Source organism: Pseudoalteromonas sp. SR44-2 (assembly GCF_014163745.1).
Lineage (GTDB): Bacteria > Pseudomonadota > Gammaproteobacteria > Enterobacterales > Alteromonadaceae > Pseudoalteromonas > Pseudoalteromonas distincta.
In genome coordinates, this window is sequence record NZ_JACJDW010000009.1 from 100,084 (window position 1) to 146,116 (window position 46,033).

Genomic DNA, 46,033 nt, shown 5'->3' on the forward strand with positions numbered 1-46,033 from the left:
TAACAGTACTTAAAAATATTATTCACAAGGAGAAGTGAAAGAGAAGAAAATGAGAAGGTAAAAACCAGTGCTTACTCGTATTTGAATACTATTTTTATACAATCGCTTACTCTAAAAGCGCAGCGTCTCTAAACCTCTTTGTGAATAACAGTACTTAAAAATATTACTCACAAGGAGAAGTGAAAGAGAAGAAAATGAGAAGGTAAAAACCAATGTTTGCTCGTAGTTGTATTAAATAGCTTTTACTTTTTAAAACCATAAGGGCAGTTTTTACAACCATTTTTGCAGCACGAACGACGCTTTAAAAAGAACCACTTACTAAATACCATGTAACCACTTTGCATAGTGTAGTCGAGCCCTTCAATTAAATTGTCGTTACCTCTAAATTGCTTTGCAAAGTCTATTTGGGTTTTAATAGGTTGTGTATAAACAGCCTCTAAAAAAGTATTTATTTTATTAAGCGTACACTTGCGGCATAAACAACTTGTTGCTGTGATATCAAGCGGTAAAATAGCTGGCAGCTCATTGCACCAACACGCAGATATATCGTCTACATTACACGTTAAAGTACTGTGGCATTGAGTGCAGTTAGGTTCAGTCATTATAATTCTTTTTAGTAACAGTGAGCCAAGAATAACAAATATTATGAATACACAAAAAGCATTAGCTGAATTTATTACATTTGGTGAGCAAAGGGACGAAGCTATATCGGTTATCGTTTCAAGCCCTGCTGATAGCAATAAAACTCATTATACTCTCTCAACCGAGGTTTTAATTGATGTGCTGAAACGCTGTTTAAGTAACGAAATAGACTTAGATGATCTAGAGCTTTGGGCAAACGTAATTGAATCGCGAGATGACATTGATTGTGCTGAGCACGAAGGTTTTATTTATGCGCTCAGTAATAGCGAGCAAATGGGAGAGCTTAATCATCAAAAGCTTGCTCAAATAGTTGCGTTAGTAAAAGTTTGATTTGTTTAAAAAGCGAGGTGTAAAACCTCACTTACAAAAAAACCTCACCTACAAAAAAACCGCACTTCAATTGAATGCGGTTTTTTAAATTGAAGGTAATCGTTTTAAGCGATTATTTATGATATCCCAAGCACGTTTCTACTTCGTTTTTAGAACCTAAAATAACAGCTACTCGCTGGTGGATTGCATCAGGCTGAATATCCATAATACGCTCAGTACCGGTGGAAGCGATACCGCCAGCTTGCTCTACTAACATAGCCATTGGATTTGCTTCGTAAAGTAGGCGTAATTTATTTGGCTTTTTAGGATCTTTGGTGTCGGTAGGGTAAGTAAACAAACCACCACGGCTAAGTACGCGATGCACATCGCCCACCATTGCTGCAATCCAGCGCATATTAAAGTTTTTAGCGCGCGGGCCTGTATCGCCTGCTAGCAAATCATTGATATAGTTTTGCATAGCTGGCTGCCAATGGCGTTGGTTAGACGTATTAATGGCAAATTCGTTTGTATCAGCAGGGATTTCGGCAAAATCTTGTGTAAGTAAAAAGCTGCCTTGTGTTTTATCAAGGGTAAACATACGCGTGCCTTTACCTGTAGTCAGCGCAAGCATTGTTGATGGCCCGTAAAGTACGTAACCTGCTGCAACTTGCTTATGGCCGGGCTGCATAAATATGCTTTGATCAGCAGCGTCAGAGCCTTCAGGCGCTTCCATAATAGAAAATATAGTACCCACAAGTGAGTTAATATCCGTATTTGACGAGCCATCGAGTGGATCAAATGCCACTATAAATTTAGCGTCTGGGTTACCTGCTACTGTGTAGTCTTCTTCTTCAGAGGCGATTGCTTTAACCGTACCTGATTCCAGTAAAATATCTTTTAACAGCTGATTAGATAATACATCGAGCTTTTTTTGAGTTTCACCTTGAATGTTCTCATCAAGGGTTGAGCCTAATACGCCAGAAAGCGCGCCTTGACCAACGCGAAACGAAATTTCTTTACATGCTGCTAAAATTGTTCGAATTAATGATAAAAGTTCTCTTGAACAACCATCTTCAAGTAATACTGGAGGGAGTCTACGCATTCTATTTTCCTGATAACGTGTTAAAACCAATCATAATGTGAGAGAGATTAGCTTAGAGCGCTGAAATTCGTCTTAAATAACTGTATTGTTTAAATAGCACCCTATAATGGGACCACCTAATCGTACTTAAAACACAAATAACAAAGATAAGATTATGAAAAAAATACCACTACTAAGTTACATATTCTTTACTGTGCTGTGCTCTATCATAACTCAAGCGCACGCAGCAATTAAGTCAATTGATGAATTTACTACGCAAATGAATCATTTTCCGGGCTATTATTCGTTTTTTTACGATACCCAAAACGGAAAAGTATATTTAAAAGTTGATAAGTTTGAACAACAATTTTTACTGCAGCAAAGCTTGCCTTACGGTATTGGCTCTAACGACATAGGCCTTGATAGAGGTCAGCTTGGTAATACTCACCTTGTGCAGTTTGAGCGTTTTGGCGACAAAGTAATGCTACGCGCTGTAAATACTTACTATCGTGCAAATACAAGTAACAAGGCTGAACAGCAAAGTATTAAAGAAGCGTTTGCATCAAGTATACTTGCTGGTTTTAAAGTGGTCGCAGAAGATAAAGCCACAGCACTTATTGATTACACGCCTTATTTATTAAGTGATGTACATGGCGTAAGCCGCACGCTTGCTGCACGTAAGCAAGGGAACTTTAGCCTTGATGAATCACGTAGCGCCGTTTATATGAATCGCTCAAAAGCATTTGTAAAAAACACTGAGCTTGAAGCCGTACTTACATTTAAGGGCACAAAACCAGGTGAATTTGTTCGCCAAGTAAGTGCCGACCCTTATGCGCTTACTGTTCATATGCATCATTCACTTATTCAATTACCAGATGATAACTACACACCTCGTAAGTTTAATCCGCAATCAGGTTTTTGGAGTATAGAACATAAAGATTACGCAGCGCCACTTGGTGAGTCTATGTATGTGCGTTATATACCGCGCCATCGTTTAACTAAAAAGGATTCAAGCTTACCTATTAGTGAGCCTGTTAAACCAATTGTTTATTACCTAGATCCTGGCGTTCCAGAGCCCGTTAAAAGCGCTTTGCTTGAAGGTGGAAAGTGGTGGAACGACGCATTTACGGCTGCAGGATATAAAAATGCATTTACAGTAAAAGTGCTGCCAAGTAGTGCCGACCCTATGGATATTCGTTACAACGTCATTCAATGGGTACACCGTGCAACGCGTGGTTGGTCATACGGAAGTTCTGTAATCGACCCACGTACAGGTGAAATACTTAAAGGGCATGTAACACTCGGCTCATTGCGTGTTCGCCAAGATATTTTAATAGCTGAAGCACTCGCTGCTCCTTATTTAAAAGGTAATGAAGTTGCTAAAAACTTACAAGCAATGGCGCTTGATCGCATTCGCCAATTAAGCGCGCATGAAATTGGTCACACGTTAGGTATTTCTCATAACTTTGCTGCATCGGTAGGTGATAGATCCTCAGTAATGGACTACCCACATCCACTACTTAGTTTTAATGAACAAGGTAAGCTTGATGTAACGCGCGGCTATGCAACAGGCATGGGCGTGTGGGATACCCAGGTAATTAAATATGGCTATAGCGATTTTACTAACCAAGATGAAAGCGCAGAACTCGCTGCTATTTTAAAAGAAAATAAAGCCAAAGGCCTTGAGTTTATATCAGATAGCGACGCTCGTGCTAAAGGTGGCGCGCATCCAACAGCTCATTTATGGGATAACGGCACTAATCCTTCGCAGGAACTTTTAAGAGTACTCGACGTACGTAAAAAAGCGCTTTCGCAGTTTGGTATTAATAATATTAAAACGGGCGATTCATTATCGCAATTAGAGGAAAAACTAGTTCCGCTTTATCTGTTTCACCGTTTTCAGGTTGAGGCTGCGGTTAAGCTTATAGCCGGTGTTGATTACGAATACGAAACACGCGGTGACTCACCCGTAAAAGGCGCACAAGTCGTTAATAAAAAAACACAGCAAGAAGCGGTAAACGCTATTTTTGCAACGCTTAAGCCCAGTAACTTATTACTTCCTGAATCTGTGTTATCGCTAATTCCGCCAAAAGCATATGGCGAGTCTAAATCGCGCGAGAGCATAGTTGGGCGCACAGGGTTAACGCTCGATGCAATGGCATTACCCGAGGTTGCAGTGCAGCACAGCTTGTCGCTTTTATTAAATGCACAGCGTTTAAATCGCTTAGCGCAGCAACAAGCGCGTAGTAATGACTTTTATAGTTTAGATGAGTTACTTGAGGAGCTATATAGCCAAGTGTTTAACGTGTCATCACCTAATACAATGACAGGTAAAATCACTCAGCGCGTGCAATTTTTAACAGCAAAAGCTATGGCTGATTTAGTAGCAAGCGATAGTGCAAGCCCTGAAGTGCAAGCGCAGTTACGTTACTACTTAGTTAAGTTGAGTGAAGACTTTAACCAAAACTCAATGCTGAGCCATACAAGTACTGGCGAGAGTGCGTTTAAGCAATATTTAGCTGAGCAAGTAAATCAGTTTTTAATTAAAGGACAATGGCCAAACAACTTTAAAGTGCTGCCAATCCCACCGGGCTCACCAATTTAGAATAAAAAGTAGAAGCGCTTAGTTTTAATCAATTACAAAGCAAAACACCGAGTATATTTATACTCGGTGTTATTTTATTCTAAAACCGAATACGTACTCTAAGACTTTATTTGCACTAAATCGTAATCGGCCATACCAGGTACTATTGCCTGTAAGCGAGATTCGGTTACATCGAGTGCATTTAAACATTCGCAATACTCAGAAGCCTTAAGCTCTAATTGATGTGCCTTTTTTTGTAGCGACTTATCAATTTCTCTTGAGATAATATCCATGCGTTGCCCCATGTCGTTAATGCGATCTTCTATATTACCTTCACGGGATTTAAACGCATCTCCAAGTGATACCAAAATAGCACCTAACGATCCATGAACAGCAGAGTGAATTTGTTGGCTGATCTCTTTAGTAAAAAAGTCATCTATTTGCGAAAGTGATTGAGGGGCTATAAAAAAGAAGTCATCTCCGCGCTTAAACTTATCCATTAGCGCGCGCTCTACATACTGCAGTTGTGTTTTAAGTACTTCAGGTTCTTTGTCTGACATACCTTCAACTACGTGTTCAATAGCGCTTAAACCTAAGTTAACACCATCGGTAGCAAGGTTTACTAATTCGGGGACTGTGTGGCGAATACCATTACTAAACTGTTCGAGTACTTTGCTTTCGTCATCGCTTAAATCAACCCAATAACCGCGAATAAACAGTTGGTTATTGTTATTAATTTGGACACGAGTCTGGCCTTTATCTAATATGCGAATTGCATCGTCAGTAATAATTAAACCATGACGTAATTCAACATCGCATTGGGCTTGAGCAAAGACACTAGTGCTTGAGAGCGCCATGGATAACGCCAATATCGAACGAGATAGAAACGCCATAAACACCTCAAAAAGACTAAAATGGAAGGCGAGTAGGTTAACAAAAAAACAACTTTATGCAAGGGAAAATAAACCTATCAACTATCTCACAGAATAGTTGTATACAGTGCAGCTTGAGTTTTTAGATACGGTTATGTTGGGCAAAATCAACAGTCCAACAAAGGGCTTAATATATAGCTAGAGAGGGTAGAATTGGCTCATAGTAAAATAAGAACACGTGGCTTTGTAATGAAGTTTAAAAAAATACAGCTATTTATATCAATTAAGGCTTAATAGCCGACTCTAAATTCACTCTGGAGTCGGCTCAAAAAACTAAATATTTAGTGTGAAACCACTATTAAGCGAATTGCATCAAGTTGTAACTGCGTTTTTTCAATATACGTAGTTAGGTCGTTACGTTGCTTATCGTAGAAGGTAATTTCTTCTTGGCGAATATTCGGATTAATTTGCTTAAGAGCAACAAGTCGTTCTTGCTCTTCACTGAGTGACGTTTGCATTTTAGCAAGTGACGCTGCGCGAATAACTTCAAGTTTTTCTTGTGCCATATCTTTAGCGGTAGTGATCATTGGGTGGACAGCGCTTTGCAATGCACCGGCAAGTTTACTTGCTGTTTGGCGGCCTACGGCTGATAACTGCTGATTAAAGCCTTCAAATGCCACGTTTTCACCTAGGTTATTACCTGCTTTATCGAGCAATATACGAATTGGTGTAGGCGGTAAAAAGCGACCAACTTGTAATACTTTTGGTGCCATTGCTTCTGCAACAAAAATAAGCTCAACAAAAAAGGTACCAGGCGGTAACTTTTTGTTTTTAAGTAAAGCCACCGATGCGCTACCAAAGTCGTCGTCACAAATCATATCCATGGTGCCTTGCACCATAGGGTGATCCCAACTAATAAAGTGTACATCTTCTTGCGAAAGTGCAGTGTCGCGATCAAAGGTAACCGTCATACCGTCTTCTTTAAGCGATGGGAACGATGCATTTAACATATGTTCCGTTGGCTTTAAGATAATGGTGTTTTCGCCTTTATCTTCTTGGCTTACGCCAAATGTGTCAAACACATTGATCATGTAGCTTGGCAATTCAAACTGGTTATCGAGTTTTTCGATATCAGTCACAAGCGAATCGGCAGCACCTTGACCCGATGAATGTAGCTCTAATAAACGATCTCGTCCGCTTTCCATTTTTTTACGCAGTACTGCATTTTGTTGTGCTACTTGCTCAAGTAATGGATCGAGCTCGTCTTCATCGCAGTTATGCGCAGAAATATACTCAAGTAGGTCATCACGGAACTCTTTATAAAGCATTTGCCCCGTTGTTGATGTAGATTCGAATGCATCTAGACCTTCGTTATACCAACGTAGCAGTACTTCTTGAGCGGTGTTTTCAAAATATGGCACATGAATGTTCACATCTTGTGTTTGGCCTATACGGTCTAATCGACCAATACGTTGCTCGAGCAAATCTGGGTTTAGTGGTAAATCAAACAACACTAAGTGATGCGAGAACTGGAAGTTACGACCTTCTGAGCCAATTTCTGAACACAGTAATATTTGTGCATTATCGTACTCGTCTGCAAAAAATGCAGCAGCGCGGTCACGCTCAATAATAGACATGCCTTCGTGAAATACCGACGCTTTAATTGCTTCGCGTTCACGCAGTATTTGCTCAAGGCTGATAGCTGTTTCAGCTTTAGCACATATAAGCAGTACTTTTTCGCGCTTAAGTGTTTTAAGGGTGTCGATTAACCAATCTACACGTGGATCGAATAAACCCCAGCTTGCGCTTTCGCCTTCAAATTCTTGAAATATTTTTTCAGGAAACAGAGCACGGTGTGCACTTAGTTCAGCATTTTGAATGCCGCCCATGTTACCAAGAACCGACATAGCCGTTTTATACTGTTTTGGCAGTGCCATTGGGTAGGCGTGTAATTTACGGCTTGGGTAGCCGTCAATGCCGCTGCGGCTATTTCTGAATAATATACGACCTGTGCCGTGGCGATCGAGTAGCATGTTAAGTATTTCTTTACGCGCTGGTAAATCACCTTGCTGTGCTTTTTCAAGAATATCAGTAATGTCGGTTTCTTTTAATAACTCAATTAGCGTGGCTTTGGCTGCGTCGTCCAGAGCTTGCTCTTGCAGTAATTGATTTGCCGCTTGCGCTACGTCTTTATAATTTGCTTCTTCTTCTTTAAACACGTCATAGTCGTAAAAACGATCCGGATCGAGTAACTGTAAACGTGCAAAGTGGCTGCTGTGACCAAGTTGATCAGGCGTTGCGGTAAGCAAAATAAGGCCCGGAATATCCTGGCTAAGCTCTGCCATACGTTGATACTCTGAGCTTGGTTTGCCGTTATTTATACTTAGGTGGTGGGCTTCATCTATTACTAAAAGATCCCAATCAGCAAGCGTTGCTTGTTCAAACCAACGTTTTTTCTTGGTTAAAAACTCAAGGCTGGTAAGTACTAGTTGCTCTGTATCAAATACGTTTGGAGAATCTGCAAACGCTTCGTCGCAGCGCTCTTCATCAAAAATAGAAAAGCGTAAGTTAAAGCGGCGTAGCATTTCTACTAACCATTGGTGTTGTAGATTTTCTGGCACAACAATGAGTACGCGGCTTGCACGGCCACTAATAATTTGTTGATGTAGTATCATGCCCGCTTCAATTGTTTTACCAAGGCCTACTTCATCTGATAAAAGTACGCGTGGGGCAAAACGTTTACCCACTTCTTGGGCAATATAAAGCTGGTGCGGAATAAGATTAGCACGCTGACCAATTAAGCCTTTAATAGGCGATTGCTCACGTTCAAATTTATGTAACCACGTTTGGTAGCGAAGTGTGTAGCGATCAAAACGATCTACTTGGCCTGCAAATAAACGATCTTGTGGTTTATTAAACTTAATAAAATGATCTAAAAAGGTCTCTTTAAGTTTAGCTGTTTCGCCATTATCAACACGGGTGCCATGATAACAAAGTAACTCGCCTTGTACTTCAATAGACTCTACTTCTAATTCCCATTCTTCAACGCTTTTGATCACATCGCCAGGATTAAATGCCACACGGGTAACAGGTGCCTCTGCACTAGAATAAACACGGTTTTCACCACTGGCAGGAAATAATATGCTGACCTGACGGCCTTCAATGGCAACAACGGTGCCTAATCCTAAATCTGACTCTGTATCACTGATCCAACGCTGACCTAAGGAAAAATTCATGTATGTCTCGTCTATGATGAAAAAGGCGGCTATGTTACCTGTAAGCTAACACCACTGCAAGGCGCTATTTGGCTCACTTTTAATTAATTTTGTAAGTGTTAATTATTACTATTAAAACAGCTTGTTTATGACTCTTTTTTAGGTAAATCAAAACTAATTACAGTTTGTAATAAAACGGACTTTTATGACAAATAGACTAAACTTACATTATGCCTTAGCAATTAAGTATTGCAGGTTTAAGTTTTGCCCGTTTTACTTAGTTATTTTGGTATAGCATAAAAATCATAAAACGTAAGGAAAGTGCTATGGAAAAAGCTTCGAACCTTGAAAGTAAAATGTATGTGCTAGATACCAACGTACTACTTCACGAACCACTCGCTTATTTGTCTTTTCAAGAGCATGACGTTGTAATTCCGATGACGGTGCTTGAAGAACTTGACCATATAAAAGACAGGAAACACGACGTAAGCCGTGATGCGCGCGTCGCTATTCGTGGATTAGATGAAGTACTTAAAAATGCAACGCCTGAGCAAATGCTACAAGGCGTGGCGCTGCCGAGTAACAAAAAGGCAAAAGCGAGCTCTGCCGGTACCCTCATTATTGTAAACGACCATTTATTTGCCGACTCCATTTCTGGTTTGCCTGGTAACGAAAACGACCATCGTATTATCAATTGCGCCGTGTACTTACAAAAGCAGCACAGTGATTCAAAAGTAATACTTGTTACAAAAGATATAAACATGCGTTTAAAAGCCAAAGGCGCCGGGCTTAAATATGTTGAGGATTATCGTACCGACCAACTTATTGACGATATAAGCCTACTCACTAGTGGTTATAAAAAAATTGAAGGGGATTTTTGGGATCATGTAGGGGAGTGTAATACGCAGCAGCACGGACGCGATACGTTTCATCATGTGCCTAAAAACTTAATACCAGATGTATTTTGTAATGAATATTTACTTGATGGAGGGGAGCATTTTGCGGCGCGCGTTAAATGCTACGATGACGAGCACATAACGCTCAAAGATATTGGTGTTGAGCGTTTAATGCATCAACAAGCATGGGGCGTTAAGCCCAAAAATATTTATCAAGGGATGGCATTAGATGCATTACTGGATACAGGTATTGAACTTGTTATTTTAACAGGACCAGCAGGGTGTGGTAAAACCTTGTTAGCACTTGCCAGCGCCCTTGAAATGGTCATCGAAAAAGGTATTTACGATAAAGTAATAGTTACCCGTAATACGCCAGAAATAGCAGAGTCTATAGGCTTTTTACCAGGCACGGAGGAGGAAAAAATGGCGCCATGGCTTGCAGCTATCACTGATACGCTGGAGGTATTGCACAAAGGCGACGAAAACCCAATATCGAGTCGAAATTACATAATGGAGAAGGCTAATGTACAGTTTAAATCGGTTAACTTTATGCGCGGGCGTAGCATTCAAAATGCGGTGGTAATTTTAGATGAGAGCCAAAATTTAACGGCATCTCAGCTTAAGACGATTATTACTCGCTGCGGCGAAGGTACTAAATTAATTTGTACAGGTAACTTGGCGCAAATAGATAGTAACTATTTAACGCCAGTAACATCGGGCTTGACGTACATAGTAGAGCGCTTTAAAAACTTTGAAGGCAGCGCAACAATAAACCTCAACGGTGTTGTGCGTAGTCGCTTAGCGTCATTTGCAGAAGAAAATTTATAACTTGCGCTTAACAAATTGGCTCGATAGTCTATCGATTGATTTTCGAGCCAAATGGCAGGCAGTACATTGAATTTTTTACCTCTGAAGCATTATTATCGTTCATTATTTATTGCGCTGTTAGTGCCATTGATTGTCGCTTTTTTACTGTGCTTGCACTTATATAATATAAAGCTTGAGCGGACGGTTGAAAAACGCCAAGCTGATTTTACAAATGTTTCAGCACAGGTTACTCACGGGATGGACTCGGTGAGTAATCTACTTACCACCATGTTTAACTTATACGAGCAAGCGACTTATCCCAAAATAAACCAAGATTTGCTCGAAGGCATAAATCAATATGATGGTTACTATTATCGTCATTTTATTGATCAAAGTACGGAAATTGTAGGTAAAGGTGAGTTTGCGTTATCTGCTAAGGCATTAATGCAGTGGCAGCAGGCTATTACATTAGGGCCTTCGTTTAATACAACGCTTGCGTTAATGCAGTCATTATCTGCTGTAGCGTATGTTGATGATAATGGTTTTGCTTATGTAAGCAGGCACAACAAAAGCCAAAGTTTAATGCTTACTGAAATTTTAAATGGAAAATTTAAGCCAAAATTTGCGCAAAACAAACTTACTTCAAGCCCTATTGTTAAAGTGAATGACAATTCGTATTTTGCTATTGGTCGACAACGAAGCACAGGCTCAGCCGATTACATTATTTTAATTTATGATGTTCAAGCAATTTCTGGATGGTTAAAAAAGGTGTCACCGAACAGTGGTGAATACGTTTTTATGAACCAATCGCATCAAATTATTGCCAGCTCTAAACAGATAATAGAGCAAGCAACTGCGTTAAATAATTATTGGCCAGACTTGGCCGAGCATCAGAGTCAAAAAACAGTATTAACTAGTGATAGTAATTACTTTATGCAGCCTATGGATGAGTTACCTATTCACGCAGCATTTTACGAGCACAAACCCCAATTAATAAGCTCAATTAAGTATGAGATATTACTAGAGTTTACATTTTTAACGCTATTTTTAAGTATTATGTTTGGCGTGTTTTTTTGGTTAAGTCAGCGCATTTTTATAAAGCCGATGACTCACTTAATGTCATACCTTGAGAGTAACGGTACACAGCCCCAAGAGCAGCTAAATTACAAAGTACCATTGAGCTGGCAACCTTGGTTTTCTAAAGTGAAGCGTGTATTTAATAAAAACAAACAGTTAGTTGATTCATTACAAAGTGCAAATAAAGCTCTGGACGACCAAGTTCAGCTGCAATCAGAAAAACTAAGCCGCAGTTACGAAGCGAAAGAGCGCCACTTAGCTTTACTCAACACTATGCTAAACAGTGTGCCAGATCTTATTTACTTTAAAAACATTGATGGATCATTCTTAGGATGCAATAGAGCATTTGAGGCGTATATCGGTAAAGATCAAACTGCATTAGTTGGTAAATATGTGGATGATTTAGGTGACAATGATCAGCAAATAAATGCGCTTGAAAAACAAGTATTACAAAACAGAAATAGTGTTGAACAGCGAATAGAAACCGATACAAAATCGTATCAACTTACTATTGCACCTTTTTATAACGAGCACCAACACCTGTTAGGAACCATGGGCATTGGTCGCGATATTACCGAGCAGCAACAAACATTATTGGCCTTAAAATCATCTGAATCTAAATTTAGAAGTGCAATTGAATTTGCGGCTAACTGCGTGGTTTTACTCTCGCTTGAACACACCATATTGCAAGTAAATAAAGCAGCAAGAAAGCAGTTTTCTGATCAGCCAGTACTAGTTGGGGAGCAGTTGAAAGCATTATTTGATGACTCCCAATGGCAGCAAATAAAAAGCACTTTAGCGCAATTGCTAGATGACAAAAAACGCGTATACCATTTAACGCTTGCTCAAGGGGGCTTAACAAGCTGGTTGCAACTAAGTGTATCGCTTGTCTGGGATGAAAACCGCGATCCAGCTTATTATGTTATACACATTCAGGATGTGAGTGCATTAACTAAATCAAAACTAGATGCCGAACGAGCAACCCTAGCTAAAAGCCGCTTTATAGCCAATTTAAGTCATGAAATACGTACCCCTTTGAACGCTGTTTTAGGGTTGCTTGATATGTTAATTGAGCAAGGCTTAACGCAAAAGCAATTACAACAAACAGATCAAGCTAAGCATGCAGCACAAAGCTTGTTATTAATGCTTAATAGAATGCTTGATTTTGCACGTATTGAAGGTTCGCAAACCGATTTAAAACAAGCGTCTTTTAGCATGGTTGAGCTGGTGGATATTTGTGAAAGCTTAACGGCTCCATTGTGCGAAGGAAAAGGTATTGAATTTGTTATTGATATTGACCCGCTAATAGCACCTGATTTGATATGCGACAGTATACGTTTGCAGCAAATATTAGGTAACTTATTAACTAATGCCGTTAAGTTTACAAAAACAGGTTCCATTACTTTAAAAATGGAACTTATTGAAAGCGATAGCCTAGAGCAACAGCATATTTGCTTTAAAGTAATCGATACTGGCATGGGTATAGATGAAGCTGATCAAAGTCGCTTATTCGACGCTTTTACTCAAGGTGATGAATCTTCAACACGCATACACCAAGGGGTTGGGCTAGGTTTAGCTATTGTTAAACATGCAGTATCGTTAATGGGTGGGGAGATTGCTTTAAAGAGTAAAAAAGGCCACGGCAGCGAATTTTATTTCAGTATTAGCTTTTTAGTTGATACCACTAAAAACACAGTGTTACCGACTAATACATTGGCTATTTTATCTGATCAAAGTAAAGAGCTTAAGCAGGTGACAAATGCATATAACGAACTTGCTAATATTAATTTAGATGAGGTACTAAAATACCCAATTAAGCTCTCTAATACTCAAAAAATAATAATTGATGCAGCTGACTTACCTGCACTTTTAAATGTTGAAGCGATTAATGATTCGTTATCAGCTAAAGAAACATCGGTAATTATTATTAATCATCAGCACACACTTAATTTACCGACAAGCGAGCACTTAGCTGCGCATCACGTTAAAGCATCGGCATTAGGGCAAAGGCTATTTAGTTTGAACTCTCAGCAAAAGCCTATAGTTAATACAAGTGCCGCAGTTCACAGTGCAACTGAAAGTAAAGCTGATATATCGGGTCTACTTGTATTAGCAATTGATGATAATCAGCTTAACTTAGAAATAATTAGCAGTGTTCTGCGCCAAGCAAATGTAAATGTTGTTACGGCTTTAAGCGCATCAATTGGTATGGAATTATTGCAAGTTTTAAAGCCTGACTTAATATTGATGGATGTGCAAATGCCGAAAATAGATGGCTGTCAAGCAACCGCTTTGATTCGTCAACAGTTTGACGCAAAGCAACTGCCTATTTTTGCTTTAACGGCTCATTGCGAGCCTGCTGATGTAGAGCGTTCTTTAAAGTGCGGCATGAATAAACATTTAACTAAACCGGTTGTTGCTAAAGTACTTATTGATGCAATTGCTGATTTAAACTTAGTTAAACCAAGCTTTTTTGAAAAATCATTTGCTTTAACGCAGTTTAGTATGGATGAAAAGCTACTTAATACGATGATTGATAAGTTTGCTAGCTTGTGTGAAACCCAGCTATCGCAACTAGAAGAAACAACCAATAAGAATGATTTGGTACGTTTAGTGCATAGTATCAAGGGGGTAGCTGGTAATTTAGGTTTTAGACGATTATCACATTGTGCTTTATTGTGTGAAAGAACGCTTAAAACAACTAATAAGCCTATTGAGATTACACTACAAGAGCTTATCATACAGCTAGAACAGGTAATTGTTTTTATAAAAGGGCTAGGGGTTAGGGATGTCGAAAAGAGCTAAAGTACTTATTGTGGATGATGATCCAATCAACAGATTAGTACTTGAAAAAACACTTAAAGCAGAACACGACGTGTTCTTAGTTGAAAGTGGTGAAAAAGCACTGACCTTTGTAAAAACAGCGCAAGTTGATTTAATAATCCTTGATGTAATTATGCCTGGAATTGACGGCTATCAAGTACTTGTGGAGCTTAAAGAAAACCCAATAACTCAGTCTATTCCTATTATATTTATATCAGCCAATCGTAGCCATGATGATGAAGCAAAGGGCTTAGAGCTCGGTGCAATGGACTACATAACCAAGCCATTTAGTCCTTCTATTGTTCGCGTTAGAGTGCGCAACCAACTCCTCATAAAGCAAAAAAATGATTTGCTAGAAATGCTAGCTTCGATAGATGGCTTAACTGAAATACCAAATAGACGCTACCTTGATGAAAACTTATCTCGAGAATGGCGCCGCAGCAAACGAAGTGGCACACCGCTATCGGTGTTACTAATGGATATAGATCATTTTAAACGTTATAACGATTGCTATGGACACCGTGCTGGCGATGAGTGTTTAAAGAATGTTGCGCAAGCACTTGCAGCTCAATGTGAACGTGGCAGTGACTTTATTGCTCGTTATGGCGGCGAAGAGTTTGCAGCTGTGCTCCCCGGAATTGATAGGCATGAAGCTATGGAGTTTGCTAATAAATTACGCAATGCTGTAAATGCTTTGAATATAGAACATAAAGCTTCATTAAATGCCGACCACATCACTATAAGTATAGGTATTGCCACTACACAAAGTGGTAAAGTATATGCTGAGCAAGCATTATTAGAAGAGGCAGATTTAGGCCTATATGCCGCTAAAGATGCAGGGCGAGATAGAATAGTCGCACGCTAAAAACTTAATATACAAAAACGCCAATATTTATATATTGGCGTTTTTAGTATCAAACTGCTTTTTATTAGTTACTGCGTGATCATACCTAAAGCGGTATCACCAATGCCCACTAACTTATCATTTTTAAATACAAGTGGCGTACATTCATCTTTTGTTGTTTTTGAATCTGAATGCTTGCTATGCGTTACATAAAAAAGTACTTGGTATACATCGTCATCTTTTTTTAAGAGCTCTGTAAAATTAGGCGTTTTTAATTGCGTTAAAACAGATTGGTAGCTGCTATCCATTTTTAGCTCTGATATAACTTCACGATTATTTTTATGCTGTGCTTGCCAGCTTGATGAGTTTTTCCCTGCCCAATGAGTCTCAGCTTCACCATCTGACACGGCAATAACACAGCCTGTTAAAAATGGAGCGATTAAAGCGGCTGCTAAAAGTGATTTTTTCATTTTTATTTACCTTAATAAGATTTTTAATTGGTTATTAACTGTATTAAAGCAAAGAGTAGACCATATTGATAAGTTTTTATAAATCAGTTTGTTAAGTGATTTTAGCTGTTTTTATCTAATAAAATATTAAATATATTAGTAAAAACAGCCATTTTTTAGCTTATTTGATTACTACAATAAAATGATTAAACCAAGCGGTTGCGTGATTCACCTTTAGTAAATGCCGCAATATTCAAACTTACTTCATTAATTAAACGCACAATAGATTCAGTACTTGCCCATGCAATATGTGGAGTAAGTAATAAGTTATTGCCTGTGTAATTAGCAAGTGGATTTGAAGTTTCAGCAGGTTCTTTAGTTAGTACATCAACACCCGCTCCAGCAATTAGGTTTTGCTTAAGCGCTGTTGCTAAGTCGGCTTCGTTAATAATACCACCACGTGCTGTATTAATAATTATAGCGCTTGGCTTCATCATTTTAAGCTCATTAAGTGCGATTAAATCACGTGTTTCATCTGTAAGCGGGCAGTGTACGCTGATTATATCGGCTGTTTTAATGACGTCTTCAAAAGGCGTACGACCATCGCGACATTTAACCCCTTTACGCTCTGCAACAATAACATTAGCGCCAAATGCCTCAGCCACTTTAGCAACGCCTTTGCCTAGCGTACCGCCGCCTATAATGGCAAATGTTTTACCTTGCAAGTCGTTAAAGCTGTAATCGAGTATGCAAAACATTTCACTTTTTTGCCATGCGCCTTGCTGGCAATCCGCCTGATAGCGGTGGGTGTTACCCAGTAAGTTAGTAATTAAAGAAAATGTATGTTGAACAACTGAAGGGGTTGAGTAGCCAGCTACATTAGTTACGGCAATACCAAATTCTTTAGCGGCTTCTAAATCAACATTATTAGTACCGGTTGCGCTTACGCAAATTAATTTCAGCTGTGTTAGCTGACTAATTGTATCGCGATTCAAAACTGCTTTATTAGTAATTAATACATCAGCGCCTTGGCAATGCTCAATAACTTGCTCTGGGCTGGTAAGTTCATAAGTCGTTAATTTACCAAGTTGTTCTATACACGAAAGAGATGTTTTAGCTAACGTTGCGTTATCAAGAATAGTAATGTTCATTATGAGCCCTAAAATAAGTGGATCTGAAAGAGTTAAAATCGTAAAAAAGAGGCTTACGATCCATCAAAAATCTAAAATATGGGCTTAAGGTACTACGAAAGAAAGGCTTTGTTAATGCTATTACTACCAAATGATTAGAGGGCTATGTAGTAGTGGTCTGCCCACTAGCAGATTGAGAACATGGTATTTTGCTAGACTGATCAGTTTTTTTGCACTTATAAGCAAGCCTATGGTCATAGAAGGTAATTAAACTCGCCTTTAAAGCAAGTTGCTAAAATAAAAAATCGTTTTTTTGGTTATTTCGCATTTTAGATTGGCTGAGTTATAATCGGATATAGACATAAACGGTGCGCTTTAGCGTGCCGTTTTTTAACATTGTAGATGTAGTAATGAGTGAATTAGAAGATAAATACGCAGATATACGCCCATACAACGACGACGAAGTTGCGGCGTCGCTTACACGTTTGATTAACGATGATGCGTTTATTGATGTAATAGCAAAGTATAATTTACCGCGCTTTTTATCGGCAGTGCCTTTTATTGCACGTCCAATGGTAAGAAGTCAGTTACGCAAAAAATGGGGCAAAGTAAGCACCGTTGAAGATGTGCAAAATGAAGTGGCGCAATACTTAGATAAACTAGTGAAGCGCACCACATCAAAAGTTACCTTTTCTGGGCTAGATCAGTTAGACGCTAATCAGGCCTATTTATTTATTTCAAACCACAGAGACATAGTGCTTGATCCTGCATTAGTTAATTGGGGTTTATATCAGCATAAAATGAAAACAGTGCGTATTGCTATTGGCGATAATTTATTGCAAATACCTTACATTACTGAGCTTATGCGTTTAAATAAAAGTTTTATTGTTAAGCGCTCTGCTAAAGCACCAAAAGAAATGTTAAAAGCATTAACCCAGTTATCGTCATATATCTATGACTCTTTAATCGGTGGAAATTCTATTTGGATTGCACAAAAAGAAGGGCGTGCAAAAGACGGTTTTGATCAAACAGATCCTGCCCTTTTAAAAATGTTGCAATTAAATGGACGTAAACAAAAGAAAGAATTTGGCGATTATATTAAAGAGTTAAAAATAGTGCCTGTTTCTATTTCTTATCAATATGAACCGTGTGCAATTGCTAAGGCTAAAGAGCTTTATCATAAACAGCATCATGGTGAATATATTAAGTCAGCGGGTGAAGATATTGCCAGTATTGTTGAAGGTTTTAGTTCAGCTAAAGGGCATGTGCATTTAGCATTTGGACAACCAATCGAATCTAAATGTGATAGTGCTGAAGAGCTTGCTAAAACAATTGATAGGCAAATTGTAGATTCGTTTTATTTGCACCCAGGTAATTACATTGCTGGTGGCTGTAAAGAGGCGGTAATAGACTCTCCAGATACAGCGACGTTTGAGAAGCGTTTAGCCTGTGTACCAGAAGAGTTAAAACCGTTAGTGCTGGCCATGTACGCTAAGCCATTTCACCGTAAAACAGAGATAAATACCAATAGCTGTGAGTATTAATACTCCCAGCTCAACAAAACTAAGCAGCAATTAAATTGCTGCTTTTTTTTTGCTCAAAAATAACGCTATACTAATACCTCCTCTTCAACTGGGCGGTACTTATACATGCAACAAATTGAAATATTTGATATTCCAAGTCCTTGCAAAAGTATTTGCTTAGTTAACAACAGAGGGTATTGCAAAGGGTGTTATCGTAGTCGCGATGAGCGCTTTTCGTGGAATACCTTATCGAACGACCAAAAAAAGAAGGTGCTTAGTTTGTGCCAGCAGCGCTACAAGCGCTACCTTCAAAAAAAGCAGCAAAATGCAGTGCCAAGCACGCAGGCGCAGCAGCAAGGGTTCGACTTTTAAAAGCTTAATCCATATTTGGCTCTTAGTGCGTACACAGTGCCATTGTTAGTTAGGTTAATTAATGACATTTTAAGCTTTTCTACTAAGTTTTCATTACGTTTATTTAAATAATGATAAAGCGGATAAGTATTCAACACTTCTTTTACAAAACAGCCTTGAGGTGACGGGAGCTCATTATTTTGCATTATAAAGTTAATCATTAAGGCTCCCTGTACTTTTTTCTGAGCAAGCAAATTAAGTTGGGTATTCATGCTTTTAACTTTAATAATATTCCCTGCAAACTGTGTGCTTGCTAAATAATGTTCTTGCACAGGGTAGCCATCAACGATTGCGACGCTATCGAGCTGTTCTAAACTGTTAGGTAAACAGTTTTTATATAATACTAAGTCAAACTTAAATAGCTCATAATCGACTCTAATTAAGTTTTCGTAATTTTCTTCAACGCTTGCATCTCTTCCTAACTGGCCATCAAGTACGCCATTATTTGCAGCGAGCAAAGCATTTTGGTGACTAAAATCGATTATATGTATTTTAAAACCGATATCTGCGTATGCTAACTTTAATAGCTCTAAGGCATAATCAGCTTGAGGTGTACTTTGCGGACGATTAAAAGTGAGGTTGTATTGATGACTAAAACAAGAGGCACTAAAAAATAAATTTACCAATAATAACAAGATACTAAAATGTCTATTCATTATCAGTTCCAATTACTACAGAAATAAATAAAATAAGACGCGTATAATAACAAGGAGATTACCTCTTGCCCAGTTTAGCGGGGGAATCAAATAATCTTAAAAGCGAATGAGGAAGTATTGTGAGTTTTAATTTATGCCTATTACCACGTGAAGAAAAATATCAAATTCAGTTAGATTATGAAGCGTCTTTTTGGGCGTATCAAATTAAGCGTAATAAAAAAACGAGAGAGCAAGTTTACAACACAATCCACAGCCGCCCAGTGGCAGAGCAAATGGTTTTGAAACAAAAATTTGAACAGTATTTAGCGCTAATGCTTAGCTAAATATCGATATAAAAATGTATAAAGTTGAAGTGTTAAATGAACTAAAAACCCCACTTGTGAATAAATTCTACAAAAAGCACAGCGTAAGAGGGCGTGCTAATAAACAAGATAAGGTATGGGTTACTTACTATAATAATGAAATAGTGGCAGCATGTAGGTTACAAGATAAAACAGAGTTTTTATTTTTATCTACCATGTTTGTTGCGCTGGAACATCGCGGTAAAGGGATTGCAAAACAATTGCTTTCAACACTCTTAAAGTCGCAAAATAGAGAGATAAAGACCTTCGCATATGAAAACGTAGCTGATTTATATTGTGCTATTGGTTTTAACCAGGTGTTAACATATACTCTTGCTTTACAAGTACTTTTTGATACTTACAAACATCGAAATATAGTCGCTCTAGAGTACCCATAATAATAAATAATAATATGGAATAAGCATGAGTAAATACGTTAATGGGATCATTAGTTGCTTTGTAGTTTTAATAACTATTCTAAGTTGCCAAGTAGGGGCACAAGTAAAACGTTTATCTCCTAGCGAAGGCTTATCGCAAAGCTACGTTAATACAATGCTTATAGACACTAACGGTTACCTTTGGCTTTCGACAGAGGCCGGGCTTAATCGTTATGATGGCTATCAAGTTATTCCAATAAACGGCCCTAATGGTGAGTTAGAAGAGGCGATCATCGATCGTATTTACCAAGACCCTCAAGGGCACATTTGGATAGCCTCTTTACTTGCAGGCCTATTTAGATACGACCCCGTAACAGATTCATATCAGCAATTTCTAGAAAAACCTACCAGTGAAGAAGAAATTATCAATCAGTCTGTTTTTAGTATGGTGGCCGTTGATAAAAAAACACTTTGGATTGGGCGAGGCCGCGACTTTGCAAAGCTTGATATCGCAACCGGAAAAATAACAACTATTTTTGAGCTGCCTGCTAAATATAAAAATACCCTTGTGAGAAAGCTGTTTGCCTACAATGGTTATATATTTATAGGTACAAGCCATGGTGCATACGTATTTGATATTGCCACAGAGCAAGTTAGACCCCTACAGCACTTAAAAGGTGAAGCTGAGCATATTTACCAAAATAATGTTAAGTCTTTCGCATTAGGTGAAAATAAACAGTTGTTAGTAGGGGCGGTACAAGGCTTATACGAAGTTGATATTAGTAACTTATCAAAAATGTTTGAACGCCCAGATTTACCTTTTAAAAGTAAAGTATTACTAAGTGACTTAAATGTTTGGAGCATAGTAAACGAACACGGAACAATAGATTTAGCTACCGACAAAGGCTTGTTTAAATTTGATTTAAACACAAAAGAGATGATTAAAAATACTCGAATAGCCAAAAGTAAGTACACACTTGCCGATACCAGTATTATTGATATGGCTAAAGATAAATCGGGTGGTACATGGGTTGCGACTAAGACTGATGGAGCGTTTTACTTATCTCACGACAGCTATCATTTTAATAATGTCGATGGCACTTTGCTCGGGGGGGATGGTTTATCACATCACTCTATCTGGGGGATTACCGAATATAAAGACAAGCTTTGGCTTGCAACGCATAACGGTATTACTGAGGTTGATTTAAAAACAAACATTGGTAAAGCTTATTTAAAAGACTACAAAGTCGACTTACTCACCACTGAGTTTACCGTATATGAAATAACGCCCTATAAAGATAATTTATGGCTTTATACAAACCGTGGTGTATTTATTTTTGACCCTGTAACGCATCAAGTTAGCGAACCAAAAGTGCATAACCCTGCTGATCAAGAGCTGATTACTGGTAGAGTGCATGGCGTTACACTAATGCCAAATGGCGATCTATACTTTGTGCACTCAGATCATGGGGTATTTATATACAATATAGATTCTCAAGTAATAACGCGTCTGGGTGGCCAGTTTGACCAGTTTGAACCCTTTTTAGCTCATGGCTTTTTACCCGCGTTGAGCAATAAGCCAGACTCGCCACTATTTTTTAATGCTGGAATTTTATATCAAGTAAACCCAAGTGATTTAGCACTTAAAATGATTTACAAAGTGCCAAAGCAGCACGAAAACGTAGCCATTAGCGTGCTTTCTTATTTAATTGATAACAACAATATATTGTGGATATCACTTTCTAATTTTGGCTTGATAGGCCTTGACGCATCTACTTATCAATTAGTACATACAATCGATCTAGAGAAGAATAAATTAGGCACATTGCTTTACGATATGGTGCTAGATGATGATGGCATGATCTGGATGAGTAGCCATAAAGGCATTTGGCGATTAAACCCTGAAACACTTCATTTCCAACAATTTTCTACGTCAGAAGGGCTACTCTCTGCTGAGTTTAATAGTAACGCCATGGCACAGCTTAAAGATGGCCATATTGCGTATGGTAGCTTAAAAGGTTTTACCTATTTTCACCCAATGGAAAACCAAAATTACCAATCACTTATTGATCACGTAAATATTACGCGAGTTGATTTAATGTCACGAGATCTATCGCTTGATTTAAAACAGCCGCTCAACGAGGTTGTGTTAAACCATGATGATATAGGGCTTGAAGTGGCATTTTCTGCCATGGCATTTAGCAATCAAGAACGCATCATTTATGAGTATCAACTCGATAACGGACAAAAAAGTTATACTCGAAATAACAACCGCGTATTGTTTCCAAAATTGAATCCAGGTAATTACCAATTAAAAGTTTGGGCTAAAGACCCCTTGACTGGCGAATATACCTCGCCTGCTATTTTAAAAATAAAAGTAAAGTATCCGCTTTGGCGTGCACCTTATTTTATGGTGCTTTACGCCATGCTGTTTATTGGTTTTGTTGCTATGTGGGTTATGCGCCGTAATAAAATTCAGCGTATTTTATTGGCAGCAAATAAAGAAAGTAAAGAAAGCGAAGCGCGTTTAAAATTAGCACTTGAAGGCAGCGAATCGGGTGTCTGGGATTGGGAGTCGAGCAACCCAAGCATTTACCAACCTCGCTTAGCGAGTGAGTTAAGCTACGAAAATGAAAGCGTAAGCCTTGATGAATATTTATCTAAAATTCATCCGCAGGACAAACAGCTATTTCGCTTAGAGTGGCTTGAGTTTTTATCTACCGATAAAGGTTACTTTAATTGTACCTACCGCCTGCGCCATGCAAAAGGCTATTGGCGCTGGTATAAGGACTTTGGAAAAGTAGTTGAGTGGGATGATAAAACTCCACAAAAAGTAGCGGGTACTTATACAAATATGACCCGTGAGATGGTGTTTGAAGAACACGCTTTACTATTTACGGCAGCATTTGAGCAAACACGTGATTGGGTGTTTATACTCGATAAAAACTTAAATATTCGGGCTTCTAATAAATCACTGCAAACCGCCTTTAATTTCTCCGCAGAGTCGTTATCTAGCCGGACTTTAAATTTAGGTATATCGCGCAGCAATCGTTTTGATTATTTACGCATTATGCAAAAGCTATCTGTTGGGGAGCATTTTTCGTGTGAAGACAGTGTGGTTTTAGCTAATGGTGAGTCGCGTCATGTACTTGTGAAAATAAGTGCAGTAGCCGATAACGAGCAGCGCCTTAATAGTTATGTCATTATTTTAACCGATATAAACGCACAAAAATCAGCTGAAAATGAGCTGCACTTATTGGCCAACTACGATGCCTTAACTGGGCTGCCAAATCGTACATTATTTAATGACCGCGTTGAACACGCCCTTGAACAAGCAAAACTGCATGGATGCAAAGTGGCTTTGTTACATATCAATATTAAACGTTTTAAATACTTTAATGACTCATTAGGGCACGAAGCGGCTGATGAGCTAATTAAAGAAGTTGCTGAGCGCTTAAAGTGCTCTTTGCGACCATCGGATAGTGTTGCGCGATTTGGTGGCGATGAGTTTGTTGTGTTAGTAGAGGATATTCATCAGATAGAGCAAGTACTTATAATATGTACTAAGTTGATGGATTGCGTGAATCAAAATATTGCGATTAATGGTCAAGTTGTAAACGTTAATTTAAGTATTGGTGTGTCGATATCGCCAGATGACGCAGAGCAAGGCCCCGCACTTTTAAAAGCTGCGAGCATAGCGTTATATCATGCAAAAGACTCTTTAGAAGGGCGTTATCAGTTTTATAAGCAAGAGATGAACCAGCATGTTCAAAGAGCGCTGCATCTTGAATCTCAGCTTACTAGAGCGTATCGAGAAGAAGAGTTTTGTAATTACTATCAGCCTATTATTAATGCTAAGAGCCAAAAAACAGAAGGCTTTGAAGTGCTGCTGCGTTGGCCCGAAAATAAACTAGTACAAACTCAAGAGTTTTCGCTGGCTGCAGAGGGGATAGGCTTAATTACAAAAATTATGCTGCAGACCTTTGCGCGCGCTTTATTGGAGTTAAAAGAGTGGCGAAAAGCCTCACCTAACCTGTATTTATCTATTAACTTATCAGCACTAGATTTTGAGTTTAAAGACCTTGTTCCTGAAATTAGAAGAGCGTTAAGTAAAGCGGGTGTATCGTCTGAGGCAATTGTTTTTGAAATAACCGAATCAATATTAATGCGTGATTCAAAAGAAGCGCTGCATAGCATGGAACAACTTAAAAAGTTGGGTTGTAGATTGTACATGGATGATTTTGGTACAGGTTACGCATCACTTACCTATTTAAAACGTTTTCCTATTGATGTACTCAAAATAGATAGAAGCTTTGTACAAGACATAGGCATAGACTCTGATGATGAGGCCATTATCCAATCAACACTCGCGCTTGCAGATAGTTTAGGCAAAGAGTGTGTAGCTGAAGGCGTAGAAAGCTCGCATCAACTTGCTTTTTTAAAGGCGAGAGGGTGCAAGCATTTCCAAGGGTATTTATTTAGTAAACCGGTACCTAATACCGAAGTACTCGCGCTTATTAATCGCGATTGGAGTGATATATTCAATTGAGAATAGTCGCACGGATTTAGGGTCTTTTACCGCAGTGTCTGCAAAACAAATGGCTGTTATGCTCATTTAACTGCGTTTTAATGGCCTTATTAGCTTCAAGTTTACTCAAGCCTAGCTTATGGCGTAGCTCTTCTAGGTGTACTTGTTGGGTGTCATTAAGTGTGCCATCTTGAATTGACTCGTGCACAGCGTCTTCAAAAAACTGACGGCGTTTACGTATTTGTTCTGAAAAACTAGACGCCAGTAAACCGGTAGGTATTGCAACCATTCCCATGCTCAGTAGTGTAATAACCCCGCCGAAAAACTTACCCAATGGCGTTATAGGTACTACATCGCCATAACCAACGGTTGTTAGTGTTGCCATTGCCCACCACATAGCCGCAGGAATAGAGCCAAATTTATCGGGTTGTATGTCGTGCTCAATTAAGTAAATTCCGCATGAAGCTAAAATAAGCACGACGGCCATAATAAAAAAAGCAGCCATTAATGAACTACCTTCATCGTTAAAGGCTTTTAAAAGTAGCTGCATGGCGCGTGAGTAGCGAGTGAGTTTAAATACCCTTAATAGTCGGAGCACGCGTAAAAAACGTAAATCGAGAGGGAATAAAAACATCATTAAGCTTGGTAAAATCGCAATTAAATCAACAATTGCCAAAGGAGAGAAAAAATAGCTAAGCCGACGTTTGGTATGAGACCCTTCCATTGCTGCATATTGTGTTTTATCTACACAGGCCCAAAGCCTGGCTAAGTATTCAATAGCAAAAATAGCGACCGATACAATTTCTAAAACTAAGAATTCGTAGTAATACTGCTCTGCAACACTTGGGATTGACTCAATAACAATGGCTACAACGTTAATCATTATTAAGCTAATGAGTGCAATATCAAGAATATGCCCCTCTCGATGGTACTGGCCTGTACCTTCAAACAGGCAAGCCATTTTTTGGCGTAAAGTTTGCGGTTCATTCATTATTTAAGTTTAAGTACCATGTTAATACTGCCTTCTTCAAAGTCGCGACTAATTTTAAAACCTAGCTTACGGGCAAGTTCAATCATCCCTGTATTCTCTGGTAAGGTTATGCCTTCAATCGACTCTACACCTTGGCGTTTGCAGTGATTAATTGCAGCGCTCATTAGTATACGACCAAGCCCTAAGCCTTGGCAGTCTGAGCGTACTACAATAGCAAACTCAGCATGTAGGTTATCGGGGTCCATAATGACGCGAGACACACCCAGTGTACGGGTTTTACCTTCAAAGCGTTGGCACACAATAAACGCCATTTCACGGTCGTAATCAATTTGGGTCATTTTAGCGAGTTGATCGTGGTTAAACTGTGGAAGCTCGCCAAAAAAGCGTTTATATCTGTCTTCTTTGTTAAGTGACTCGTCAAATACTTTATGAGCTTGTTCATCTTCAGGTTTTATCGGTCTGAGCGTAGCTTGAGTGTTGTTTTTAAGTGTTACCACTTCAACGAGTTCAATAGGGTAGGGACGAATAGATAAGCGCTTACGATTGCTCTGAGCTTGATAGCGGTTAAGTGTCATAGTGGCATCGAGCACTAAAAACTGCCCATTGCTGGCAAGTATAGGATTTAGTTCCATTGAGCTTATATCGGGTTGATCAATAACTAACTGAGAAATACGCGTTAGTAGTGCACATAAACGATACTTATCAACCTTTTCTGGGAGTATGCGCTCCTTTAATACGCCTTTGTCGTGCGCTGCAGCAATTAAATACTTTGCCAAGTTCATATTCAGTGGAGGCAGAGCAACGGCGGCTTGTGCATATTCAAGGCCGGTGCCTGCTTCACCTAATAATATAACTGGGCCAAAATTAGGCTCGGTTTTAATTGCAATTCGCAGCTCATTTGCGCCTGCTCGCGGCGCCATTTTTTGTAATGAAAACCCTTCAATAACAGCATCCGGATAAGTGTTTTTAATACGGATAAGCATCGCAAAAGCAGTTTGTTCAACTTCGTTGGCGTCGTTTAAATTAAGCACCACCCCACCTACCTCAGACTTTGAAGCAATACTTGGGCTAATAAGTTTTAACGCGACTGGAAAACCAAGCTCTATGGCTTGCTCTTTGGCTTCTGTTGGGGTGTAAGCCACTTCAGTTTGAATGCATTTAATACCATAGTGGTTCAATACTTGGCTTGCCTGATGAGTAGGTAAGTAGCTTTGTCCATCATCTAAAAACTCATTAATAAGGGTTCTAGCTGCCACCTTATTTATTTTAGCGTCATCAGTGTTCGACTCAGGTGTTTGCGTTAAATGCTTTTGGTTACGACGATACGTTACTAAGTGCATAAATGCGCCAACAGCCCCTTCGGGCGTACGATAAGTGGGTATTGCGTTGTTTGAGCACACTTTTCTGGCAGCGTAAGATGCGTCTTCACCCATAAAGTTAGTTATAACGTAAGGGCGTGCCATTTTAGGTAATGTTTGTAAGGTTTCTACAATAATGTTGGCGTAGTCTTCGCTGGGCGCAAGTGCTGAGGGAGTATGGATAATCAGTAAGTTTTTAACTTCTTTTGCGTGCAGTAAAATTTCTAATGCTTGCTTATAACGCGCTGGTGCTGAGTCACCAAAAATATCCACAGGGTTTGAGGTGGTTTCTGATTGCGGAATGACTTTATTTAGCGCATTTCGGGTTTCAATGCTTAGCTCTGCTAATTTACCAGAGTTTTGAATAAGCTCATCAACAGCCATAACACCCGGGCCGCCACCATTAGTTAAAATTGTCAGTTGTTCTACTTTTAATAATTTTGGATGCATGGCGAGTGTTTGTGTCGCTGCAAATAGCTCTCGTAAATCATTTACACGCAGCATACCCGCTCGTTGAAATAACGCATCGTAAACAGCGTCAGAGCTTTGCTTTCCACCGGTGTGAATTTCGGCTGCAAGTGCGCCTGCAGTTGTTTTACCTGTTTTAATTGCAATTACAGGTTTACTAAAGGCCGCAGCTCTTGCTGCTGATATAAAGCCACGAATATCTTCAATGTTATCTATGTAGAGTAAAATAGCTTTTGTTTTAGCATCACGACCTAAAAAGTCGAGTAGCTCATTGAAGTTTATATCAAGGCAATCGCCTACTGATACAAAATATGAAAAGCCAATTTCTTTGTTTTTAGCCCAATCTAAAATGGTTGAGCATACTGCTGCTGATTGCGATACAAATGCTATTTTACCTGGGCTTGCCACGGTATGTGAAAAGCTCGCATTTAACCCAATATGAGGGATCAGCAAGCCTAAGCAATTGGGTCCAAGCAAAGTAACTTGCTTGGCTTGAGCGCATGCTTTAAGCGCGCTTTTTTGCTCCCCAGACAGCCCATCGGCAATAACAATAGCTGTTTTACAGCCAAGCTCTCCAAGCTGCTCAATAATATCAATTAAGGTGTTTTTGTTAGTACAAATAACAGCAAGGTCAGGTACTTTTGGTAAGTCAGCAATAGAGGGGTAAGCAAGTACGCCATGTACTGCGCTATGGCTTGGAGTAACAGGCATTATCGGCCCTTTAAAACCGCCCTGAAGTAAGTTGCGCATAACCACAAAACCAGCCCGAGTTGATATGTTAGAGGCGCCAATAACGGCCACTGAGCTTGGGTTAAAAAATTGGGTTATACGCTTAAGGCTCATGGTTTTTCCTAGGCTGATTAAATTTTGCGTTATTTATTGTCTCAATGTACCCTGTTTACTGTGTTATTTCGAGCGTCTCGATGCTTATTATTGATATCAATCAAGGAGATTATTGTGAATAAAAACCCCGGTTTTTACATTGTTATAGCGGCTATTTGTTTAAGTATGGGCTTAATTAGCTTTGGGTTTATTTTAAAAAGTACCGCTTTGAGTGTGAAAGGGATGGAACGTACTGTGCAGGTTAAGGGATTGGCCGAGCGAGAAGTAATAGCCGATACGGTAATTTGGCCTCTGCAATTTAGTGATGCCGACAATAATCTTGAAAAATTAGTAAGCCGGGTTGAGAAAAAAAATGATGCGGTAACTGCTTTTTTAAAACTCCATGGTTTTGACGACGAGGAAATAACAATAGGTAGCCAGTCAGTTATTGACAAGCAAGCACGTGAATACAGCAATGAAAATCAGCAATTTAGATACATAGTGCGCTCAAATATTATTGTTTATTCTGCTGCGCCAGATAAAGTGCAAAACGCGCTGAGCAAAGTAAGCCAACTTGCTAAACAAGATATCGCAATAGTGCAGGATAGCTACGAGACAAAAGTTGAATACATCTTTACTGGCCTCAATGATGTAAAACCTGCGATGGTGCAAGAAGCAACTGAAAAAGCGCGTGAAGTCGCTAATAAATTTGCTAAAGACTCTAATTCAAAATTAGGCAAAATAAAAACAGCTCGCCAAGGGCAATTTAGTATCAGTAATCGAGATTCAAACACACCGCAAATAAAAAATATAAGAGTGGTAACCAGTGTTGAATATTATTTAAATGACTAGGAAATAATATGTCAGAGTCTAAATATGGTCAGTTTGTACTGGCGCCCCGTTCGTATTTTTTCACTGCTATAGCGAGCGTAGTATTTGCGTTTATAGGCTTTAGTTATAATGCATGGCGGATGGAGGCAAGTGAAGAGAATAACAATACACGCATTGCTAGCTTTCAAATCTTACAAGAACTAGCCGAGCTTGAGCTTATTGTATTTGCGGCACATTACGATAATAACAAAATTGATGGCAGCCCTAGAAAAGGCTGGGTTAAAGTTAACTTAATTCATGACTTAAGCTACTTAGCCGTTGATAAAGTACATTTAAAAACAAAAGACTTACAAAAGGTCTGGCAAACAAATTGGCCAAATATGGTTGATCACGAAAGTGCTGCGCAATCTATTACACATGCCATAGACAGTGTGCGTACAGAAGTTGTGAGTGAATTAAAGCGCCTTGGTTAAGTGAGCAACTTGCGCCGTTGAGCGTTGCAAGTAAGCGGCGCTCAGTAAAATTGTGGTCTCGTTAACTTTTTGCCCTTTTATTACGTTGGCAAGCTGTTGTTTTGCGTTAGGGTTTTGTTTTTGCTCTATTTCCATTAATGCTAACAAAGCTGAAAATTCATGCTTTACCGGTGTGCTAGGTTTATTTGCATAGGCTATGTAGCAGGCAACCGGTGTTAAGCCATGAGAGTTGGGCTGCGCCAGCGCTTTAGCTAACTCATCATTTGATTCAAACAACATCAAAGAGCGCACATAGTTAAATGGCAGCTTTGTAGCATCGGCATGCTTAAACACATTGTGCAGTACGTTATTTCCTTGTGTATCTTGTACTAAAAAGCCTTTATTTACTTTCAGCGCAGGGGTAAAAAAGCTCAATGCGTCAATATTAGTGAGTTGATTAATAAATGGAGAAGGCGCTGTGTTAGAGCTTAATATCCGCGTTGCTATGTTTTGCATAAAGTCATACTTAACACTCAACCGTTGGGCGCTGTCATATAAATGGTTAAGCTGCAAAGTTTGCTGAGCAGGGCTTAACTGCTTAAAGTCGTTATCGAGCTCATTTAACTGTTGCTTTGAAATACGCGCATTAAGTAGTTGTATGCTTAAATCCATTATTATTTCCAAAAATCTTTTTTACTACTATAAAACAAAAAAGGCCGCAAATGCGACCTTTCATATTTAAAGCAATTGTTTAAATTGGTTTTAAGCTTTTTTGCTTGCTACCCATTCATTAACAAAGTTCTCTAGTACATTTAGTGGTACAGGACCATTTTTAAGTACTACGTCGTGGAACTGGCGAATATCAAACTTATCACCCAGTTGCTTTTTAGCGTCTTCACGAAGCTCTAAAATCTTAAGCATACCCACTTTATAAGCCGTTGCTTGTGAAGGCATTACAATGTGACGCTCAACCATTTTAACACCGTCAGATGTTGCATTAGGCGTGTTATTTACGTAGTAATCAATACCTTCTTGACGAGTCCACTTCATCGCGTGAATACCCGTATCAACCACTAGACGACATGCGCGCCATAGCTCCATTGAAAGACGACCAAAATCTGAGTAAGGGTCTGAGTACATGCCCATTTCTTTAGGAATGAACTCTGAGTATAAACCCCAACCTTCAATATACGCTGTGTAACCACCAAATTTACGGAACTTAGGAACGCCTTCTAGTTCTTGCGAAATAGCGATTTGCATGTGGTGACCCGGAATACCTTCGTGGTAAGCAAGTGCTTCCATTTGATATGTTGGCATAGCTTCCATGTCATAAAGGTTAGCGTAGTAAATACCTGGGCGTGAACCATCTGGAGCTGGCTGTTGGTAAAATGCTTTGCCCGCTGCTTTTTCACGGAATGCTTCAACTGCTTTTACTTTTAAATCAGCTTTTGGTTTAACAATGAATAACTCATCTAAGCGTGTTTTCATTGTATCAATAAGTCCAGTGGCTTCATCAAGGTAGCGTTGCTTACCTTGTGCATCATTAGGGTAGTAAAATTGTTTGTCAGTTTTCATAAACTGCATAAACGCTTTTAAGTCGCCTTTAAAGCCTACTTTATCTTTAATTTCACGCATTTCATCATGAATACGTGTCACTTCAGATAAACCAATTGCATGAATTTCTTTAGCCGTTAAATCTGTTGTTGTAGTGCGCTTAAGTGCGTTGTTATAAAACGCTTCGCCATCTGGTAATTTCCATGCGCCATCGCGAACATCAGCACGTTTCTCAAGCTGCGCTAGGTAATTAATTAGCTTAGAGTAAGATGGTTTAACAGCCGATTTTAATGCATCTGATGCATCGCTGATTAACGAGTCTTTTTCGCCTTGGCCAATTTCAAGCGCTGTTACTTTGCGTTTAAAGTCAGCAAGCAATGTAGAATCATCGCCTTTTTCAAACGGTGCACCGTGAATAATGTTTTTGCTTGAATCAATAACATGCGGGAATACAAATTTAGGGGCTATGATGCCTTTTTCTGCACGTACAGTTAAATCAACGATAAGCTGATCAATAACACCAGTTACACCATTTAGGCGTGAAATGTAGTCTTTAGCTTCTTTTACATTACTAATTGAGTGCTGATTAATTAAAAACGCAGGGATCATAGAATGCGTACCAAACATCTGGTTCACAGGGTAATTATGGTAGCGCCATTTAAAGTCAGCAATTGAGCTTTCAAGATCCTGTTTTTTTAAGTCGTAGCTAACTTTTGTTGCATCATCTAATAGATCACGATTAATTGCTTTTAATGCAACTAGGTCAGCTTTTGTTTGTGCTAAATCTTTAAGCTTTCTTTCTTCGCTGCCATCGTCCCATTTATCGTAATCTTGCTTAATCCCCATGTATGTTTGATATACAGGGCTGCTCATTACATCGCGGTTAAATGTATCTTCAAAAAATGCATTGGCTTTGTCTATTTCACTTTGTTGTGATTGAACTGCTTGTGCAATAGGGGCTGAAGTAGATTGTTGTGTTGTTTGCTGGCAACCAGCAAGTAGTGCAACGCTTACTGCGGCCGCAATAAAAGTGAGTTTACGCATTGTTTTCCCTTTTGTTGTTAGAAACCCATTAGGGTGATTTATATTTATTAGTTTTATATTGTTGTGCAGTGCCTTAGCGCTACACAAACAATTCTAGCAGGTCATTTAAAAAGCGATGACCTTTTAAGGTTACCTGCCAATGGCTGTCTGTTTGAGTCAATAAACCTTTATTTATTGCTTGGTTTAATGCACTTTGCTGACTTTGCAGCGGCAGTGTTGTTAGTTTATTAAAGTCATTAATTGGGCAAGGCTCAACAAGGCGAAAGCGATTCATAAAAAATTCAAACGCTAAATCGTCTTGCTCTACATGCCAGCTTTTATACATATACGGTTTAATTAAATCCATATAGCCGCGTGGATGTTTAACCTTTTCGGTACGCGTTATAAGCCCTGTATTTGCATCAGTAACCTTACCATGTGCGCCGCAGCCAATACCGAGATAATCGCCAAAACGCCAATAATTTAAGTTATGTTGGCATTGATAGCCCGGTTTTGCATAGCCCGATATTTCGTATTGCACGTAACCTGCTTGCGCGAGTAACTCAACCCCTTGTTCTTGAATGTCCCACAGTGTTTCATCTTGTGGCAAGGTAGGGGGCTTTGAAGCAAACTGAGTATTGGGTTCAATAGTTAATTGATACCAAGAGATATGCGGTGGATCGAGCGCTATTATTTGTTTTAAATCACTCAGAGCATCATCAAGTGTTTGCCCAGGTAAGCCATGCATTAAATCAAGGTTAAAGCTATTTAAACCGGCTTCTTTAGCTTGTTGCGCGGCATAGTTTGCCTCGTCACTGCCATGAATCCGACCAAGTGCTTTTAACTTGTCGTTTTGCATGCTTTGCACACCGATAGAAATACGGTTAATGCCTGCTTTTACGTAATCTTTAAAGCGACCTGTTTCTACTGTACCAGGGTTGGCTTCAAGGGTAATTTCGCAGTGTTCTTCAAGCCCAATTAGGTTGTCGACTTCATTTAATAATCGGGTATAAGCTGCACCAGTTAATAGGCTTGGCGTGCCGCCACCAATAAAAATACTGTGAATTTTACGCCCTTGCACTAAGTGCAAATCTGCTTTTAAGTCATCAATTAAGTGTTGAACATATTCAGCTTCAGGTATTTCACCTTTTTGTCCGTGGCTATTAAAATCGCAGTACGGGCATTTTTGCACGCACCAAGGCACGTGCACATATAAGCTCAGTGGTGGAAGGTTCACAGGCCGCCTTTTTGCTGTAGTTCTAGTAATAATTTTTGCAGCGCTTGTCCGCGATGACTCACTGCATTTTTTTGCTCTTTTGTGAGCTCAGCACTCGTACAATTTTTCTCTGCTACAAAAAACACAGGATCGTAACCAAATCCACCATTGCCATTTTGAGTGAGCGTAATTTCGCCCTCCCAACTAGCACTACAAATAAGCGGAGTAGGGTCGTCTGCGTGGCGCATTAACACCAGTACACACCAAAAGCGTGCACTGCGAATAGGGTTATCACCTAAATCTACAAGTAACTTATCAATGTTATCTTGATCGCTGGCACCTGGGCCTGCAAAACGGGCTGAGTAAACACCGGGCGCGCCATTTAAGCCATCAACTTCTAAACCTGAGTCATCGGCAATAGCAGGCATACCAGTAATTTTAGCGGCATGGCGCGCTTTAATAATGGCATTTTCAACAAAGGTAGTGCCGGTTTCGGCAACTTCACCTACGTTAAAATCGCTCTGTGGAACTACATTAATATTCAGAGAGCTTAGCATGTTAGCTAGCTCTTTTACTTTGCCAAGGTTACCTGTAGCAAGTACTAAAGTTTTGGTCATGTTATTAATCTACGTAAAATTTTTGCTGAAACTGTAATTTTTGAAATTGATTATTTTGTTGTATCTCAATCTCAAAGCGTAAAATCTCTTCGTTGGTGTAATCAACTTGGGCAAGGTAATAAATTGACTCACCTTCTTTTACTTCTTTAAAAGTAAGTGTTTGTTTGTTGCCAAGTAGGTTTTTAGCTGTGCCTGTAAGCTTTGCCGTTTGTGCTGTTTTATCGGCATCATTTTTTAATATAGAAATGTTTACAACCCCTTTGTAGCCACTGCGCTCAAGGTTGTATGCTTTTGCTATTTTTGGCTGAATAAAAGTAGAAGGAAAGGCGATGTAATGGACTTGCCAAGGGCCAAGCTCCTTGTATTGTGCGCCCTGCATTTCTTCGCTTTGCGCGTTAAATGCAAATGCTAAACAAGCAATAAAACAAAACTTAATTAAACGGTTCATTATGTATTCCTCAAAACATATAAAAAAGAGGCCTTTGGGCCTCTAATTAAAAAATCCATATTAGACTAAAAAATCCATAAGCAGCATTTGCAAAAACTGAATACCAATAATAAGCACTAAAACTGATAAATCTAAGCCACCCATTGATGGCAATATTTTACGAATTGGTTTTAGCATTGGTTCAGTAAGCTGGTGGAAAACCGCTTCTATAGGGTTATAGCCTTGGCTAACCCAACTTAAAATAGCGCGAATAATAAGTACCCAAAATACTAAATTAAGGCCTTCTTTTAGTACCGTTATAAGTGCTTGAATAAGCACAGGCTGTATTGCCCACGCATTATATATAACAAGCATTAAAGTACTAATTTTGGCTACAGCCACTATAAATGCCAGCAACAGAGATGCTAGATCAAGTCCGCCAAACCCCGGAATGATTTTACGCAGTGGTTTTACCGCAAACGAAGTGGCTTTAACCACAAACTGGCTCATTGGATTGTAAAAGTCGGCTTTTGCCCACTGCAGCCAAAAGCGCAGTAATACCACCATTAAAAACAAATCAAACAGGGTACTGATTAAAAATTGCATGGCATTCATAGTGTAACCTTCAATAAAAAGTGGTTTTAAAGTTCTTTTTCCATTTGCTCTGCACGCGCAATACACGCATCCATTGCATCGCCAACGGTTTTAGTTAAGCCTTCATTTTTTAAGTGCTCAACAGCTGCGTGAGTAGTGCCGCCTTTAGATGTTACGTTTGAACGTAGTTGCGAAATACTAATATCAGGCTGGCTAAGTGCCATTTCGGCAGCGCCAAGGGCTGTTTGTTGTACCAGGCGACGAGCGTCTTCATCGTTAAAGCCCAGCGCTTTAGCTTTTTCTTCTATGGCTTCCATAAATAAGAAAAAGTAAGCAGGTGATGAGCCGGTTACAGCAATAATATCGTTAATTTGTGACTCTTTTTCCACCCATACAACAATGCCCGTACATTCAAAAACTTGTTGTACAAATTCGTGTTCGCTTGGTGTTTCGCCCGCACCATATAAACCTGATACTCCGCGACCTAATAAAGATGGCGTGTTTGGCATGCAACGTACCATTTTAACGTCTTGGCCTAGCATTTCACGCAAACGTTTTACAGTTAAGCCCGCAGCAACAGAAATAAACAGTTTATCGCTAAAATCTACGCCCGACTCTTGAAACGATTTACATAAATCGCCCATCATTTGTGGTTTAACAGACAAAACAATTACATCAGCATCGCGAAGGGCTTCGTTATTGTCACTGGTGGTTTGCACCTTGAAATCAAATGCTACCTTTTCAAGCTTTTCTTGGTTGCGGTTAGTCGCAATTATGTTACTTGCGTTAAAGCCGTTTTTTACCATGCCACCAATAATGGCGTAGCTCATATTACCTGTGCCTATAAATGCGATTTTTTTATCTGACATAAATCTGTTATCACCTTTTAAGTTCGTGTTCCAAAAATGTCTGTGCCGATTCTTACCATGGTTGAGCCTGCGCTAATGGCAGCTTCAACATCGTTACTCATACCCATCGACAAAGTATCTACTTGAGGATATTGGGTCTTTAGTTTATCAAAGCAAGTTTGTAATTGCTCAAAAGATTGAATTTGCGTATCCAGATCGTTGCTTTTAGCGGGAATTGCCATTAAACCTCGAAGTGTTAAGTGCTCACATTGGTTAATAAAATTGGCAAGTTCATCTATTTCATCACGGCGGCAACCTGACTTTGCTTCCTCATTACTTATATTTACTTGAATAAGTATATTAAGAGGTGGTTTATCGTCTGGGCGCTGGGAATCTAATCGCTTTGCTATTTTTATGCGATCAACACTTTGCACCCAATCAAAGTTAGCAGCTACTAATGCACTTTTATTTGATTGAATAGGGCCAATGAAATGCCAAATGATGTCGCTATATGACTGTAGTTGAGCTATTTTATCTATAGCCTCTTGAACATAAGATTCACCAAATTCGCGCTGACCATGCTCATAAGCTGCAATAATATCTTCGCTTGGTTTAGTTTTAGACACTGCTAGTAGAGTAACTTCGTTAGTGTTTCGCTGTGTGTTTTTTGCCGCGTCTGCAATTCTAGCGTAGGCGGATGTGAGTCGTTCTGCTATTGTAACCATATATTTATCAGTTAGTTGTGGAGTCATAAATGGATATTACCGAATTATTAGCGTTTAGTGTGCAACACAAAGCATCCGATTTACATTTATCGTCGGGTGTTTCACCTATGATACGCGTAGACGGTGATGTTCGCCGCATTAATATACCAGCCCTTGCAGACAAAGACGTAAACAGTCTGGTTTACGATATTATGAACGATAATCAACGCAAGGACTACGAACAAAACCTCGAAGTGGATTTTTCGTTTGAAGTGCCTAATTTAGCACGTTTTCGTGTGAATGCATTTAACTCTAATCGCGGGCCTGCTGCGGTATTTCGTACCATACCAAGTGAAGTGTTAACGCTTGATGATTTAGGTGCGCCAGATATTTTTAAAACAATCTCTGATACCCCACGTGGACTCGTGTTAGTAACAGGGCCAACGGGTTCTGGTAAATCAACAACACTTGCCGCTATGGTCGATTATATAAATCAAAATAAACATCACCATATTCTAACAATAGAAGATCCAATCGAGTTTGTTCACGATAATAAATTAAGTTTAATTAACCAACGTGAAGTTCACCGCGATACACATAGCTTTTCAAACGCGCTACGTAGTGCATTGCGTGAAGACCCTGATGTAATACTTGTGGGTGAGTTACGTGATTTAGAAACAATTCGTCTTGCAATGACCGCTGCCGAAACGGGTCACTTAGTGTTTGGCACGCTACATACAACATCTGCACCAAAAACTATTGACCGTATTATTGATGTATTCCCAGGTGAAGAAAAAGCCATGGTGCGCTCAATGTTATCTGAATCTTTACGTGCGGTAATTTCACAAACGCTGCTTAAAAAAATTGGTGGTGGGCGAGTTGCAGCACACGAAATTATGATTGCAGTTCCTGCTATTCGTAACTTAATTCGTGAAGATAAAATTGCACAAATGTATTCGTCTATTCAAACCGGTGCGTCTGTGGGCATGCAAACAATGGATCAGTGTTTAACTAATTTAGTTAATCACGGTATTGTTACAAATGCGGCAGCGAAAGAAAAAGCGCAAGACAAAACACAATTTGGTGGGTAAGAAATTATTATGGCTTTATCTTTAAACGACTTTTTACTCATAATGATTGAGAAAAAGGGTTCTGACCTATTTGTATCGAGTCAGTTACCTGTAAGTGCAAAAATAAACGGCGAGCTAATAGCTCTCAGTGACGATAGACTGACTGATGAGCAATCGCTTGAGTTAGTAGAATCTGCAATGAGCGAAAAGCAAAAAGCAGAGTTTCATACAACGAAAGAATGTAACTTTGCGATTGCTACCGACGAAGGGCGTTTTCGTATTTCTGCTTTTTGGCAGCGCGATAGAGCAGGTATGGTTATTCGCCGTATTGTGACGCAAATTCCTGATGTGAGTGATTTAGGTCTGCCGTCTACACTGACAGATGTAATTATGTCTAAACGCGGTCTTGTCTTATTTGTAGGTGGTACAGGTACGGGTAAATCGACCTCACTAGCTGCACTTATTGGTTATCGAAACCGTAATCAACGAGGTCATATACTGACCATTGAAGATCCGATTGAGTTCGTTCATGAGCATCGTAAAAGTATTATTACTCAGCGCGAAGTAGGGCTTGATACAGAAAGCTTTGAGTCGGCACTTAAAAGCTCATTACGCCAAGCTCCAGATGTTATTTTGATTGGTGAAATTCGATCGCAAGAAACCATGGAATACGCCCTAAGCTTTGCTGAAACCGGGCACCTATGTGTTGCGACACTACATGCTAATAATGCGAACCAAGCGATTGACCGTATTATGCATTTAGTACCAAAAGAAAAACACGATAAGCTTAAGTACGACTTAGCACTTAACTTACGCGCCATTGTTGCTCAGCAACTAGTGCCGACTGCTGATGGTGAAAGCCGTGTTGCAGCTATTGAAATATTGCTTAACTCACCAATGGTCGCTGAGCTGATTAAAAATGGTGATATTGGCGGAATTAAAGAGGCAATGGCTAAGTCGAAAGAAATGGGCATGCAAACCTTTGACCAAGCGTTATTTGAGTTGTACAGACAGCAGCGAATTAACTACGCTGATGCACTGCACCATGCTGACTCGCCAAATGATTTACGCTTAATGATAAAACTGCGCAATAACGAACAACAAGGTGCGGGCTTTTTACAGGGCGTTACTATTGATGGCCTTGATGATAAAAATAGCGATCAATAATTTAAAAGTAATCAATAAAAAAGCGCCAATTGGCGCTTTTTTATTTGTATAACGGGTTGTTTAAATAGCCAGCTTATTCACCGTAACTAGATTCAAAAAAGCTTTCTAAAATAATAACCGCAGACATATTATCTACGTTACCTTTACCTAAGTTTTTATAGCCGCCACTTTCAAAAAGTCGCGCTTTAGCGTCCGCTGTTGTTAAACGCTCATCTTGTGTTTGCACAGGAATGCCATAATGATTATGCAATCTGTTGGCAAACTTTTTTGCTTTAAAGGTAACCTCTTGTGATGTTCCATCCATATTTAGTGGTAAACCAACAACCATTAAGTCAGGCTGCCACTCGGCTACTTGTACGGCGATATGGTCCCAATTAGGAATACCATCTTGTGCTTTTACAGCCTTAAGGCTAGACGCACTGCCGGTTAACTCTTGCCCAATAGCAATACCAATACTTTTGGTGCCAAAGTCAAAGCCCATTACAGTGCGTTCGCCTTGCGGCTTAAGCGATTTTTTTGTCATGTGTATCTTGTTTAAGTTTGCTAAGGGTTAGTTACTATTATGCGTGACCAGCTTCAGGGCTGAGTTGGCTAATATCAAAGCCCAACATTGAAACTGCTTTTTCCCATCGTTTTTCAACGGGGGTATCAAAAATGATCTTCGGATCGGCTTCTATGATCAACCAGCTGTTATCAAGTAACTCTTGTTCGAGTTGTCCTTGCTCCCACCCTGAATAACCAAGTGTAATAATAAACTGCTCTGGTGCTTGTGCAGTGGTTAAGTTTGCTAGAACGTCTTTTGAGGTAGTGATCATAATATCGCTACTGAGTTTTTGACTTGCTGAATAACCCGATTGGGGAGAGTGCAGTACAAAACCACGGTCAGTTTTAACGGGTCCACCTGCAAACACACTTACTTTTGCTGCGTTTTGCGTTTTGTCGTTATCAATTTCTATTTTATCTAAAAGTTCGCCAACAGTAACATCAATAGGTTGGTTTATTACCAAGCCCATAGCCCCATCTTCATTGTGCTCACAAATATAGGTAACAGCACGTTTAAAAAAAGGGTCTTGCATTGACGGCATCGCGATTAAAAAATGATTTTCTAATGACTGCATAGATTTCACCCTTTTTAGTTAATGAACTTTGAGTATGGCATAGTTATTTAAATTGACATAAAAAGCCCATTAATTGCATGAAAGGCTTAAACTAATGGGCTTTTTATTGTGGTAATTACTTACCTAATTTACGCTCAATTGCATCAAATAAAATACCTGTGATAGAAATATCATAAGCAGCTTCAATTTCGCGTACGCACGTTGGTGCAGTTACGTTAATTTCAGTTAATTTATCGCCAATAATATCTAAACCTACAAATATTAAGCCTTTTTCTTTGAGCGTTGGTGCAACAGCTTGCGCTATTTTTAAATCTGATTCGCTAAGTGGACGGGCTTCACCTCGACCGCCTGCAGCCAAATTACCGCGTGTTTCACCATTTTGTGGTATACGCGCTAAACAATATGGAATAACTTCGCCATCAACTACTAGTACGCGCTTATCGCCTTGTTTGATCTCTGGAATGTAATTTTGCACCATTGCGAAGCGGTTGCCGTGCTCGGTTAACGTTTCACAAATTACACCAATGTTGGCATCGTCTTCTCTGATGCGAAAAATCGATGCGCCACCCATGCCATCAAGCGGCTTTAAAATAATGTCTTTATGCTGTGCTAAAAATTCACGAATTTGTTTTTGGCTACGTGTAACAAGTGTGTCAGGCGTATGCTCGCTAAACCATGCTGTAAACAGCTTTTCGTTAGCATCGCGAAGGCTTTGTGGCTTGTTAATTATTAACGTACCTTCTTGTTCAGCACGCTCTAAAATATACGTCGCGTAAATGTATTCAGTATCAAAAGGAGGGTCTTTACGCATTAAAATTACGTCAAGATCGGCAAGGGCTATAGTGGCTTTTTCTTCAAGCTCATACCATTTTTCTGCATTATTAAACACTTGCGCTTTAGACGCTGTAGCGTACGACTTGCCTTTACGAAGAGATAAATCGTCCATCTCCATATAATAAATTTCGTAGCCACGTTCTTGCGCTTGCATCATCATTGCAAAACCGGTGTCTTTTTTGATGTTAAATCCACTAATAGGATCTGAAATAATACCTAACTTAATTGCCATGCGCTGTGCCTTACTATAAATGTTACTGTTTATATGAGGGTGCTTTTAGTTATTTCAATTAGCTAAATCGCCAAATTGAAGTTGTAATGCACTTAAGACCGTTAAAGCGGCTGTTTCCGTTCGTAAAACGCGCGGGCCTAAGCGAATATCTACAAATTCTAGTTGTTTGGTTAGTGCCATTTCATCGTCGGTAAAGCCACCTTCTGGGCCTACTAAAAAGCGTACGCCATCTTTAGGTACCGTAATGGTTTTAATGCTGTGCTCAGCACGAGGGTGAAGAGTGAGCTTAATTGCATCGGTTTGTTGTGCAAGCCATTGTTTTAAATCTATAGGTGGGTGAATAATTGGCACAAAATTACGCCCTGACTGCTCAGCCGCTGCAATTGCAATTTTTTGCCATTGTTGGTGTTTTTTCTCAAGACGATCGCCCATTAGTTTCACCCCACAGCGCTGACTAAAAATAGGGGTGATTTCGGTAATACCTAGTTCAACTGACTTTTGAATTGTAAAATCCATTTTATCACCACGGGATACACACTGACCTAAATGAATTTTAAGTGGAGATTCTACATCGTGAGGGTTAAGTTCTAATGGCATTACGACGACTGTTTTTTTTGTTACCTCAATTATTTCACTAAGGTATTCGCCACCTTCGCCATTAAAAATAGATACATGCTCGCCTACTTTCATGCGCAGCACTCTGCCAATATGCCCTGCAGCATCGTCATCTAAAGTTACAGGGGTGTTTAGGGCAATACTCGATGTTTGATAAATATGAGGAACTCGCATAGGGCGTCACTTACTACATAGCGTAAAAATATATATTGCTATGGTAAGTAAGCTGGGGGCTGTGCGCAATTATTTATTTTTATTAAGTTGTTCGGCGAGATCTATTAAATCTTGTGGGGTGTGCGCTATATCGTGATAATTTTGCGAAGGTTCCGTTAACGTCTCGTCGGTAACCCGGCTGAGTGTATAGCCTGTATCATCAAGATTTATTAAAAAGCGTTCTTTATGCAAGGAGTTATAAATAAAGCGCTGCTTATCACTTGCGAGTAAATAATCGGTGCTATTGAAAAGGACTCCGTGTAAATCGTGATGATCTTTTAAATAATTAATTAACTCAGAAACGCTTATTTCGTTTTCAAGATCGCAATAACTATAGTCTTTAATAAGCTCGTCAAACATCATTTTTACTAATTGGCGGGTATTACTCCCTGCAGCAATAAGTGTACTCGCTTTTGTTATGCCATTACTATTTACATAGTATTCGGCAAATGCGCGGCTAAATTCGTTGTCTATGTCAATTAACAAATAGTTCGTTATTTCAGGCGGCATAGAGCTAGGACCTTGTTGCATCTAAGTAATTACCATTATTACTTAAATGCAGACGTTTTAATTGCTGTATTTTCAGTAAAAAAGGTCTAAAGAGAAAACATACTAATAAGTAAATAACCTATAGCACAAAAAACAGCAAATTCTATGCATGCTACCCCAATATTATCTTGATGGTCTATTTCAAGAGCCGTATCAATATTTGGTAAAGAGATAACTTTTATCACATACGTTAAGCCGTAAAGTAGTATCCACATTACACCGCAATGCATTACAAGTGTAAATATGTTTTCAACCATTTTACCGTTTTGAAATGCTGCGCTAGATAAACCAGCATATACAGCCAACGCTAAGCCAATTGATTTTCCAGCATATCTTATACCAATAGATGTATTTTCTAGGTTAAAGTTACTTTGTAGTGACGCACCTTGGTTTGCTTTTGCAAAACGGTGTTCTCGTATTTTGCTATCAAGTGCAAACATCCCCTGAAGTGTAAAAAAGCTAACGCAAGCAATAAGTAAGTTGCTAAACCCTTGGGTGTGTGTCCACGTGTACAAGCCCAGAGCAATAATACAGTTAGCGATTAACATTCCTGAGTCTACCAATGCAGCACATACATTTTGTTTTAGTATGGCAGCTTCTTCATTAAATCTGTGGAGTATCCATTTTCTGTGAATTAAATGGCCCACTTTTATAAAAGTGAATAAGAGAACAATAATAATTAACACTTTTAACGGGTTTGACTGTGCAGTGCTTACGCTTATTTCGTCAAATAAAAAGGCTATAGTGGCTATAACAACCGATATTTCAGATGCAAAACTAATACCCATGGCAAAGTTGTCGTGTTGCGCTAACTCATCTTTAAGCGCTTGTTTTGCTTTGATTTGAGTGACAACTCGTAAACAAAAAATAGTTATGCAAATAACCGCAAAACTAATGGCAATCGCAATAAAACTAGTGTTAGATAAAGACAAATATGACATGGTGATCCTAATTAAGTTAACCTTTCTAGGTTTTAATCATTCTAGTACGGTTATTGATGATATAAAAGAGAGGATTGATGAGTAACGTAAAGCAACTTCCTATTCAATTACAAAAACTTGGCTTGATGCGCTTTGAACAGTTATACCCGCAGCAAAGTAAACAAAGTGAAGTTGTAAGGTTATTAGCATTAAGCGACTTTGCTTGGCGCAGTTTAGAGTCACAACCTGATTTAAATACCTGGCTATTATGCAAAGACGAAATACAAAATAGAGTAATAGATTCTCCTTTTAAAAACCTCAATTTAGCTGACCTTGATGAAGCACAGTGCCATAAAGTACTTCGTCAATATCGTGAAAAGTACTGGCTTAAAGTCGCCTTTTTAGATTTATGCTGTAATAACCCCCTTGCCGATAGTATTAATTACATAAGCCAACTGGCTGACATGTTAATTAATAGCGCCAACCAATGGGCGCATGCACAGGTGGCAAAAGTAAATGGTGAGCCGCTTGATGAGCAAAACCAAGCAATGCCGCTAATGGTATTGGGGATGGGGAAGCTTGGCGGACAGGAGCTAAATTATTCCTCTGATATTGATCTTATTTTTGCGTATCCGCGCAGCACAAAAACCCAAGGTGGCCGCAGAAGCCTTGAGGCCCAAGTATTTTATACCAAAGTTGCACAAAAACTGATTGCAGCACTTAACCAAGCCACCGGTGATGGGCAGGTATTTAGAGTTGATATGCGCTTACGTCCGTTTGGCGAAAGCGGCCCTTTGGTTATGAGCTTTAATGCCATTGAAGATTACTACCAAGAACAAGGGCGCGACTGGGAACGCTACGCCATGTTAAAAGGGCGCTTAATTGGCACCCCTAATAAATATTGGGATGAATTTATTAAGCTTTTAAAGCCGTTTGTTTACCGCCGGTATATAGATTTTTCGGTGATTGAATCCTTGCGTAAAATGAAGTTAATGATTGCACAAGAGGTTCGCCGTAAACGCTTAACTAATAATATAAAACTAGGCGCTGGTGGTATTCGTGAAGTTGAATTTATAGTGCAAGCCCTGCAAATGGTAAGAGGTGGGCGAGAGGCTAATTTACAAACCCAATCTTTACTCAAAGCATTAAATGAGTTGGCACTTAACCAAGTTATAGATGAGCAAGAAGCAAGCGAGCTGAGGCGCAATTACCTTTATTTACGTAAAGTTGAGCAGTACCTTCAAATATTTGACGATCAGCAAACGCAAACACTCCCCGATGATGAATTGAATCAGCAACGCTTAAATTTATTATTAGAACAAGCTGATTTTTCTGCCACTTTAAACACTATAGAAAAGGTGATGAAACAAGTTAACGGTGAGTTTGCACTTGTGATTGGCGAGGAAACTGCGCCACTTGATACCTGTGAAGGCGCATTTATTAGTGCTTGGGATCATGGTGATGTGAGCTTTTTAAAAGAGGCCAGAGATGAATGGCAAGCACCCCTTAACGATTTTAAATTAAGGCTGTCTAAGGTAAATATAGGTAACCGAGGGCGTGACACTCTTGATAAGTTAATGCCTGTTTTACTAAATCAATTAAATGACTTTAATGCCAGTGCAGCAGCTTTCACAATGGTTTGCCAAATTTTTAATAAGATAATTTCGCGTACTGCCTATTTAGAATTGCTTTACGAAAACCAAGGTGCATTAAAGCAACTTGTTTTACTGTGTTGTCATAGCAAATGGATAGGGGAGCATATTTCTCGCTACCCCATATTACTTGATGAACTAATAGACCCCGCAGTTCTTTATAAGCCGACCCCGCTCACAGCGTATAAAGATGAAATAAGACAGTATTTTTTACGAATAGAGCATGACGATTTAGAACTGCAAATGGAGTCGCTTAGGCAATTTAAGCAAACTCATCAATTACGAATTGCTGCCGCCGATGCAACCGGTGTTCTTGACGTAATGAAAGTAAGCGATCATTTAACCGTACTGGCAGAGGCGATTGTTGACCAAGCCGTTAATATTGCATGGCATAACACTGTTAAGCGCTTTGGGATGCCCCCTGGCACAGATGATGAGAATAAAGGTTTTGCTGTTATTGCATATGGTAAAACAGGTGGTTTAGAAGTCGGGTACGACTCAGATTTAGATTTGGTGTTTGTGCATAATCATGATGGCTCAAGCCTAACTAATGGTGAAAAACCGATAGATTCTCGTCAGTTTTATTTAAAGCTCGCTCAGCGCTTAATGCATTTATTTAATACCCGTACTGCATCGGGCATTTTATACGAGCTTGATACGCGATTACGTCCTGAAGGAGCCTCTGGTTTATTGGCTATCAATTTAGAGAGCTTTAATCACTATCAGCAAACTCAAGCATGGACGTGGGAGCATCAAGCACTTGTTCGGGCTCGATTAATTTTAGGTCAAAACGATCTGATAGATCGTTTTTCACAAATTCGTAAAAATATACTTTGCCAGCAGCGCGATGATACCGTGCTAAAAGCTGATGTAATAAAAATGCGCGAAAAAATGCGCGACCATCTAGCGAAGGGAAATATTGATCAATTTGATTTAAAACAAGATGTTGGTGGCATGGCTGATATTGAGTTTATTACGCAATATTTAGTACTTAAACACGCAAACGAGTTTGAACAGCTTACAGTTTACTCAGACAACGTAAGAATATTAACGGATGCGGCAAATATAGGTTGTATTACTAAAGAGCAAAAGCAGCAGTTGATAAAAGCGTATATTGATTACCGCTCGTGTTATCACGTATTGAGCTTGGAGCAAAAAGGCAAATTGATCCCGCGAGAAACGTTTTTACAAGA

Annotated in this window: 38 protein-coding genes; 15 read left to right on the forward strand and 23 right to left on the reverse strand. The window is 39.3% G+C overall.

Features of this window, described 5'->3' with window-relative positions; all coding sequences use genetic code 11:
- Positions 1-242: 242 nt before the first annotated feature.
- Positions 243-602: a DUF5522 domain-containing protein gene (locus H5115_RS07865; RefSeq protein WP_182754628.1), complete on the reverse strand. Its 360-nt coding sequence runs from the start codon at positions 600-602 to the stop codon at positions 243-245.
- 43 nt (positions 603-645) lie between these two features.
- Here H5115_RS07865 and H5115_RS07870 point away from each other — a divergent pair, with 43 nt between their 5' ends.
- Positions 646-972 (forward strand): hypothetical protein, encoded by a 327-nt coding sequence (locus H5115_RS07870; protein WP_039488300.1) that lies wholly within the window; start codon positions 646-648, stop codon positions 970-972.
- 112 nt (positions 973-1,084) lie between these two features.
- Here H5115_RS07870 and H5115_RS07875 read toward each other — a convergent pair whose 3' ends face one another.
- The gene (locus H5115_RS07875; protein WP_033038639.1) at positions 1,085-2,053 is read right to left on the reverse strand and encodes a class 1 fructose-bisphosphatase; all 969 of its coding nucleotides are present in this window, start codon (positions 2,051-2,053) and stop codon (positions 1,085-1,087) included.
- A gap of 154 nt (positions 2,054-2,207) precedes the next feature.
- Here H5115_RS07875 and H5115_RS07880 point away from each other — a divergent pair, with 154 nt between their 5' ends.
- On the forward strand, positions 2,208-4,637 hold the full coding sequence (locus H5115_RS07880) for a zinc-dependent metalloprotease (protein WP_182754630.1): 2,430 nt from the start codon (positions 2,208-2,210) through the stop codon (positions 4,635-4,637).
- 98 nt (positions 4,638-4,735) lie between these two features.
- Here H5115_RS07880 and H5115_RS07885 read toward each other — a convergent pair whose 3' ends face one another.
- Positions 4,736-5,509 carry a YggN family protein gene (locus tag H5115_RS07885; RefSeq protein ID WP_024595182.1) on the reverse strand — a complete coding sequence of 258 codons (774 nt, stop codon included), beginning with the start codon at positions 5,507-5,509 and terminating at the stop codon, positions 4,736-4,738.
- 320 nt (positions 5,510-5,829) lie between these two features.
- Positions 5,830-8,724 carry an RNA polymerase-associated protein RapA gene (gene rapA, locus H5115_RS07890; RefSeq protein WP_182754632.1) on the reverse strand — a complete coding sequence of 965 codons (2,895 nt, stop codon included), beginning with the start codon at positions 8,722-8,724 and terminating at the stop codon, positions 5,830-5,832.
- A gap of 305 nt (positions 8,725-9,029) precedes the next feature.
- Here rapA and H5115_RS07895 point away from each other — a divergent pair, with 305 nt between their 5' ends.
- Genes H5115_RS07895 through H5115_RS07905 form a run of 3 tightly spaced genes read left to right on the forward strand, consistent with a single transcriptional unit; the run spans position 9,030 to position 15,171 of the window.
- A complete protein-coding gene (locus tag H5115_RS07895; protein ID WP_182754634.1) occupies positions 9,030-10,427 on the forward strand; it encodes a PhoH family protein in 1,398 nt (465 codons plus the stop codon).
- Positions 10,428-10,478: 51 nt separating this feature from the next.
- Entirely contained in the window at positions 10,479-14,288 is a 3,810-nt protein-coding gene (locus H5115_RS07900; RefSeq protein WP_182754636.1) for a PAS domain-containing hybrid sensor histidine kinase/response regulator, read from the forward strand.
- Entirely contained in the window at positions 14,272-15,171 is a 900-nt protein-coding gene (locus tag H5115_RS07905; RefSeq protein ID WP_039488304.1) for a diguanylate cyclase, read from the forward strand. The genes H5115_RS07900 and H5115_RS07905 overlap by 17 nt, the downstream gene beginning before the upstream one ends.
- 68 nt (positions 15,172-15,239) lie before the next feature.
- On the opposite strand, the gene H5115_RS07910 is transcribed toward H5115_RS07905, so the two are convergent.
- Together H5115_RS07910 and H5115_RS07915 are read right to left on the reverse strand one after the other, a co-directional pair.
- Positions 15,240-15,620 carry a DUF3192 domain-containing protein gene (locus H5115_RS07910; protein WP_024596200.1) on the reverse strand — a complete coding sequence of 127 codons (381 nt, stop codon included), beginning with the start codon at positions 15,618-15,620 and terminating at the stop codon, positions 15,240-15,242.
- A 185-nt stretch (positions 15,621-15,805) separates the two neighbouring features.
- Positions 15,806-16,750 carry a D-2-hydroxyacid dehydrogenase gene (locus tag H5115_RS07915; protein ID WP_182712855.1) on the reverse strand — a complete coding sequence of 315 codons (945 nt, stop codon included), beginning with the start codon at positions 16,748-16,750 and terminating at the stop codon, positions 15,806-15,808.
- A 389-nt stretch (positions 16,751-17,139) separates the two neighbouring features.
- On the opposite strand from H5115_RS07915, the gene H5115_RS07920 reads away from it, so the two are divergent.
- Together H5115_RS07920 and H5115_RS07925 are read left to right on the forward strand one after the other, a co-directional pair.
- Positions 17,140-18,273 carry a 1-acyl-sn-glycerol-3-phosphate acyltransferase gene (locus tag H5115_RS07920; RefSeq protein ID WP_165744522.1) on the forward strand — a complete coding sequence of 378 codons (1,134 nt, stop codon included), beginning with the start codon at positions 17,140-17,142 and terminating at the stop codon, positions 18,271-18,273.
- 105 nt (positions 18,274-18,378) lie between these two features.
- On the forward strand, positions 18,379-18,624 hold the full coding sequence (locus H5115_RS07925) for a DUF1289 domain-containing protein (RefSeq protein ID WP_008170756.1): 246 nt from the start codon (positions 18,379-18,381) through the stop codon (positions 18,622-18,624).
- On the opposite strand, the gene H5115_RS07930 is transcribed toward H5115_RS07925, so the two are convergent.
- Complete coding sequence (locus H5115_RS07930; RefSeq protein WP_182682844.1) at positions 18,621-19,319, reverse strand: ABC transporter substrate-binding protein; 699 nt, start codon at positions 19,317-19,319, stop codon at positions 18,621-18,623. The two genes, H5115_RS07925 and H5115_RS07930, sit on opposite strands and share 4 nt — an antisense overlap.
- A 119-nt stretch (positions 19,320-19,438) precedes the next feature.
- Between H5115_RS07930 and H5115_RS07935 the strand changes: the two genes are divergently transcribed.
- Genes H5115_RS07935 through H5115_RS07945 form a run of 3 tightly spaced genes read left to right on the forward strand, consistent with a single transcriptional unit; the run spans position 19,439 to position 24,586 of the window.
- On the forward strand, positions 19,439-19,642 hold the full coding sequence (locus tag H5115_RS07935) for a DUF3283 family protein (protein ID WP_024596204.1): 204 nt from the start codon (positions 19,439-19,441) through the stop codon (positions 19,640-19,642).
- Positions 19,643-19,656: 14 nt separating this feature from the next.
- Positions 19,657-20,058, forward strand: a complete 402-nt coding sequence (locus tag H5115_RS07940; RefSeq protein WP_024596205.1) for a GNAT family N-acetyltransferase — start codon at positions 19,657-19,659, stop codon at positions 20,056-20,058.
- Positions 20,059-20,083: 25 nt separating this feature from the next.
- Entirely contained in the window at positions 20,084-24,586 is a 4,503-nt protein-coding gene (locus H5115_RS07945) for an EAL domain-containing protein (protein WP_182754638.1), read from the forward strand.
- A 16-nt stretch (positions 24,587-24,602) separates the two neighbouring features.
- Here H5115_RS07945 and H5115_RS07950 read toward each other — a convergent pair whose 3' ends face one another.
- Entirely contained in the window at positions 24,603-25,556 is a 954-nt protein-coding gene (locus H5115_RS07950; RefSeq protein WP_182754640.1) for an ion transporter, read from the reverse strand.
- Positions 25,556-28,225 (reverse strand): bifunctional acetate--CoA ligase family protein/GNAT family N-acetyltransferase, encoded by a 2,670-nt coding sequence (locus H5115_RS07955; RefSeq protein WP_182754642.1) that lies wholly within the window; start codon positions 28,223-28,225, stop codon positions 25,556-25,558. The genes H5115_RS07950 and H5115_RS07955 overlap by 1 nt, the downstream gene beginning before the upstream one ends.
- A 114-nt stretch (positions 28,226-28,339) precedes the next feature.
- On the opposite strand from H5115_RS07955, the gene H5115_RS07960 reads away from it, so the two are divergent.
- Positions 28,340-29,056, forward strand: a complete 717-nt coding sequence (locus tag H5115_RS07960) for an SIMPL domain-containing protein (RefSeq protein WP_182754644.1) — start codon at positions 28,340-28,342, stop codon at positions 29,054-29,056.
- 8 nt (positions 29,057-29,064) lie between these two features.
- On the forward strand, positions 29,065-29,508 hold the full coding sequence (locus H5115_RS07965) for a hypothetical protein (protein WP_182754646.1): 444 nt from the start codon (positions 29,065-29,067) through the stop codon (positions 29,506-29,508).
- On the opposite strand, the gene H5115_RS07970 is transcribed toward H5115_RS07965, so the two are convergent.
- From H5115_RS07970 to H5115_RS08005, 8 genes are all read right to left on the reverse strand, one after another.
- Complete coding sequence (locus H5115_RS07970; protein WP_182754648.1) at positions 29,491-30,159, reverse strand: hypothetical protein; 669 nt, start codon at positions 30,157-30,159, stop codon at positions 29,491-29,493. The genes H5115_RS07965 and H5115_RS07970 overlap by 18 nt on opposite strands.
- A gap of 90 nt (positions 30,160-30,249) precedes the next feature.
- On the reverse strand, positions 30,250-32,085 hold the full coding sequence (locus tag H5115_RS07975) for a DUF885 family protein (RefSeq protein WP_182754650.1): 1,836 nt from the start codon (positions 32,083-32,085) through the stop codon (positions 30,250-30,252).
- A 79-nt stretch (positions 32,086-32,164) separates the two neighbouring features.
- On the reverse strand, positions 32,165-33,301 hold the full coding sequence (gene hemW / locus H5115_RS07980; protein WP_002962575.1) for a radical SAM family heme chaperone HemW: 1,137 nt from the start codon (positions 33,299-33,301) through the stop codon (positions 32,165-32,167).
- Positions 33,298-33,897 (reverse strand): XTP/dITP diphosphatase, encoded by a 600-nt coding sequence (locus tag H5115_RS07985; protein WP_182754651.1) that lies wholly within the window; start codon positions 33,895-33,897, stop codon positions 33,298-33,300. The genes hemW and H5115_RS07985 overlap by 4 nt, the downstream gene beginning before the upstream one ends.
- 4 nt (positions 33,898-33,901) lie before the next feature.
- Positions 33,902-34,345 carry a DUF4426 domain-containing protein gene (locus H5115_RS07990; protein WP_165723835.1) on the reverse strand — a complete coding sequence of 148 codons (444 nt, stop codon included), beginning with the start codon at positions 34,343-34,345 and terminating at the stop codon, positions 33,902-33,904.
- A gap of 60 nt (positions 34,346-34,405) precedes the next feature.
- Positions 34,406-34,939, reverse strand: coding sequence for a YggT family protein (locus H5115_RS07995; RefSeq protein ID WP_002962568.1), 534 nt, complete (start codon positions 34,937-34,939; stop codon positions 34,406-34,408).
- 26 nt (positions 34,940-34,965) lie between these two features.
- A complete protein-coding gene (gene proC, locus H5115_RS08000) occupies positions 34,966-35,787 on the reverse strand; it encodes a pyrroline-5-carboxylate reductase (RefSeq protein ID WP_182754653.1) in 822 nt (273 codons plus the stop codon).
- Positions 35,788-35,804: 17 nt separating this feature from the next.
- Complete coding sequence (locus H5115_RS08005; RefSeq protein ID WP_182682838.1) at positions 35,805-36,518, reverse strand: YggS family pyridoxal phosphate-dependent enzyme; 714 nt, start codon at positions 36,516-36,518, stop codon at positions 35,805-35,807.
- A 2-nt stretch (positions 36,519-36,520) separates the two neighbouring features.
- On the opposite strand from H5115_RS08005, the gene H5115_RS08010 reads away from it, so the two are divergent.
- Both H5115_RS08010 and H5115_RS08015 read left to right on the forward strand, forming a co-directional pair.
- Complete coding sequence (locus tag H5115_RS08010) at positions 36,521-37,561, forward strand: type IV pilus twitching motility protein PilT (RefSeq protein WP_039488318.1); 1,041 nt, start codon at positions 36,521-36,523, stop codon at positions 37,559-37,561.
- 9 nt (positions 37,562-37,570) lie between these two features.
- Positions 37,571-38,707 (forward strand): PilT/PilU family type 4a pilus ATPase, encoded by a 1,137-nt coding sequence (locus H5115_RS08015; RefSeq protein WP_002961946.1) that lies wholly within the window; start codon positions 37,571-37,573, stop codon positions 38,705-38,707.
- 73 nt (positions 38,708-38,780) lie between these two features.
- On the opposite strand, the gene ruvX is transcribed toward H5115_RS08015, so the two are convergent.
- The 6 genes from ruvX to H5115_RS08045 all read right to left on the reverse strand — a co-directional run bounded on the left by ruvX (position 38,781) and on the right by H5115_RS08045 (position 43,209).
- Entirely contained in the window at positions 38,781-39,230 is a 450-nt protein-coding gene (ruvX, locus tag H5115_RS08020) for a Holliday junction resolvase RuvX (RefSeq protein ID WP_002961947.1), read from the reverse strand.
- A gap of 37 nt (positions 39,231-39,267) precedes the next feature.
- Complete coding sequence (locus tag H5115_RS08025) at positions 39,268-39,825, reverse strand: YqgE/AlgH family protein (protein ID WP_002961948.1); 558 nt, start codon at positions 39,823-39,825, stop codon at positions 39,268-39,270.
- Positions 39,826-39,940: 115 nt separating this feature from the next.
- Positions 39,941-40,891 (reverse strand): glutathione synthase, encoded by a 951-nt coding sequence (gene gshB, locus H5115_RS08030; protein ID WP_182754655.1) that lies wholly within the window; start codon positions 40,889-40,891, stop codon positions 39,941-39,943.
- A gap of 54 nt (positions 40,892-40,945) precedes the next feature.
- A complete protein-coding gene (gene rsmE, locus H5115_RS08035) occupies positions 40,946-41,680 on the reverse strand; it encodes a 16S rRNA (uracil(1498)-N(3))-methyltransferase (RefSeq protein ID WP_002961950.1) in 735 nt (244 codons plus the stop codon).
- Between the two features lie 69 nt (positions 41,681-41,749).
- Complete coding sequence (locus H5115_RS08040) at positions 41,750-42,250, reverse strand: hypothetical protein (RefSeq protein ID WP_182754657.1); 501 nt, start codon at positions 42,248-42,250, stop codon at positions 41,750-41,752.
- A gap of 65 nt (positions 42,251-42,315) precedes the next feature.
- Positions 42,316-43,209 carry a hypothetical protein gene (locus tag H5115_RS08045; RefSeq protein ID WP_002961952.1) on the reverse strand — a complete coding sequence of 298 codons (894 nt, stop codon included), beginning with the start codon at positions 43,207-43,209 and terminating at the stop codon, positions 42,316-42,318.
- Positions 43,210-43,286: 77 nt separating this feature from the next.
- Between H5115_RS08045 and glnE the strand changes: the two genes are divergently transcribed.
- Positions 43,287-46,033 (forward strand): bifunctional [glutamate--ammonia ligase]-adenylyl-L-tyrosine phosphorylase/[glutamate--ammonia-ligase] adenylyltransferase (gene glnE / locus H5115_RS08050; RefSeq protein ID WP_182754659.1); only part of this gene is annotated, 2,747 nt, incomplete at its 3' end.

Bases quoted from the DNA above. Each gene is read 5' to 3' on its own strand.
- H5115_RS07915 (WP_182712855.1), bottom strand. From the start codon at position 16,750: ATGAACATTACTATTCTTGATAACGCAACGTTAGCTAAAACATCTCTT.
- H5115_RS08010 (WP_039488318.1), top strand. From the start codon at position 36,521: ATGGATATTACCGAATTATTAGCGTTTAGTGTGCAACACAAAGCATCC.
- H5115_RS07955 (WP_182754642.1), bottom strand. From the start codon at position 28,225: ATGAGCCTTAAGCGTATAACCCAATTTTTTAACCCAAGCTCAGTGGCC.
- H5115_RS07900 (WP_182754636.1), top strand. From the start codon at position 10,479: ATGGCAGGCAGTACATTGAATTTTTTACCTCTGAAGCATTATTATCGT.
- H5115_RS07885 (WP_024595182.1), bottom strand. From the start codon at position 5,509: ATGGCGTTTCTATCTCGTTCGATATTGGCGTTATCCATGGCGCTCTCA.
- H5115_RS07945 (WP_182754638.1), top strand. From the start codon at position 20,084: ATGAGTAAATACGTTAATGGGATCATTAGTTGCTTTGTAGTTTTAATA.
- H5115_RS07975 (WP_182754650.1), bottom strand. From the start codon at position 32,085: ATGCGTAAACTCACTTTTATTGCGGCCGCAGTAAGCGTTGCACTACTT.
- H5115_RS08005 (WP_182682838.1), bottom strand. From the start codon at position 36,518: ATGACTCCACAACTAACTGATAAATATATGGTTACAATAGCAGAACGA.
- H5115_RS07990 (WP_165723835.1), bottom strand. From the start codon at position 34,345: ATGAACCGTTTAATTAAGTTTTGTTTTATTGCTTGTTTAGCATTTGCA.
- rsmE (WP_002961950.1), bottom strand. From the start codon at position 41,680: ATGCGAGTTCCTCATATTTATCAAACATCGAGTATTGCCCTAAACACC.
- H5115_RS07940 (WP_024596205.1), top strand. From the start codon at position 19,657: ATGTATAAAGTTGAAGTGTTAAATGAACTAAAAACCCCACTTGTGAAT.
- H5115_RS07910 (WP_024596200.1), bottom strand. From the start codon at position 15,620: ATGAAAAAATCACTTTTAGCAGCCGCTTTAATCGCTCCATTTTTAACA.
- H5115_RS07880 (WP_182754630.1), top strand. From the start codon at position 2,208: ATGAAAAAAATACCACTACTAAGTTACATATTCTTTACTGTGCTGTGC.
- H5115_RS07905 (WP_039488304.1), top strand. From the start codon at position 14,272: ATGTCGAAAAGAGCTAAAGTACTTATTGTGGATGATGATCCAATCAAC.
- H5115_RS07870 (WP_039488300.1), top strand. From the start codon at position 646: ATGAATACACAAAAAGCATTAGCTGAATTTATTACATTTGGTGAGCAA.
- H5115_RS07965 (WP_182754646.1), top strand. From the start codon at position 29,065: ATGTCAGAGTCTAAATATGGTCAGTTTGTACTGGCGCCCCGTTCGTAT.
- gshB (WP_182754655.1), bottom strand. From the start codon at position 40,891: ATGGCAATTAAGTTAGGTATTATTTCAGATCCTATTAGTGGATTTAAC.
- proC (WP_182754653.1), bottom strand. From the start codon at position 35,787: ATGTCAGATAAAAAAATCGCATTTATAGGCACAGGTAATATGAGCTAC.
- H5115_RS07995 (WP_002962568.1), bottom strand. From the start codon at position 34,939: ATGAATGCCATGCAATTTTTAATCAGTACCCTGTTTGATTTGTTTTTA.
- H5115_RS08045 (WP_002961952.1), bottom strand. From the start codon at position 43,209: ATGTCATATTTGTCTTTATCTAACACTAGTTTTATTGCGATTGCCATT.
- H5115_RS07970 (WP_182754648.1), bottom strand. From the start codon at position 30,159: ATGGATTTAAGCATACAACTACTTAATGCGCGTATTTCAAAGCAACAG.
- H5115_RS07875 (WP_033038639.1), bottom strand. From the start codon at position 2,053: ATGCGTAGACTCCCTCCAGTATTACTTGAAGATGGTTGTTCAAGAGAA.
- ruvX (WP_002961947.1), bottom strand. From the start codon at position 39,230: ATGACAAAAAAATCGCTTAAGCCGCAAGGCGAACGCACTGTAATGGGC.
- H5115_RS07930 (WP_182682844.1), bottom strand. From the start codon at position 19,319: ATGAATAGACATTTTAGTATCTTGTTATTATTGGTAAATTTATTTTTT.
- rapA (WP_182754632.1), bottom strand. From the start codon at position 8,724: ATGAATTTTTCCTTAGGTCAGCGTTGGATCAGTGATACAGAGTCAGAT.
- H5115_RS07895 (WP_182754634.1), top strand. From the start codon at position 9,030: ATGGAAAAAGCTTCGAACCTTGAAAGTAAAATGTATGTGCTAGATACC.
- H5115_RS08015 (WP_002961946.1), top strand. From the start codon at position 37,571: ATGGCTTTATCTTTAAACGACTTTTTACTCATAATGATTGAGAAAAAG.
- H5115_RS07865 (WP_182754628.1), bottom strand. From the start codon at position 602: ATGACTGAACCTAACTGCACTCAATGCCACAGTACTTTAACGTGTAAT.
- H5115_RS08040 (WP_182754657.1), bottom strand. From the start codon at position 42,250: ATGCAACAAGGTCCTAGCTCTATGCCGCCTGAAATAACGAACTATTTG.
- H5115_RS07920 (WP_165744522.1), top strand. From the start codon at position 17,140: ATGAGTGAATTAGAAGATAAATACGCAGATATACGCCCATACAACGAC.
- H5115_RS08025 (WP_002961948.1), bottom strand. From the start codon at position 39,825: ATGCAGTCATTAGAAAATCATTTTTTAATCGCGATGCCGTCAATGCAA.
- H5115_RS07985 (WP_182754651.1), bottom strand. From the start codon at position 33,897: ATGACCAAAACTTTAGTACTTGCTACAGGTAACCTTGGCAAAGTAAAA.
- H5115_RS07925 (WP_008170756.1), top strand. From the start codon at position 18,379: ATGCAACAAATTGAAATATTTGATATTCCAAGTCCTTGCAAAAGTATT.
- H5115_RS07950 (WP_182754640.1), bottom strand. From the start codon at position 25,556: ATGAATGAACCGCAAACTTTACGCCAAAAAATGGCTTGCCTGTTTGAA.